Below are 55,116 nucleotides of genomic sequence, written 5' to 3'. Positions count from 1 at the left end.
AAGATCGTCTGCGTGAACGGGATGACGCCCGTGATGTTGAGGATGCTTTTGGGCAGACTGCCGGCGTTGGCCTGCAACTGCGCAGCGGACGAACTGAGCCCGAGCGCCCAGGTGGCGCCCATGCCGAGATAGGCCGCCGCGCCGGCAGCGCGGTAGTCCATGCGCAGTTCGGTGCGGCGGGCCAGGACACGGACGTACAGGGCGCTGAAGATCAGGCTGATGCCCCAGTTGAAGAGCGACAGGGCCATGCTGATGGCCGCCACGTAGGCGATGGCCTGGCGCGACGAGCCTGGCAGCGCGGCCAGCTTCTCGAGCAGGCGCGCCGCCGGTGGCGAGGTCGCCACCACATAGCCCCCAATCGCGACCAATGTCATTTGCATCGTGAAGACAATCAGGCTCCAGAAGCCGTCGCCGAAGGACTTGGCGACCACTTGTGGGCTCGACCCGTTGAACAGGGCCGCGAGCGCCACGACGACCACCGCGATCCCGGCAAACACGAAGGCATCGGGAAACCAGCGCTCCGCCCAGGAGGTGAAGCGCAGACCCAGATGGGTCAGGATGCCGCCCTGGGCGCCAACGCTCGACGCTGGTGCGGAGCCGCGGGCGAGCACGGCGGAACTTGGTAATGTCGGTGGCATGTGTTTCTCCTGCTCCAGGAACTCTCGGGTCTACGGTCACACGCCTGACACGACGTGCAGGCCAATGGTAGGAAGCGTCACAAACAATTCATAATCTCTATTTTCAATACAGCGATATAGGACCACTCTATGTCGATCACGATCAAGCAACTGCGCCATTTCGTGGCCACGGCGCACACCGGGCAGGTGTCGCGCGCCGCCCAGCGCTGCTATGTCAGCCAGCCTTCTCTCACCACGTCGCTGAGGAACCTCGAGGCCACGCTCAAGGTGCAACTCTTCACACGGCACTCCGATGGACTGCGCTTGACGATACAGGGCGAGGGTTTTCTGCGTCATGCCGAACACGTGCTGACCACGCTCGAGGCCGCGATCGAGGAGACACGCAGTTCGGTATCGCCGGTGTCCGGTCATGTGCAAATTGCCATCACCGACACCGTTTCCGAGTACATGCTGCCGAAGATCATCGCGGTCATGCGGCAGCAGCTACCACTGGTCCAGTTCGAGCCAGTCGAGCGCAATCGGCTGGAAATCGAGGAAGGCTTGCGAGGCGGTGAATTCGACCTGGCCGTGGTGTTGGTGTCGAACCTTTCGACCGCAGCGGACATCCGTCGTGAGAACCTGTTGAAGTCGCCGCGCAGGCTATGGACCTCGCTCAACCATCCGCTGGTGCGACAGAAGTCGGCATCGCTACGACAGATCGCTGCACTTCCCTTCATCCTGCTCGACATGGACGAACATGTGGAAACGGTCGACCGCTACTGGAGTGCCCAGAAGCTCAAGCCGAAGGTCGTGTTCCGCACGAGGTCGATCGAAGCCGTGCGCAGCCTGGTCGCACAGGATATCGGTGTGACGATCCTGTCAGACTTAGTGTTTCGTCCCTGGTCGCACGACGGTGGACGCATCCGCCGTACGGTCATGTCGAGCGCCGTGCCGTCGATGGACCTAGGCCTGGCGTACCGACGTGGTGCGGTGCTGTCCAAAGCCTCTGCTGCGTGCGCCAGTTCATTGCGGCTGCTCGCAAAGACACTGACGCGCGAGTCGCAGTCGGGCGCCGAGGACGAGTTCAATCCCGATAGGCCCGTCGAGTAGGAGCCTTGTCATCAACGCCTTCTCTATTCCCTGATAGGAGTAATCGTACTTTCGATGGAGTCTGATACGAGGTGATCTCGGTTTCATGCATGTAGGGGCCCAGCGTGGCAAGCTCTCCGTTAAAGCACTGCGGGCAGTCTCAGGTTGAGTAGACAAGAAGCTCGCAATTCCTTTGGATGGTGGGTTTTTGAATCGAGTGCGATTCGCATCGGGTGTGACTGCAAACGTTCACAACCCGGGAGTGATCATGCGAGGCGCGGTGTTTGGTTTGTATTGCGCGGTGGTCAAGCAGTTCGATCCATTGGCATCGATCCGCAGGACAGTCACAGGTGAAACGCAGGCGATCATCAACCAGCGGGCCGAAAGGCTACGCACATGGTTGGGCGACCGATCGCATCCGCCAAGGTTTCTGCCGCCGGCATCGATGATGGAGCGGCATATCAAGAGGCCGATTCCCGTTCCGCCTTGGCCGTCGGCTGCCCCTGGGCATTCTCGAGCGCCCGGATCACGCCGCGCAGGCGCTCGCACTCGCGCTCCAGCGAGGCACCCAGGCGCGGGCGTGCTGGGCTTCGTTCAAGGCCTGCGCGGGCGAGGGTCGAGAGCCCCCAGAGGCTCTTGAACCACAGCGCGAGATAGACCGCGCGCGGGGCGTTGCCGCTGGCCTGGCAGCGCTGCAGGTGCGCACGCTGATGCCCAGGAGTGGGGGCGGGCAGTGCGTGGGCGCGGCTCGGTCTGGTCCGCGAGCAGATAGGACAGCGGCGATAGCCGGGCGAACGAGGGCGCGAGGAATGGCATGGGGGACCTCCTCGCGGCCCGGCGGTGGCGCCGGCCCTGCCAGGCAGTGTCAGCTTGTCGCGGTGCCGTGGCGCCCTCCCTTCGCCTACCGGGCGGGCCTTCAGCCTGTGCGGCGCGCACTCAACATAACGCGCGCTTGGCCTACACAGGCAAGACAACACGCGACTATCAACGCGAAGTTCAGATGGCGTAGTTCTGGCTCAAGTTGAAATGCACATCGTCGGCCGCCCCGGGTTCGAGGACATGTCCAGGACACCAGCGCACTCACCCGCGGATGCTCAATGCCGCGATGGCGGCGTCAAAGCCTGGCTCATCTGGAAGCGTTGCGTATGACGCTGACTTGAACTTGCGCCTGGCTCGGTTGAAGACGACGACGGCCTGTTCATCGTTGACCTGCTTGGAAATGTAGAGAAGGCCGTCGACCTTGGCAGGATGGGTACGCAGGGCCATTGCCCATGCCTGCGGGAGGTCGTATGGGAAGATCGTGGAGATCTCGCTCGATCCCACGATGCGCTTGAGGGCGGTGCCAGTGAGTTTCGCGAGTTTGAGTGTCTCGCCCTGGAAGCGAACGACGCACTTCGATTCGAGTTCGTCGGGAGGTACCGCGAAGTGACCGCCGTCCGGCAGCAAGTCGTGCAGCACCGTCTCTGCGATGGCGACCTGCAGGCTCAGGCCAAGATAGCAGGTGCCGAACCGTTTGGATGGCGGGCGCGAGTGATCGTCGAATCGGTTGCCGGCGGACCTGCCGAAATAGGGTTCGCCGGAGTCGTATTTCGAGATGCGATAGAGGCTCGCAACTTCGACCTGGACCGTCTCGAGGTCGATGCTGTACAGGTCCGGCCGGGGTGGCCTGAGGGGCGCGCTCATCCGATTCGGAGAGCCTCGGCCGCGTTCAGCACCTTCTGATAATTGCCGCTGGCGATGGCCTCCAGCGGTGTGGTGCCAGCGAGGGAGCCTCGCTTGTGCAAGAAGAAGTGCAGCTTGGTGGCCCCAGGCAACTCTCCCAAGGCCTTGCTCACCGCCTCGAGCTTGGCCCGGTCGTAGCGGCTATCCACGAAGAACGATGGAAAGTATTTCTCGCCGTCGACTTCGACATGAAACAGGCGTCGCTCTTGCTGGGCTTTGCTGAGTGCCTGCCGGGTGATGGTACGCTCGTCCTGGAAGGCGCCACGGCCCATCAGGACTCCCTCCTCAACCAATTTCCTGAGGCCTTGATTGGCTTGCGCGCGCAGCTTCGCCATAGGCGTGGCACCCGCCGCTTTCTTCCGGGATGGCGCCTCGTTGCCCAAGGCAATCTGGCGAATTTCTGCGAAGCGCGCTTCAGCCTTTTCGAGCGCCGCCAACAGCGAGGAGGACCCGGACGCTGATTCGAGGAGCGCTTTCTTCAGCTTGGCGCGGGGAGCCGCTGCCAGTTCATCCGTCAGCTGCTGCAGCGAGCTGGCGGTCTTGCTCAGTTCCCTGAGCGCTGCCGCCGGAGATCTCGCGGTGGCTGCTTGTGCGGATGAGGAGGACATGGAATGAAGCATAGGCCGATCCAATCGAAATGTCAACTATGTCAACCATGTCCATCAAGTCTTCCGCCGTACGCCGGCTCCTGGACGACGCCGGACATCCGGGAAAAAATCCCGGATGTCCGCGTATGGATGGCGTTGCGATCGACACGCAGGTCAAGACGATTCCCGAGGGCAGCATCGTCTGGTCGGAGCACTTCGAGTATGCCGATGCGAATGATCCGGGGCTGAACGTCGATGTCGCTCTTCGGGCTGTCAGCAGCCTCAGGCTGCGTCTATCGGAGATGCACAAAGCGAGGGTGAGTCGGCCCGGCTACCAGTTCGACCCTGCGGACCTCGCGATGTCAGGATGGGAGGACATTGACCGGCGCCAGTCCATGGCAGACGTAAAGAGAGGTCGCGCGCGTTTCGAGGCCGCCTTGCGTGCCGACCCGGATTCCGTGGTCGCTCTGACCGGCCTGGGTGCAGCGCTCATGTCCGAGCGCTTTGGCCATTCCGGCGAGCCTCCGCTAGAAGATCTTGTCGCTTCCGAGCGCCTTGCCGCACGCGCTCTGGCCATCGCGCCGAACGACACGGTCGCGCTCATCAATTGGGCCAATGTGCTGTTGTTTCGCGGCCAGCCGGGCGTGGCGCTGCCTGTTTACGAGAAGGCGATGCTGCGTTCGCCCTCCAACCCGAACGCGCGCCTGAGGTATGCCACGGCACTGCAACTCAACGGCCGTGCCGCGGAGATGCAGCCCCACATCGACAGTGCCATGCGGATGGGCTACCGGGACTCACGGATCATGGCCTCGGCCTACTTCGTAGCGTCGAACGCAGCGTTCACGCTCGAAGACGACGATAAGGCCTACGCGCTGGCACGACGATCCTTGGCGGAAAGGCCGAACTTCGGGCTCTCCTATGCCTCGCTGGCGTCGATCGACGCGCTGCACGGGCGCCAGGCGGATGCTGAAAAGAATATGGCGGAGCACCGCAAGCTCATGCCCCACAGCACGATCGAGCGGTACATCATCAACAATCCTGCCGGTGCGGAAAGCTTCCTGGCCAGCCGCAACAGGTTCGTCGCAGGCCTGCGCAAGGCAGGCCTGCCGGAGCGATAGCGCTGCGGCAAATTCAAGGAGACGCGTCCGTCTCCCGATAGCCGTCACTTACCAAAACACTGAGCCGCTATCGAGTGTCTGCAGTTGTTAAGGGTAGTGGGATACCTGCCCGGAGAGTGGCGCAGCGCGATGTCAATGACGACCTGAGGGCAGGTGTCGCACAAGCCTCGAGGGACGCCATCGCGGAGCACTGCAAAGCGGGTGTTCAGGGCGCCGGTGCTATGGGGATTGTGGTGAGTGGCGAGGTGGTCAGTGTTGGTGCGCGGCGGCGGCACACATGCCTTGGACGGTTGGAGCCGATCCGTCGCAGTGTGGCGGCACGTATGCCGCAGTGCGCGAGTCCGGCTGCACCCGACCGATGGCTTGGCTTCGGCGCGCGCTGAAGCAGCGAGGTGAGTGCGGAAATGATGATCGAAGACAAGGAGAGGAACATAGCGTCCGGCCTCTAGATCCCGCGCGCCCGGCCGCCGCGCGTCCACGGGGTGATCGAATGACATCGAACGGACCGAGGATTCTCCATCACCGGCTTGAAGTTCTTCTTCGACGTCACGCTCGATCGAGGCGAACGAATGGCCAGAATGAGCTACGTTCATGTGCCCCAAAAGCTGCCCGTGGTGCTCAGTCGCCGGGATCTACTACCTCTCCCTCCCCAATGATAGGCCGAAGCTCTACGACGCGAAAGTGAAGCCCGTCCTCGAAACGAGCTGCGGTGTGCAGCAGTGTGCCGCAATTCCGTGAAAGTAAACCCAATAGTCACCAAGAAGCGTAGGCGTTTTGTCATGGCCTGACCAGCCGTGAAGACGGGCTTCTGCCCTCCTCAAATTGGGACTCAATGCTCATGTATGCGTTTGCCTACACGCCTACATTTGGATCTAAGCCAGGCCCGTTATGCGAATTGATGGGAATGAGAAAGCAGCGTAGGAGTTGGATATGCAATGTGTCGTTTTCCTTGTCAGCCCCCTTATGACGGCGGCATTGGTAATTGCTTTTGGCTGGCCCATCCTGCTCGCAGGCTTTGCTCTTGCATTGTGTACGCTTGTCTTCTCCACTGCAGCCGCAGCCGAAGAGGCGACAACGGCGTTGCTTGCTGAAAGCAGCGGACCTCATTGCCCTAGGACAACTGCATAGCGTGTAGCGTGGATCAGACGAGGTCGGAATTACCGAGGCCACAAAAACTCTCGTTCGACAAGCCCCGGAGTTCTACTGATGAAACCACAGGCAGAGTTCCCGACTTCCACTGCGTGGCGCACAGCGTTCCGAGACGAGTGGTTCCGTCTAGCAGACAGCCGCTCTGATGTGGGCGACATCGAGAATTGGGCAATCGAACTCTATCCAACGCATTGGCGCCGTCATTCAGTGCGGGTGGCCCGCGAGGAGTGGCATGAATCATGGCAGAGTCGTACGGTTGCAATCGTCTTCCAATCTTCTCTGACCAAACGAGGTTTTCGATTTCGACTTGCTGACTGGAGGTCCCTTGTCGTGGCCGAGGCCAGCGCTCTGTTAACGACTTTGAGGTCATCGTTGGCAGAGCGCGCTACGAAGCGCAAGCGTCTGGGTGTTTGCGACCCGCGCTGACTCGAGTATTGCGGAGGCGTTGGGAAAAGCTTGATATCTCTAAGAAGCCCTCGCGCAAGTGGCTTCGAAGGACTGAGCTACGCGCGAACTCAACTAGGAGTCCATCCATTTCTTGCGGGTGTGCAGTGCAACATCCTTCCCCGCGGCTACGCTGCGAGCGGCGCCTGAACTTGAGCGCCGGAGCGCGGATACCACCTCTCGAAGGACGCTCGTAGTTCCTCATTCAGGACCTGGGTACGAACCTGGAGCAGCAGATGCGCTCCGCGCGGCGTCCAGCGCATCTGCTGCTTCTTCACGAACCGCCTGGCGATCACCTGGTTGATCGCGGACTCGACAAAGCCGGTGGAGATCCGTTCCCCGCATCGGTACCTCTCCCCGTAGTTGACGATGGCGTCGGCATTGTTGTCGACGTAAGTCGCGAATTCATCCAGCGCCCGATCAAGCTTCTTGAGCGCGACGGAAATCGGCAGGCCTGCTTGCCGAGTTCGGTCGTGCACATCGGCGATGTCCTCGAGCAGGTCGTACAGGGTTTCGTCGGCGCGGATCACGTTTCCGTGCCACAGGAACCATTTGACCCGCTCGATGCCCTTGAGGGACTCCTCTTTCTCCGGGCCTTGCAACCCGCGTGCCGACTGCAAGAGCTGCTCGATGCGCATCGCGACGTGAAACCAGTCCAGTATGTGCTCGGATCGCGGGTGCACGAACGCGCCGAGCTCGCGCACCGTATCGCCGCCATCACAAAGGAACGTGATGTGCTGTCGAGGAAGGATGCCTTGCGACTCGAGCACGGCTCGCAGTCGCCGCTTGGGTTTGCGGTCTATCCGATGAACGAATGCGAAGACCTTGGCCGCACCCTCCTCCGGGACGCTCTTTTCCGGCGATGACCTCGAAGCAGCGGCGCGCCCACACGAGTGTCAGATGCTGCGGTGCGGCACCGCTGGAGAGCAACGCGAGCGCGTGGGCATCGGTGCTTGGGATCTCTTCGAGCGCGACTTCCGCCACTCCATCCGGAAGACCGCCCGCTGGTGATTGCGACTTCGGAAGTGCAGGCACGTCGGACTTGTCCACGACAACGCTCCTCGGCTTCGGACATTTGCGATCGCGGGTCACTGTGCCATGAATTTACCTGCGAATCCACCGCGCTGGGTGCCGGCCCCCCTGCGCCGGCGCGCCAGCCAGTTGAAGCGACATCAGGAACTGATCCCCGGGGGTCAGTTAACGCCGCCTGCCCCATTTCGCGGACCACGCGTTTGAAGTGCCCTTGGCCTGACGCCGCACCCATGCGCCACGACCTGCATCGCAGGCCGTTGTGGCTCGGCGATCATCAGTGGTACTGGATGTCAATCCCGAGAATAGATGCTCCCCGATCTGGGGAGAAATTCCTGGTGCGGATCGGGATCGCGCGCTGTAGCTCGAGCCGAGCATCAAGATTCCGTCAAAGACGTGCGGGCGGCCACATTTGTGCGGCGTGCAAGACGCGCAAAATCGTCACGGCAATCGTCGATTCCGAATACACGACCACATAGTTTGGCCGAACCACCATTTCGCGCGTCCCACGGACGCGCCCTGGTCGATACAGCTTGGGCTGCTCGCGCAAGCGTTCGGACTTTTCCTCGATCTCCGTGACGAGTGCCAGCGCCGCATCGGCGTTGTCCTGCGCGATGTACTCAACGATGGACAGCAGATCGGCGCGAGCCGCTTCGCGCCATTCAAGTTCGAGCACGTCGATTCTTGGCAATCACGTCCCGGGCTTGAGCCATGACTTGCTTGTGAGAGATCGTTGGACGGGAGTCTTCCAACGCCTCTTGGACCTTCGCGCGAAACCACGCGTCATAGGCAGAGTCATCCACCGCCAGTCCCGCCGGCAGTCCACCCTCCTTTGTGACGCGTGTCAGGAGGATCCGAATTGCGTCAGAGACGGTCAGGCCGACGTTTGCTAGAGCGGCGGTCGCCTGCGCTTTGAGGTCATCGTCCACTCGAACATGAAGCATTGAAGTTTGTGCCACCGTCGTTCCTCAGTATTTGAAGTCGAGGGCACATTGTATCTCAATTGAGACAAGGCAGTCGCCCCCACCCGACGGCGAGTAGGTCAGGCTTTCTGCTCCCTAATCGAGGTTAAATTTAGCAAGGAAGAGGACGGCGAGCTCCCGCGCCGCTGCCCCAACGCCCTGCCCGGCTTAGAACGCGTTAAACACCGCCGAGTTGGCCGCAGCCTGCCCCTGAACGTTTTCGAGCGCCCGGATCACGCCGCGCAGGCGCTCGCACTCGCGCTCGAGCGAGGCGACCCAGGCGCGGGCGTGCTGGGCTTCGTTGAAGGCTTGGGCGTGCAGAGTAGCCATGCCCCAGCGGCTCTCGAACCACAGCGCCAGATAGATGGCGCGGGGTGCGTTGCCGCTGGCCTGGTAGCGCTGCAGGGTGCGCTGGCTCACGCCCAGGTGCCGGGCGATCTTCTTGCGCGGCTCGCCCTGGTCGGCCAGTAGAAATGACAGCGGCGGGAGCCGCGCGAACGAGGGCGCGAGGAATGGCATGGCGTAAAGCTTCAATGAAGTGCGACGTGCGCGAAGGCCGGCGGCGCCGACCCTGCAAGGCCATGTCAGTTGGTCGCGGTGCCCTGGCGCCCTCTCCTCCTTTGCCGAGCTTGGTCTTTCAGCCGCGGTGAGCCGCTTGACATAACAAGGCAAGGTCATTTTTTTGTAGGCCCCGAATAAGACGTTGCGCTCCCTGTCTTTGGGATGCGAGGTGCGGCGATGGGCTTGGCAGCAGCGACGATCACCATGACGATGCACGAGGCAGACCGGCTCAAGGCTTCCTTGAAGCCGGGCGTGGTCGCGACCTTGCCGTCCTTGAACGTCGAAGGATGCTTGTCGCCTGCCTCGTTCAGCGGCGCAACCACGTCCTCGTTGAAGCGCGCGCATTCCTCGAGTACGGCCTGCGCGGTCTCGAGGCCGGCCTCTTCTAGGCCGGGCGATGTAGCTCATGGCTGTCTCCAATGCGACGTTGGCGAGGCGGATACGAAAAGGGCATCGCGAACGATGCCCTGGTTTCTTCGATGGATGGTGTCGAGGCAGGCGGTCAGAGCGCCTTGACGAGTTCCGGCACCGCCGTGAACAGATCGGCTTCGAGGCCGTAGTCGGCCACCGAGAAGATCGGCGCCTCCGGGTCCTTGTTGATCGCCACGATCACCTTGGAGTCCTTCATGCCGGCCAGATGCTGGATCGCGCCGGAGATGCCGCAGGCGATGTACAGCTGCGGCGCGACGATCTTGCCGGTCTGGCCCACCTGCCAGTCGTTGGGGGCATAGCCAGCATCGACCGCAGCGCGGCTGGCGCCGAGGCCGGCGTTGAGCTTGTCGGCCAAGGGTGCCATCACCTCCTGGAACTTCTCCGCGCTGCCGAGCGCTCGGCCGCCCGAGACGATGATCTTGGCGGCCGTCAGTTCGGGGCGTTCGCTCTTGGTGACTTCGCGGCCGACGAAGCTCGACTTGCCGCTGTCGGCCACGCCCTCGGCGTTCTCCACCGTCGCGCTGCCCCCGGTGGCTGCCGCCGCGTCGAAGCCGGTGGTGCGCACGGTGACGACCTTGATCGCATCGCTGCTCTGCACGATGGCGATGGCATTGCCGGCGTAGATCGGGCGCTCGAAGGTGTCGGGGCTGTCGACCTTGGTGATGTCGCTGATCTGGGCGACGTCGAGCTTGGCGGCCACGCGAGGCGCGACGTTCTTGCCGTTGGCAGTCGCCGGGAACAGGATGTGGCTGTAGTTCTTGGCGATGGCCAGGACTTGCGCCGCGACGTTCTCGGCCAGGTTCTCGGCCAGGCTCGGGCTGTCGGCGGCGATGACCTTGGCGACGCCCGCGATCTTGGCCGCGGCAGCGGCGGCTTCGGCGGCATTGGCACCGGCCACCAGCACATGCACATCGCCGCTCTGGCAGGCGATGGCCGCGGTCACGGTGTTGAGGGTCGCCGGCTTGACGGTGGCGTGGTCGTGTTCTGCGATAACGAGTACGGTCATGTCGGTCTTCCTCAGATCACCTTGGCTTCGTTCTTGAGCTTGTCCACCAGCGTGGCCACATCGGGCACCTTGATGCCGGCGCCGCGCTTGGGCGGCTCGCTGACCTTGAGGGTCTTCAGGCGCGGCTTGACGTCCACGCCCAGGTCCTCGGGCTTGAGGGTGTCGAGCTGCTTCTTCTTGGCCTTCATGATGTTGGGCAAGGTGACGTAGCGCGGCTCGTTCAGGCGCAAGTCGGTGGTGATGACCGCGGGCAGCGAGAGCGCGATGGTTTCCAGGCCGCCGTCGACCTCGCGGGTCACGTTGACCTTGTCGCCAGCGACTTCGACCTTGGAGGCGAAGGTGGCCTGGGGCAAGTCGGCCAGGGCGGCGAGCATCTGGCCGGTCTGGTTGGCGTCGTCGTCGATGGCCTGCTTGCCGAGGATGACGAGCTGGGGCGCTTCCTTGTCGACCAGCGCCTTGAGCAGCTTGGCCACGGCCAGCGGCTGCAGCTCTTCGGTGGTCTCCACCAGGATGCCGCGGTCGGCACCGATGGCCATGGCGGTGCGCAGGGTCTCCTGGCACTTCGCATCGCCGCAGGACACGGCAATGATCTCGGTGGCGACGCCCTTCTCCTTGAGCCTCACCGCTTCTTCGACGGCGATCTCGTCGAAGGGGTTCATGCTCATCTTGACGTTGGCGATGTCGACACCGGTGCCGTCGGACTTGACGCGCACCTTGACGTTGTAATCGACGACCCGCTTGACGGGGACAAGTATCTTCATGGATGGCTCCAGGGATTGAACGAATCAGCGGTGCCCGAACACCGGCTTGCGCTTGGACAGAAAGGCATGCATGCCTTCATGCGCGTCCTCGCTGGCAAAACGCGCATGCAGTTGGCGACGCTCGAAGCCGATGCCCTCGGACAATGAGGATTCCCAGGCGCGGTTCACGGATTCCTTGATTGCCATCAACGCCGGCAGCGAGAAGGCTGCGATGCGGGTGGCGAGGTCGATCGTTTCCGCCAGCAGCTGCTCGCTCGCCACCACGCGCGAGACCAGTCCGTAGAGGTCGGCTTCTGCAGCGTCCAGCATGCGGCCCGACAGGCACATGTCCATGGCCTTGGCCTTGCCGATGGCGCGCGGCAGGCGCTGGGTACCGCCGGCGCCCGGCAGCATGGCGAGCTTGATCTCGGGCAGCGCGAACCGCGCGGATTCGGCGGCAACGATCATGTCGCACGCCATCGCCAGCTCGCAGCCTCCGCCCATGGCGAAGCCCGCCACCGCCGCGATCACCGGCTTGCGCACGCGCCGGATGGCTTCCCAGTTGCGCGTGATGAAGTCGCCCTGGTACACATCCATGTAGCTCCAGTCCGCCATCGCCGCAATGTCGGCCCCGGCCGCGAAGGCCTTGTCGTTGCCGGTGATGACGATGGCGCCGATGTCTGCATTGGCATCGCAGGCCAGCAGCGCGGCGCCCAGGGTTCCATCAGCGCGTCGTCGAGCGCGTTCATCTGTTGCGGCCTGTTCAGCGTGATGACGCTGACCCGGCCGTGCGTCTCCACCAGGATGGGTCGTTCTTGCATGGCAGGTCCGCTTCAGTCCACGCTGATCTTCTGTTCCTTGATCAGGGCGGACAGCTGCGCAGTCTCGTTGACCAGCAGCTTGCGGAATTCCGCCGTGTCCATCGCGATCGGCTCGGCACCGAGGTCGGCATAGCGCGACTTGACGCCCGGCTGAGCCAATGCCTTTGCCAGTTCGCGGTTCATGCGGGCCACGATCTCGGGGGACGTGCCGTTGGGCGCCCACAGGCCGAACCAGATGTCGAGGTTGGCCCCCGGAAAACCCTGCTCGCCCACTGTCGGGACGTCGGGAAAGAAAGGCGAGCGCTTGGTGCTCACGATGCCCAGCAGCTTGACCTTGCCGGTGCGGATGTGCGGGAAGGCAATGCCGGGGTCGCAGACGAAGTCGGCCTGACCCGACAGCACATCCTGCAGCGCGGGGGCCGCTCCACGATACGGGATGTGGGTGATGGAGGTCGCGGTGGCCTGCTTGAACAGTTCGCAGGCGAGGTGCGGGGGCGTGCCGGAACCGGCCGAGGCGTAGGACAGCGTGCCCGGCTTGATCTTGGCCATTGCCACCAACTCCCGCACGTCCTTGGCTGCCATCTGTGGCTTGGCGACCAGGTACATCTGGGTGCGCCCGACACTGGCCACGGGCGTCAGGTCGCTCGAAGGCAGGATGTTCGACTTGAACAGCGAGGGGTTGGCCGTTTCGACCGAGGTGGGCGCGATCAGGAAAGTGTGTCCATCCGGCGCGGCACGCACCACTTCCGAGGCGGCGATATTGCCGCTCGCGCCGGGCTTGTTGTCGATGATGACCGGTTGGCTCAGCGATTCCGAGAGGGTCTGCGACAGGATGCGCGACATGACGTCGGTGCTGCCGCCAGGCGCGAAGCCGACGACCACGCGGGTGGATTTTGCAGGCCAGTTGGCGGCGGTCTGCGCCTGCGCGGAACCGGCGGCGCCGAAGATGGCGAAAGCGGCGAGCGCAAGGGCACGCCGTGCGGCCGCTGGGATAGGAACGAACATGGTCTGTCTCCTTGGATGTGGGGGATGGTGCGAGGTGGTGCCGTCAGTTCAGGGATTCGTGCAGCAGTTCGCGCAGCTTGAATTTCTGGATCTTTCCGGAGGGTGTGGACGGCATTGCGTCGCGCACGACGAGGCGTTCCGGGATGTACTGGATCGCCACCTTCTGCGCCTTCAGGAATTGCACGATCGACGGCAGGTCCACGCTGTGCCCGGGCCTGGGCACCACCACCGCGCAGGCCCGCTCACCCAGGCGCTCGTCGGGGTAGGCCACGATGGCGGCCATGGCGATGCCAGGGTGCCGGTACAGCAGCGACTCGATCTCCACCACCGGGATGTTCTCGCCGCCGCGGATGATCACGTCCTTGCTGCGGCCGGTGATGCGGATGTAGCCCTGCGCGTCCATGCGCGCCAGGTCGCCGGTATCGAACCAGTCGTCGGCGTCCGTGGCGTTGAGGTGCGAGCGCCGCAGGTAGCCGCCGAAGTTCGAGCACGAGCGCACGAGCAGCCGTCCGGGCTGACCGGCGGGCAGCACCTGATCGTTCTCGTCGACCACCTTGAGTTCGACGCCGGGCAACGGCAGCCCGTCGGTGGTGGCTGCGCGCACGTCGTCGTCGTCCAGCTGGATCAGCGTGACGGCGCCGTTCTCGGTCATGCCCCAGGCCGACACGATCTTGGTGCCCAGGACCTGACGCGCCTGCTCCACCAGCGGGCCGGGTATCGGCGCGCCCGCGCACAGGAAAGTGCGCAGGCTCGGCACCTCCAGGCCCGTTTCGGTGACGGTTCGGGCGAGGTCGGTGAGGAAGGGCGTGGAGGCCATCGTGAAGCTGACCCGCTCGGCCCGGATCGATTCGATGGCCTGCTTCGGCTCCCAGATGTCCTGCAGCACCGCACTGGCCTTGAGCATGATCGGCATCATGAGGCCATACATGAAGCCGGTCTGGTGCGCCATCGGCGAGGCCATCAGCACGACGTCGTCGGCGCCCAGGCACAGGCGCTGTGCGTAGGGAATGATGTTGGCCATCGTGGTGTTGGCCGAGTGCATCACGCCCTTGGGCTCGCCGGTGGTGCCGGAGGTGTAGATCATCTGCGTCACGTCGTCCGGGCCCGGCCGGCTGCGCGTGAGGATCTCGTGCGCGTCGGGCGCCTTCTCCCAGGCTGGTCCGCTGAGCAGCGCCTCGAAGCTGTCGGGGCCCGCGCCGCCGACCACCACGATCTGCTTCAGGTCGGGCAAGGCCGGTCGCAGCGCGACCACCATGCGCTCGAAGTCGAAGCCGCGAAAGGTCTTCGGCACGATCACGACCTTGGCTTCGCCGTGCTTGAGCATGAAGGACAGCTCGCGCTCGCGAAAGATGTGCATCAGCGGATTCATCACCGCGCCGATGCGGGAGCAGGCCAGATAGACCAGCGTGAATTGCCACCAGTTGGGCAACTGGCAGGCCACGACATCGTTGCGGCCCACGCCCAGGCGCGACAGCCCCACCGCGATGCGATCAGCCATGGAAGCCATCTCGCGGTAGGTGAAGCGGGTGGTCACGCCCTGCTCCACCTGCAGGGCGGTCAGCGCAAGCTTGTCGGGACAATCCGCGACGCAGGCGTCGAGCTCGTCGTTGATGGTGCGCTCATGCCACAGGCCCTGCGCCAGCATTCGGGCGCGGCGCGGCGGCAGCAGTACGGCATCGAATTCCATGGTCTTGTCTCCTGGCTTTTCTGTCGCTGTGGGTGAACGGCTCAGGCCGGTACCGCGTCGCGCCCGGCGCGGGTGCGCGCCACGATGGTTTTCATGATCTGCGCGGTGCCGTCGCCGATCTGGAAGCCCAGCACGTCGCGCAGACGCTGCTCCATCACGCCACGGTCGTAGCCGCCATGGCCGAACATCAGCAGGCACTGGTGAATGGCGTCGTAGGCCAGCTTGGGCGCCCACCATTTGCACATCGCGGCTTCGGCGGAGTGCGGCGCGCCCTTGTCCTTCAGCCACAAGGTCTGCAGGCACAGCAGGCGCGCGGCGCTTACCTGCGTATCAAAGTCGGCCAGCGGATGGGACACGCCCTGGAACGCCGAGAGCGGCTTGCCGAAGGCTTCGCGCTGGGCCACGTACCCCCAGGTCTCCTCGAGCGCGGCGCGAGCCACCGCCAGGACCTGCAGCCCGATCAGCGCCCGCGAGAAGTCGAAGCCCTGCATCACCTGGACGAAGCCCTTGTTCTCGGCGCCGAGCCGGTGGCTCACGGGCACCCGCACGTTCTCGAAGAACAGCGAGCCGCGGCCGATCGCGCGCTGGCCGTGGCAATCGAAGCGGTTGCGCGTCACGCCCGGCAGTTCCATCGGCACCAGCAGCGCGGTGACGCCGTGGGCGCCCGACTCGACCGGGCCGGTGCGGCCGAACACCACGGCCGCATCGGCCTGGTCGGCGGCGGAGATGGAGGTCTTCTCGCCATTGATCACGTACTCGTCGCCGACGCGCTCCATGCGCAGGCGCAGGTTGGCCGCGTCGGAACCACCGCGCGGCTCGGTCAGCGCGATGGCGAACAAGACCTCGCCGCGCGTCAGCTTCTGCAGCCACGGCTGCACGACTTCGGGCTTGCCGTGCTGCGAGAGGATCTGGCCGTTGAGCGAGGCGAGCAGGTTGATGTAGGAGATGCTGAGGTCGGCCCGCGCAATCTCCTCATGGATCACGCCGGCGGCCAGGCAGCCCATGCCCTGACCGCCATGCATCTCGGGCAACTCGGGCGCGATGAACCCCATCTCGCCCATGTCGCGCATCAGCTGGCGCTCGAGCACGCGGATCTTGTCGCGTTCCAGGAAGCCGGGAGCGATGCGCTCGGTCGCAAAGCGGCGCGCGTGGTCGCCGAGTGCCGTCAGGTCGTCGTCGAGATAGGGATTCATGACATGTTCTCCAGCGTGCGCTGCGCCCCGGCGCCATGCCGATGGCGCCGTGCGTGCAGGGGATCGATCGGTGGGGCGGGTCTCTACTTCGCGTACTGGCGGAAGTCGGGCTTGCGCTTTTCCTTGAGGGCATTGACGCCCTCGCGCGACTCTTCGGTGTCGTAGTAGAGCTTGAGCGCGTACATGCCAAGCCCCGCGATTCCGCTCTGGTGCGCGGTGTCGGCGTTGAAGCTGCGCTTGGCGATGGCCAGCGCCGTAGGACTGCGCTCGCAGATTTCCTCGGCCCACTTCTGCACCTCGGCGTCGAGCTGGTCGTGCGGAACCACGGCGTTGGCCAGGCCCATGGCCACGGCCTCGGCGCCGCTGTAGCGGCGGTTGAGATACCAGATCTCGCGCGCCTTCTTCTCGCCGACGACGCGCGCCAGGAAGGCCGTGCCATAGCCCGGATCGACCGATCCCATCTTCGGGCCCACCTGTCCGAAGAGGGCCTTCTCGGAGGCGATGGTCAGGTCGCAGATGGTGCACAGCACGTTGCCCCCGCCGATGGCGAAGCCCTGCACGCGGGCGATGACCGGCTTGGGCACGTTGCGGATCGTGTCGTGCAGCTCTTCCATCGGCAGGCCGATGGTGCCGCGGCCGTCGTAGTTGCCGTTGTGCGCGGACTGGTCGCCGCCCGTGCAGAAGGCCCGGTCGCCGGCGCCGGCCAGCACGATGGCACCGACGTTGCGGTCATAGCCGGCACGGTTCATCGCCTTGATGATCTCGTCGCAAGTCTGCCCGCGAAACGAGTTCATCTTGTCGGGCCGGTTGATCGTGATCCAGGCCACGCCGTTGCGTAGTTCGTAAAGGATGTCCTCGAATTTCATGGTGTTCTCCTAAGGGGGTGCAGGAAGGCCGGCGCGCGATCAGCCGTTCATGGTCAAGCCGCCGGAGACGCTCAGCACCTGGCCGGTGACAAAGCGGGCGTCGTCGCCGGCGAAAAAGAGAATCGCGCCGGGCAGGTCGTCCGGCTGGCCGATGCGGCCCAGCGGAATCGAGCGCGTGAACGCTTCCATCAGTTTCTCGGGATTGCCCGCACCTTCCTTGTAGTCGGCGAACAGGGCGGTGTCGGTCGGCCCCGGGCACACCACGTTGACCGTGATGCCGTGGCGCGCATGTTCGCGGGCGATGGTCTTGGAAAACGCCACCAGGCCGCCCTTGCAGGCCGCGTACACCGCTTCGCCCGAGGAGCCGACCCGCGCCGCATCGGACGCGATGTTCACGATGCGCCCGGCCTTGCGCGCCGCCATGCCGGGCAGGACCGCGTGATGCATGTGCAGTGCGCCGGTGAGGTTGATCGCGATCAGCTTGTCCCACTGCGCCGGCTCGGTCTTGGTGAAGGGCTTGAACACGTCCCAGCCCGCGTTGTTGACGAGCACGTCGATCGGGCCCAGGCCCTGCTGCGTGGACTCCACCGCCTTGTCGACGCTGGCGCGGTCGGTGATGTCGCAGCGGAACGCCTGCGCTTGCCCGCCCTCGTCCCGGATAGCGGCCGCGACCTTCTCGGCCGCGTCCAGGTTCATGTCGTACACCGCGACCTTGGCGCCTTCGCGAGCGAAGCGCCGGCAGGTCGCCCCGCCGATCCCGCCGCCGCCGCCCGTGACCACCACCGTCTTGCTTTCGAATCTCTTCATCAGGGTTCTCCGTCAGGTTTGAAGCTTGCTATCGTCGACGCGTCGAAGCGGGGTTGTTCGCTGCAGATACGTCAATGTGTTGTCGTATTATGCGGCGAGAGAGCTTTCGCATGCAAGGCATTTCAACGAGAGAAAATCCTATGGTTAACCCTGTAGATACTGAAGAAACGACCAGGATCGAGCTGGCCAACCGAGTCTTCTTCCGTTTGTACCAATGCGCCAATATGTTGCACAAAACAGGTACCAAGGCGGTCGAGGCCGAGGGCCTGACCACCCAGCAGTGGGCGGTGCTGGGCGCGCTGTCCAGGCCGGTGGCGAGCGACGGCCTGAGCGTCGGCGAACTGGCGCGCTATCTCAAAGTGAGCAGGCAGAACCTCTCCGGTCTGCTCAGCCGCATGGAAAGAGATGGACGAATCCAGACCGCGGCCGACGCGCGGGACCGCCGCTCGCGTCTGGTGTCAATGACGACCGCAGGGAGGCGCGTATGGCAGGACGACGCCTTGCCGAAGATTCACGGCTACTACGCGCAAGTGCTCGAAGGCTTTTCCGTCAACGACATTACCCACACACTGCACTACTTGCTCAAGATCCTGGACAACATGCAACTGGTTGACGATCGGCAAGGAGGTAGCGACGAGGCTGTTGAAGACCGCTGAGAGGGGTGCTGCTATAAGACATCAACACCACGCATAGGAGGAGCAGGGCCGCCGAGAAGCCGACACCCAGCAACACTGCCGATGGTCGAGGTCCGCCCATATTCGATGCCGCCGTGGTGAGACCGCTGATGCTTAAGCCATCCTTCACGATGACGCCCGTGCCCAGGAAGCCGATGCCAGTGACGACGCCCCTGGACCACCAGGTCGGATCCGAACCAGCGCCAACCTTGGTGCTGTTTCGCAAAATGCGAGTATTTCGAGCGAAGCTGCTAAACTTGCGATCATGAAGACCGCCCGCAAACCCATCGATGCACCACAGCGCGCCGCCCCTCCGGCGCTGTCGGTGAACATCGAAATCGACCCCTTGATCGAGGTCGTGCGGCGCTACGTCAAGCTGACGCCCCAGGCCACGCGGTCGATCAAGGGCGACTTTGCAAAGCTCTTCCAGCACCCGGCAATCAGCGGCAGCGCCCGAAAGGCCTCCGTTGCCAGGTCACAACCGGCGGCAGACCCGGTATTGAGCACCCAAGAAGCGGCCGACTTGGTCGGCGTCTCCCGCCCGTACATCGTGGCCCGCATCGAAGCCGGCGATATCCCCCTGCACCAGCAGGTGGGCAACCAACGACGTGTCCTCCGGTCAGCCGTCCTGGCCTGGCACCGCCAGGAGCAGACCCGGCGCCGCAAGGCGCTGGGCCAGCTCGGCGCCGACCTCGACGGCGAGATCTTCGCGGGCTGAGATCCGTGATCCCTGTCGTCGCCGACGCCGACACCCTGTTCGGCGCCACCACCCGCGGCCTCTTGATTCATCTCGACTACCGGGGACTCATCCGCCTGCACTGGAGCCCGCTGATCCTTGACGAGCTGAGCCGTGCACTCGTCGACACCGGTCGCAAGTCGGATGCCGAATCGGCGCGCCGCCACGAACAACTAATGCGGGCGGCATTGCCGCAAGCGGAGATCCCCACGCGGCGGGTCCAAGCCCAATTCGCCGGCATGGCGCCAGCGATGCGGTCCGCCAAGGACATCCACGTCGCCGCCTGCGCCGGGGCCATCCTGGCCGATGACTTCTATCCCGGCACCCAGGTCGTCAGCCTCTTCACCCGCAACATCCGCGACTTCGGCGTCCGCAAACTCGCCACCCTCGGCATCGACGTGCTGCGTCCGGACGCCTTCTTATTGCATCGATTCCAGCAAGATTCTGAGGGCGTCGCTTCGGCGTTCGCCGCCCTGCGCTCCACGCTGCGCTCGGCACCCGCACCCGACCGGCCGCTGGAACGACTGGCCGCCGACGGCCAGGCCCTGACGGCGGCAGCCATGCACGACGCCTGGCAACAGGACGACGTGCGACTTTGACGGCAAGGTCGCTCTGATGCATCCCTGGGCATTCCGCACTCGTTTCCGCCGGGCTGCGTTCGGCTGGCGCGGCTCCAAGCTCGCGATCGAACGCATCCAGGAAGCCCTTTCCGAGATCCGTGCGCTCGCCCGGCAAGATCCGGCAACAGCGGCCGAAGGTGCCGTCTTGTTCTTGGAAAAGCTCTCCCCGGCACTGAGCCAAGTCGACAGCTCCACCGGCGCCCTCGGCAACGCCACCTACCGGGCTGTCCAGGAACTGGCGCCTCTCATCAGCAGCGCGCCGGTGGACCCCGCCGTGCGAAGGAAGTGGCTCGATCGCCTTTGCGAGGCCATCCAGGACGACGACCCGCCCTACATCGAGTCCCTGGGTGACCACTGGGGCGATCTTTGCGCCGCGCCTGATCTCGCATCGAGCTGGGCCGACCAGTTGTTGCCCACCCAGCGCAGTGTGCTGCGCGAGCGCAAGCGCGGCACCTACGCTTTCTTCCCCGGCACCTCGCTGTGCTACAGCGCCCTATTCAAGGCCGGCCGCCACGACGAGTTGCTGGACCTGCTGGCCATGGACCCGCGCGCGATCTGGTCTGACCTGGTTTGGGGCGCGCGCGTGCTGGCAGCTCGTGGCCAGGTCGACGAGGCCATCGCCTACGTGCGCGACCGCGCGGGCAGCACCACCAGCCTTGAAAACATCGCACGCTTCGCCGAGGACGTGTTGCTCAAGGCTGGCCGACGCGCCGAAGCGTTCGACCAGTACGCGATGCTGGCCAATCAGGCCAACTCCAACCTGTCGACCTTCAGGGCGCTAGCGAAGAAGTACCCCGAACTGGCACCCGCCAAACTGCTGGACCATCTCATCGCGTCAACCCCCGCCGAGCCCGGCAAGTGGTTCGCCACTGCCAAGACCTTGAAGCTGTTCGATCGGGCGACTCAACTGGCCTGGGCCTCACCCTGCGACCCTAAGACCCTGACGCGTGCCGCTCGTGACCAGCTGGCCAAGCAACCCGGCTTCGCCATGCAGACGGCACTGGCAGCACTGCACTGGATGTCGATGGGCCACGGCCACGAACTCACCGGACTTGACGTGCTGGAAGCCCACCGTCTCACCACCGCGGCCGCTCGGGCCACCCAGCAGCTCGAACAGGCTCAGGCCAGCATTGCTCAGGTACTTACCCCCGAGCGCCCCATGTCGGCCTGGATGCGGCGATCGCTCGGCATCGCAAAAACCTCGCCGGCAACTCGGCAGCACTGAGGCCACGCGAAGTCCACGCAGCGTGCGGATGCCGCGGGAGCAGGGTGCTGTTCGACTTCACCGATGCCGGCGCCGTACGGGCCCGGTCCGATCGACCACCGCGTCATAGGCAGCGTCTCGCGCGCAGCTGCCCTGCAACACGACCCGGTAGGCCACGCCGTCACAAGGGCACGGCCTCGCTGGAACGAGACGGTGCCTTGGTGCGAGTCAGCCTGGGCGTTGTGGGTGGAGAGCCCCCAGCGGCTCTGGAACCACAGCGCCTGATACACGCGCGGGGTGCGTTGCCGCTGGCTTGGTAGCCCGCGGTCTCAAGCCCGGTGGCGGGCGATGCGTTGGCGCCGTTCGGTCCGATCGGCGAGCAATAAGGAGCATCACATTCCTGCGGGTGTGCAGTGCAGCAAAGCAAGCTTCAAGGATCGAATCTGGGACAGATTCCAGGCAGGAGGTCCTGCAGCTGCGCGCCGTGTTGCGCGGCATCAGTCCGTTTATCTGGCGGCGCCTTGCGGCGCGTGGCGATACAAGTGTCCCCCGGCTTCACCAAATCCTGCAGGTCGCATTCGGCTGGCAGAACATGCACCTTCATCCCACCTGCTCTTACAGATCCGCAGGATCGTCCTGTTCGATGAAGTCAAAAATCCGCTCCCGGTCATCCATCGCCAATGGCGACCACTCCAGCCTCACGCCTTACCTTCACCCGCTTTGTGCAGCGCAGCTGCGCGGCGCTTCGCAAAATGCGCTTCAACTTTCTCATGCGGGACGGCTGGGCGCCGATCGTCCAAGGCTTCTTGCACCTTGGCTCGGAACCAGGCGTCATGGGCCGCCCCGTCAACAACTAAGCCCGCGGGCAATGCGCCCTCCTTGGCCACACGTGTCAGAACGATCCTCATCACATCCGAGACGGTGAGGCCGATGTTGTCGAGCACTGCGGTGGCTCGCTCCTTCACTTCAGCGTCGATGCGTGTCTGTACCAATGCGTTTGCGGCCATGGCCGGCCTTCAATCTGGGAACACGGGTCTATTGTAATTCAATTGAATGACATCACGACATTCAACCGTACACCCACGCGGAAGCACAATGCCTTGGCAAAGATCGTGGTGCAGGTACTCGATGGCGCGAAGCCCGGGGACCTGCCGATGGAGCAGCCGACGAAGCTCGAGTTCATCGTCAATTTGAAAGTTGCCAGATCGATTGGCGTGTCCATCCCGCAGAGCGCGCTCCTTCGGCGAACTCGTATCGTGAGCGCCTTGCACGAATTCTGGCACCGAGCTTCATACCTTCATGGTCGATTCCATCAATGACCTCGAGTTCGCCGATATCGAAACGTCAGCGCGCAGATGCCGAAGGCCTTTGTGGTAAAGCGAACCGAGATTGACGCCGAGGAACTCATGGCTCATGTAGAGCCCCATACGCAAGAATCCGCTGCGTGGAGTTCATCGACGCAATTCCCAGTTCAGCGGCCGGAAGGATTCTGAGGCGCGCGCTCAGGGACCGCGGGGTAGCGCTGGTTTCGGCCATGAAAGATGGCCGTGCGCCTCGGATCGAACGCATAGAGACGCGGTAAGGTCCATCGGAGGCATCATCTCCTTGGTGCCTCGTCGCCGCCGCCGTTTGCTCAGGCCGGCTCCGGCCGCTTGAGCACCAGCGGGAGGATGTCGTAGCTGGCCACCAGCTCGTGGCAAAAAATCGGAGCGACTACCAGTGCAAGGCCGCAGTGTGCACCGGCGCATCCCACAAGCGCTTGGCCTCGTCGTCGAGCGCCGTGACGGTCAGCGACGCGCCGGCCATCTCGAGGGAGGTCGTGTTGTTGCCGACCAGGGTGCGCGCCACGGCAAGACCCTCGTTCGCCAGCCGTCGGCGCGCATGGTGCTGCAGCAAATAGAGCTCCATCAAGGGCGTGCCGCCCAGGCCGTTCACGTGCAGCAGCACCTCGCGCCCGCGCGCGAGCGAGAGGTCCTTGAGAATCGGGTCGAGCAGCAGGTCGACGATCTCGGCGGCCGGGGCGAAGGGCATGCGCTGCCGCCCGGGCTCGCCGTGGATGCCGACGCCGAGCTCCATTTCGTGTTCGCCGATCTCGAAGGTCGCCACGCCCGAAGCCGGCACGATGCAGCTGTTGAAGGCCACGCCCATCGACGCCGTGCAACTGTTGATGCGATCGCCGAGCGCCTTACATTCGAACAGGTGGGCGCCGGCCTCGGCCGCGGCGCCGACCATCTTCTCGACGATCAGCGTGCCAGCGACACCCCGGCGGCCGCTCGCGTGGGTCGAATGGTCGACGGCGACGTCGTCGTCGACCACCACCATCAGATGATCGAGATCGACCAGCATGTCGCTCGCCATCTGGAAGTTGAGGCGGTCGCCGGCGTAGTTCTTCACGATGAAGAGCACCCCGCGGCCGGCGTTCACGCGGTGCGCCGCGGCCATCCACTGGTCGGGCGTCGGCGAGGTGAACACCTGCCCGGGGCAGGCGGCGTCCAGCATGCCGAGGCCGACATAGCCGGTGTGCAGCGGCTCGTGCCCCGAGCCGCCGCCGGACACGAGGGCCACGGCATCCTGCTTGGGCGTGCGCCGGCACACGAAGGTCGGGTCGAACTCCACGGCGAGCAGGCCCTCGTGCGCCGACGCGAGGCCAGACAGGCTTTCGACGATCGCGTCGTCGACGTAGTTGATGAATTTCTTCACCGTGTGTCCTCGCGGGGCAAACATGAAAGCGAAATGGTGCGGCGACGCGGCGCGGCTGTCATGCGAGATTCTCCGCAGTCAGGATGTCGACGCGCGGGTTGCTGACCGCCAGCGCGCCGCGCACGCCTTCACACAGCGCGCGCAACACGCGCGCGGCGGTGGTCGCGACGTAGTGAACGTCCTGGTGCAGCACGAAGGTCAACGCACCCGAGAGCAGCATCGCACGATGCACGTCGAGCAGGTCATGCGCGACTACGCCGAGCGAGGCGTCATAGCCGTGTTCGGCCAGCGCCCGGTGCACGCCGTGGCTGCCGGGGCCGACGTTGTAGACCGCCGTCAGTCGGCTGCCCGTGGCGGCCGGGTCCAGCGCCTCGCGCGCGCGGCGGTAGGCCTCGTCTTCGGATTCGGGCATGTCGTCCACGCGCAGCAGCTTGGCGCCGGCAAAGCGCTCTTCCAGCACTTGCGCGAAGCCGATGCCGCGATCGATCTCGGCGGCGTAGCGGGTGGCGGGCGATAGCAGCGCGCAGTGACCCTGGCCGGCAGGCGCCTCGCGCCCGAGCAGCAAGCCGGCGGTGCGCCCGGCGGCGCGGTTGTCGGCGCCGATGAAGGTCTCGCGCATCGATCCCGCGACGTCGGAAAAAAGCGTGACCACGTGCACCCCGGCGCGCACCAGTTCGTTGACGGCGAGCTTGACCGGCGGTGTGTCCGGCGCCAGCAGGGCCACGCCGTCCATGTCAGATAGTTGTACGAGTTCCTGCGCGAAGGCGGCAGCGTCGGCCGGCAGACGGCGCGTCACCTCGGTGATGTGCTGGTGGCGGAAGTCGCCGGCCGCCTGGGCGATGAGGCGGTCCACCTGGTCGAAGAAGCCACGCCGCGTTGCAGGCAGCACGAAGGCGAAGCGGTAGCTGTCGGTCGAGCGCGGCCGGCCGCGCATCGGCACGGCACCGCCGAGCTCCTTCATCGCGTCGCGCACGCGCTGCACGGTCGTCGGGTTGACGCCGGGGCGCCTGTTCAGCACGCGGTCCACGGTGGCGGTGCTGACGCCCGCCGCCTCGGCGATGTGGGTGATGGTGACGGAAGTAGCCAAGGGCGAAAAGAGCCTCAATAAATCAATCAGCAGTGTCGCCGATCTCGGCCGGGTCCATTCACCGGGCAATCCCGAGCATCGGAACCCACCCGGCTCGCGAGGGCATCTTAGGGTTTGCGTTGATTGATTTATTTATTGCTCTCTTTAATATTTTGCTTGTCTTCCTTACCGCGGCGAGCGCCGCCTGCCATACACAGGAGATGAGCAAATGAAGTGGTTGAACACGCGATCGACTTTCGCCGCCGCGATGCTCGCGGCGCTGGGGCTGGCATCCGGTGCCGCCCAGGCCCAGAACAAGCAGCTGACCCTGTGCTGGGCCGCCTGGGACCCGGCCAACGCGCTGGTGGAGCTGTCGAAGGACTTCACCGCCCAGACCGGTGTGCAGATGAAGTACGAGTTCGTGCCCTGGCCGAACTTCGCACAGCGCATGCTCAACGAGCTCAATTCCAAGGGCAAGCTGTGCGACCTGCTGATCGGCGACAGCCAGTGGATCGGCTCGGCGGCCGCCGAGGGCCACTACATCAAGCTCAACGAGTTCTTCGACAAGAACAGCATCAAGATGAGCGACTTCATGCCGGCGACCGTCGAGGGCTACTCGACCTGGCCCAAGGGCACGCAGAACTACTGGGCGCTGCCCGCGATGGGCGACGCGGTGGCCTTCACCTATCGCAAGGACTGGTTCGCCCGGCCTGATCTGCAGGCCGAATTTAAGGCCAAGTACAACCGCGAGCTCGCGCCGCCCAAGACCTGGGACGAGCTGAAGCAGATCGGCCAGTTCTTCCAGAACCGCACCCTCGACGGCAAGAAGGTGTACGGCGCAGCGATCTACACCGAGCGCGGCTCCGAGGGCATCACCATGGGGGTGACGAACACCATGTACGCCTACGGCATGGAGTACCAGAACCCGAAGAAGCCATACGACATGAAAGGCTTCATCAACGGACCGGAGGCCGTGGCCGGCCTGAAGTTCTACAAGGAACTGTTCGACTGCTGCACGCCGCCGGGGCATTCCAACGCCTACATGACCGAGGACCTCGACTCCTACAAGTCTGGCCAGGTCGCGATGCAGATGAACTTCATCGCCTTCTTCCCAGGCATCGCGAAGGACCCGAACGTGGGCGGCGAGAAGACCGGCTTCTTCACCATGCCTAAGGGCAAGATCGCCGCCGCGCAGTTGGGGGGACAGGGCATCTCGGTCGTGAAGTACTCCGACAAGAAGGACTTGGCCCTCGAGTACATCAAGTGGTTCGCGCAGCCTTCCGTGCAGCAGAAGTGGTGGGACGCGGGCGGCTTCTCGTGCCACAACGCGGTGCTGTCCAAGCCCGGCTTCGAGAAGAGCACCTCGTATGCGCCGGTGTTCCTCGACTCGATGAAGATCGTCAAGGACTTCTGGCAGGAGCCGAGCTACGCCCAGTTGCTGCTCGCAATGCAAAAGCGCACGCATGACTATGTGGTGGCCGGCAAGGGCACGCCGCAGGAAGCGCTCGACGGCCTGCTGAAGGACTGGACCGAGGTGTTCAAGGAAGACGGAAAGATCAAGCCTTGAAGCGCGAGACCGGGCAGCCGACCATGAGCGCCATACCATTGCCTGCCGCCGTTCGGGCCCAGCCGCCTGCCACAGTTCGAGAGAGGGTGATGGGCCAGGGCCTCTCCGATCGCGCCCTGGCCTGGCTCTTCGTCGGCCCGACGATCCTGCTGCTGCTGGCCTTCAACATCTTCCCTCTGATCTGGACGCTCTGGCTGTCCTTCACCAACTTCCGCGCCAACCGGCCCGGTGCCGATGTGCTGTGGGTCGGCCTCGGCAACTACTCGCGGGTGCTCAACGACGAGGCGATCTGGGAGAACATGCGCGCCACCGCGCATTTCCTGAGCTGCTCGATCACGCTGCAGCTGCTGCTGGGCTTCGGCTTGGCGCTGATGCTGAACCGGCGCTTCAGGAGCCACAGTTTCTGGAGCACCGCGATCCTTCTGCCGATGATGCTGGCGCCGGCGGTGGTCGGCACCTTCTGGAAGTACTTCTTCGAGCCGCAGTACGGCATCTTCAACTACATCGTCAACTTCTTCGGCAGCCCCGGCACCTTCACCATGCTCGGCGATACAAAGCTCTCGCCCTGGGCCATCGTGCTGGTCGACACCTGGATGTGGACGCCCTACGTGATGCTGCTGCTCCTGGCCGGCCTGCGCTCGATCCCGCCGTATCTCTATGAGGCCGCGGAAATCGACCGCGCCAGCGAGTGGACCAAGTTCTGGCGCATCACGCTGCCGATGGTGATGCCCTTCATCATTCTCGCGGTGCTGTTTCGCCTGATCGAGAACTTCAAGATGTTCGACCTGGTGGACCAACTCACCAACGGCGGGCCGGGCTCGGTGACCGAGCTAGCCTCCATCAAGCTCAAGCGCGAGGCGTTCGAGAAATGGCGCACCGGTTACAGCTCGGCGCTGGCCATCATCCTCTTCGTGGCCATCTATGGGCTCTCGCTCGTGACGGTGCGCTTCCTGGACCGGGTGAAGCAGCGATGAAGAACACGGTGCACAGTCCGCTGGAGCCGACGCCGCGCGGCAAGACCCTCGCCGGCGCCGTCGTGATCGGCTACGCGCTGATCTCGCTGATCCCGCTGGTATGGATCCTCATGACCAGCTTCCGCACGCCGCAGGATGCGATCGCCTACCCGCCGCAGGTGATCACCCAGCCCTCGCTGATCGGCTACGTCAACCTGTTCACCACCCGCTCGCGCGTGAGTTCGCAGGAGCTGGCCGCATTGCCGCCGGCCGCGACCTGGTACGAGGACCTGGTGCGCGAGCAGCAGATGATCCTGGCCGGGCCATCGCGCTTCTCGGACCGCTATCTCAACTCCGTGCTGATCGGCTTCGGCTCGACGCTGCTCTCGGTGATTCTGGGCACGCTGGCGGCCTATGCTTTCTCGCGCTTCCGCGTGCCGGGCAAGGACGACCTGCTGTTCTTCATCCTGTCGACGCGGATGATGCCGCCGATTGCGGTGGCCATTCCGATCTACCTGATGTACCGCGCAGTCGGGCTGTCGGACACGCATCTCGGGTTGATTCTGCTCTACACGGTGGTCAATCTCTCGCTCGCGGTATGGCTGCTCAAGGGCTTCATGGACGAGATCCCGCGCGAGTACGAGGAGGCCGCGATGGTCGACGGCTACACGCGCTTCCAGGCCTTCATCAAGGTGGTGCTGCCGCAGGCGGCGACCGGCATCGCGACCACCGCCATCTTCTGCCTGATCTTCGCGTGGAACGAGTACGCCTTCGCGCTGCTGCTCACCAGCGGCACGGCACAGACCTCGCCGCCGTTCATCCCGACCATCATCGGCGAGGGCGGGCTGGACTGGCCGGCAATGGCGGCGGGTACGACGCTGTTCCTGCTGCCGGTGCTGGTGTTCACCGTGTTGTTGCGCAAGCACCTGCTGCGCGGCATCACCTTCGGAGCCATCCGCAAATGAAGAACTGGTTCACCCGTTCGCGCTGGGAGCCCGCCAGCATCGCGCTCATCGCCCTCGGCCTTGCGATGCTGATGCAGCCCTGGTCGCTCGACATCTACAGCTACTCCTTCGCCGTGCTGCTGGCCGGCGTGGCGGGCTACACCATCGCCGGAAAGCTGCACTGACCATGGCCGAGATCCGCATCGAGAACCTGCACAAGCGCTTCAGCGATTTCGTCGCGGTGCGCGACTCGACGCTGACGCTGGACGACGGCGAGTTCGTCGTCCTGCTCGGTCCTTCGGGCTGCGGCAAGACCACTACGCTGCGCATGCTCGCAGGACTCGAGTTCCCGACCTCCGGTTCCATTACGCTGGCCGGCCAGGACGTGACCTACCGGCGCCCGCGCGAGCGCGACATCGCGATGGTGTTCCAGCTGTTCGCGCTCTACCCGCACCTGGGGGTGCGCGGCAACCTCGAGTTCCCGCTGCGCAACGAAGGCCTCCCGCGCGCCGAAATCGACCGACGCGTGGCCGACGCCGCAGCGGTCCTGCGCATCGAGCACCTGCTCGGCGCGCGCGTGGGCGGCCTCTCGGGCGGCGACCGGCAGCGCGTCGCGCTGGGCCGCGCCATCGTGCGGCAGCCGCAGGCCTTCCTGATGGACGAGCCGCTGGGCACGCTGGACGCCGAGTTCCGCGAGCTGATGTGTGTGGAGCTGCGCAAGCTCCACGCGCGCCTTCGCACCACCACCGTCTTCGTCACTCACGACCAGAACGAAGCGATGGCGCTGGCCGACCACATCGTCGTGATGAACCGGGGCGAGATCCTGCAGGCCGATACGCCGGCCGGTGTCTACAACTGTCCGAGCTGCATGTTCGTGGCGCGCTTCATCGGCCGGCCGCCGATGAACTTCGTCCCGGTCGAAGGCGCAGTGCAGGCCGGCGATGTGACGGTGTCTCTAGCCGGCCTGCCGTTGACGGTGCCGCGCATCGCGCAAGGCGCCGCAGCCGCCGTGCTCGGCGTGCGGCCCGAGCATGTGCGCGTCGGCGTCGAAGGCGTCGGCCTCCCCGCTGAGGTACGGCACGTCGAGTACTTCGGCTCGCACTGGATCGCCGAGCTCGCGACCGCTGTCGGCAGCCTGAAGGCGCTGATCGACAAGACGCAGCGCCCGGCCATCGGCGATCGCGTGGCCATCGCTTTCGACACCGCGCGCATCGTGCTCTTCGATGCCGGCACCGAGCAGCTGCTCGCCAGCGCCACGACGCGACGACACCAGGAGGCACAGCGCCATGGCCAGCATTGAACTGAGCGGCGTGAGCCGCGCCTTCGGCGAGGTCAAGGCCGTGACCGACCTGAACATCCAGGTCGCCGACGGCGAATTCGTGGTGCTGCTGGGCCCGAGCGGCGCCGGCAAGACCACCACGCTGCGCCTCATCGCCGGGCTCGAGCATCCCGACGCGGGCCGCATCCGCATGGACGGCGCGGACATCACCGGCAGCCTGCCGGCGAGCCGCGACTGTGCCTTCGTGTTTCAGCAGTATTCGCTCTACCCTCACCTGAGCGTGTTCGACAACCTCGCATTCCCCTTGCGCTCGCGCTTGCGCCGCAGTGAGCCGGCCGAGGTCAAGCGCCGCGTCGAAGAAGTCGCGGCGATGCTGCATATCGACTGCAAGCTCTCGCGCCGGGCGACCGAGCTTTCGGGCGGCGAAATGCAGCGCGTCGCGATCGGCCGCGCACTGGTGCGCCGGCCGCGCGTGTTCCTGATGGACGAGCCGCTGTCCTCGCTCGACGCGCAGCTGCGCGAGGAACTGCGCGTCGAGCTGCGGCGCCTGCAGCGCAGCACCGGCGCCACCGTGATCTACGTGACGCACGACCACGTCGAGGCCACCACCATGGCCGACCGCATCGGCATCCTCGAGCGCGGCGTGCTGCAGCAACTGGGAACACCGCTCGAGGTCTACGGCGACCCGCGCACGCTGCCGGTGGCGCAGCGCCTCGGCGCGCCGGCCATCAACGTGCTGCCGGCGCAGTGGTTCGACGGCCGCTCGCCGGCCGGCACCGCGCACGTCGCCATCCGGCCCGAGGACGTGTTGCTCTCGCCCGAAGGCGAAGCGGCGGGCTTTCAGGTCGTCGAATGCTCACTGGTAAAGCACCAGCTGGTCGCCGAGCGGCAGGGCGTCGAGGTGCATGCGTGCGTCATGCTCGATGAGCCGCTCGCGCCGGGTTCGCAGGCGCGCTTCGCCTTTCCGGCTGAGCGCTGCCTTTTCTTCGACGCGGCGGGACGCCGCATCACCGCCGCCGCAGGCATCCAGGGAAGCCTATGAACACCCAACACATCATCGACGCGCTGGAATCCGTTCAAGCGGCCATTCTCGCGAACGAGAGCCAGATCGAGTCGCTGGACCGCGCCATCGGCGACGGTGACCACTTCATCAACGTGCGCCGGGGCTGCGACGTGCTGATGGCGATGCGCGGCGAACTGGTGCCGCTGGACCCCGGCGCAGCCTTCGGCAAGATGGGCATGAAGCTGCTGTCGACCATTGGCGGTGCCTCGGGGCCTCTGATCTCGAGCTTCTTCATGGCGATGGGCAAGAGCGTGGGCGGCATCGCCGAGCCGGACCGCCGGCAGTTCGCCGGGGCCTTCGCGGCCGGCGTCGAGGCAATCAAGAGTCGTGGCAAGGCCGACCTGGGCGAGAAGACGATGCTCGACGTGCTGATCCCGGTCTCGCGGCTGCTGCAGCGGCTGGCCGAGGAGAACGCGCCGCTGCCCGAACTGTGCGCGCAGCTCACGGCCGAGGCGCACCGCAACATGCTCGCCACGCGCGACATGACTGCCACCAAGGGCCGCGCGTCCTTCCTCGGCGAGCGCGCGCTGGGCCATATCGACCCAGGTTCGAAAACCTGCGAAGTCGCCATCACCGCGGTGTGCGACACATGGAAGGAAACCGCATGAAGAAGTTTGTCAACGACGTCGACACCATGTTGCGCGAGGCCTTGAGCGGCCTGGTGGAGGCGCACCCGCAACTGCTGCGCGTCGAGTTCGAGCCCACTTTCGTCGCGCGTCGCGAACGTGCGACGGACAAGGTGGCATTGATCTCCGGTGGCGGCTCGGGGCACGAGCCGCTGCACAGCGGCTTCGTCGGCAGCGGCATGCTCGACGCGGCCTGCCCGGGCCAGGTCTTCACCAGCCCGACGCCCGACCAGATGCTGGCCGCCGCGGTCGCCACCGAAACCGGCCGCGGCGTGCTGTTCATCGTGAAGAACTACGCCGGCGATGGCATGAACTTCCAGATGGCGAGCGAAATGCTGGAGATCGAGAACGCAACGGTGCTTGTCAACGACGACGTGGCGGTCGAGAACTCCACCCACACCACCGGGCGCCGCGGCGTAGCCGGTACGCTCATCGTCGAGAAGATCGTCGGCGCCGCGGCCGAGCAGGGCGCGACGCTGGCTCAGTGCAAGGCGCTGGGCGACCGGGTGAACGCGGCTACGGCGTCGATGGGCGTGGCCTTCACCAGCTGCACGGTGCCGGCGGCGGGAAGGCCCACTTTCGACATTGGACCCGACGAGATCGAGATCGGCGTCGGCATCCATGGCGAACCTGGGCGCCGGCGCGCGGCTCAAATGCCGGCCAACGAGATCGTGCGCACGCTGCTGGATGCGATCCTCGGCGACCTTGAGCCGCAGGCTGGGCGCAAGGTGCTGCTGCACGTGAACGGCTTCGGCGGCACGCCGCTGATGGAGTTATACCTGCTGCACCACGCGGCTGGCCTGCGGCTGAAGGCGGAGGGGCTGGTTGCCGCCCGGTCGCTGGTCGGGAACTACACGACCTCGCTCGAGATGGCCGGGGCGTCGCTCACCATGACCCTGCTTGACGACGAGCTTGCGTCGCTCTGGGATGCGCGGGTGCACACGGCTGCGCTGCGCTGGTAGCAGCCAACGTCGTATTCCGCGAGCGCAGCAACTGGCTGCCCATCCTGTGCCTTTGCCTGCCTGGGGCTAGTCTCGTGCCTCGCATGCATGATCGGCTCATACAAAGGCAGGTCGGCGAAGGACCTGTTCGTGAGCCAGTCCGCGCTCACCGGCGAGTCGATGCCGATGGAGGAATTCGCATCGGGGAAAGTGGAAACGTTTCCGCGCCCTGGAATACGACAACCTGTTCCTGGGCACAACGTGTGAGCGGCACGGCCATGGCGGTGGTGGCGCTTACCGGCGCGCCCACCTGCTTCGGCGCGCTGGCGCAGCGCGTCACCACGCTCGCCAAGGGCATCACGGCGTTCCAGGCCGGCATCAACAGCGTGAGCTGGGTGCTGCGCGATAGCGTTCGACAACGTGGGTAAGGAGTTCCTCAAGCTCCCGCAGCGCTGGAACCCTGACGACCTGGGACGCTTCATGGCGTTCTTTGGCGCCCCATCAGCTCGATCTTCGACATCATGACCTACAGGTGATGTGGCTCATCTTCATGCAAATCATTCAATCACTTCGTCAGCGCTCACCAGCACGCTCTGCGGAATGATCAGGCCGAGCGCCCTGGCCGCCTTGAGGTTCACGGCGAGTTCCAGCTTGGTGCCTTGCTCAAAGGGGATGTCGCCCGGCGGTGTGCCCCTGAGTATCTTGTCGACGAATGCGGCGGCGCGGTGGAACAGCGCACGAAAGTCACCCTGGTAGGACAGCAGGCCGCCGGCATCGAGGTACGGGGCGCCACCCCAAATAGAGGGCAGCCGGTACTTCATGCACAGCTCGCCGAGCCTCGCGCGGTGGACCCAGACCATCGCATCGGCCAGGATGGCGACCCCGTCCGTGCGCCCGCGGGCAAGGGCCGCGAAGGCAGGCTCGAAGTCTTCCGGGCCGCGTATTTCCAGCAACTGCGCCGTGATGCCGAGGCCCTGCTCCCAGCGCGGCACGGAAGGCAGCATGCTCGCGCGAGACACGGAGTCCGGATTGAAAAGTACGGCGAAGCGGAGCGCCGCCGGCAGCACCTCCTTGAGCAGCTGCAAGCGCTTCTGCAGCATGCCGGTGAACGCCGCCGAGAGGCCGGTGAAGTTGCCCCCGGGCCGTGTGTGACTCGCAGCCAGGCCCGTCTGCACAGGGTCGTCGACCGCCACCGCCACGATAGGCAAGGTCTTCGCTGCGTTCTTGGCGACCAGCGCCGGACGCGGCCCGGAGGGGACCAGCACATCGGGGTCGAGCCGCAGCAACTCGTCGAGCAGGCCGGGCAGCCGCTCGAACTTTCCCTCCGCCCAGCGGAACTCGATACTGAGATTGCGTCCCTCGACGTAGCCCAGCTCGCGCAGGCCCTGGCGCAGCGGCTCCACCGTGTTGCGCAGGTTGATCGGATCGGGGGCAGCGCCGGCCAGGAAGCCCAGCCGCGCCCTGGCCACGGGCGCGCGAGGTTGCGCCCCGGCCTTTGCAGCCAGCGCGGCGAGCGCCGTGGCCAGCGCGGCGCGCCGCGACAGCGCAATCCTTGCCCCGTTCGACGTCATTCGATCACCTCGTGGACGCGCGGCAGCTGGCGCGCGGGATCTGGAGGCCGGATGCTATGTTCCTCTTCTTGTTTTCAATCATCAACCCCGCGCTCAGCTCGCCGACTCCAGTGCGCACCGCGGCAGGAACTTGAGAGCCGGCGTGAATGGCCTAGCATTTCGATCGTGGCGGCGCTGGCTGTATGGCAGGCGAAACTTCAATCCGGGCTCGCGCCCAATCGCCGACTGGGCCCGCAAAGCGTTTGAAACCAACGAGGCGACAAAGGCGGCCGAAACGGGCGAGGCGGCGATTGGGAGGGCGGCGCTGAGCCAAGCCATCGACTGGGCCTATACGGGGTGATCAAATGGCAGAGAAAGTCCGATTACCCCAAAACGGCTAAGGATGGTCTGCAGAACACGCGCAGCGCGGACGATTGAATGAATGAGGCGATGCCGATGCATCCGAAATCTCAATCGAGCTGTCGTGGCGTCGATTTGCTGCCCGGCGCAGCCATCACGCAGGTCTTGTCAGCCCGGTTCGGGCCTCGCAGACGCACTCATCCCTCCATCCCGATCAGTCGCCGCCGCGCCATCCACAGGTTCGACAGCGCGAACAGCGTGACGATCTGCGCCGTGTTCTTCGCCAGCCCTCGGTAGCGCACCTTGCTGAAGCCGAACTGCTGCTTGATCACACGGAACGGGTGCTCGACTTTGACTCGGATGCTGGTCTTCATCTTCTCCATGCGCTCGGCCACGAACTCCGGCTCGATGAAGGGGTTGAGCATCCTGCGCCTGCCCGGACGCATCGCCACATGCCTGTTGGCCCTTAGGCTTCGGGACGCTTGTGCACCCCTTGGTAGCCGGCGTCGCCGAAGGCCGCCTGCTCTTCACCATGCAGCAGTGTGCCGGCGACGTCGATGTCGCTCACCTTGGCTGCGGTGCCCACCACCGTGTGCACCAGGCCCGAGGCGGCATCCACGCCAAGGTGCGCTTTCATCCCTAATGTGGTGTCGGTCCATATGTGGCGCCCGCGCGCATCAGAAGGCCCTGCTCGGCAAGATGAGCGTTGATCTCCTCGAACAGGGCGCATTGCGCCTGATGTGCTGGCCGTGGTCCGACGTGTCCGCAGAGATCGAAAGGCGGAGCATCAGCGACTTCCTCGTCGGGGCCGCGCAAGAAGCCGCGCGTCGCACGATTGAGCAGACGCAGATCATTCGCTAGTCGATGGGGAAACAGCAGCGCTTTGCCTCATTGCTGCTCGATCCCCCCGCGCGCTCTCCTGCGATGGAACGTGCGGCCAAGGCACACAAGAAATTGATCGCTTCCTCGCGGTGACGGTTCAGTTCCGTATAGAAGCGCTTGCGCCAGCGCATGACCGCGCAGGCTTTGTCTGCGGGAGCGATGCGCTCGACAGGTACTTGCGAGAGCAAGCGTCGCAGGACATGCGCCGCCGCACCAGCGCCTGCTTTGTCGCCATCGACACGAAATCGGAATGCGATCGCGAGGTACTACACCCTGGCCATAGCCAGCATGCCCCTCTCGGACCTGTCCGAAAGATGGCAAAGAAGTTGCCGCGCGATCCCCTTGTTCCTGTGGCACGCATGGGCCGCCTCCCCGCGCGAGCGTCGCGTTTCAGTAGAGGCAGCTCGGAGCGACGCTGCTGTGAGATGAAGGGCTGCGCGCCAATGCAGTCGGGCATGGGCGCCTTTGCGTTGGTTGTCGATACCAAGGACGAGACTGCCCGCTGCGTTCTACGAGCATCACGGCTTCACTGCATTCAGCAGCAATCCGCTGACCTTCGTCCTTCCGATCGCGACCCTCGCGAAGAAGAACTGAACGTGTATGGCTCGAAGGCGGCATTGACGCACGCTGCAGCGGTGACAGCCTCGGGCGATTCGCGGACAGGCCGAACCGCCCGATCACACTGCTCGGCTATCCGCCCGTCGGCAGCACCGACCTCACCGCGGGCGTCGTCGCCGACGAGTCTGTACCGGAGTTCGTCGCGGCAAGCTGCGCCACCCACAGCACAAGCATTGCCGTGTCACGGCGCGGCGAGTATGGTGCACCAATGGCTGGCGACGCAGCGCGAAAGATCAGCAAGGCGGATGCGAAACATCATCTCGCCTTCGTGCAGCGCGCACTCGACGCAAAGGACGACGCGCAACGCGAAGCGGCACTCGGCGAAGGCTTCGCGCGTTTCGGCATGGGCTTCGGCTACTGCCTGAACGAACTCGCCAAGCTCGAGAGCACACCGGGCCGCTTCACGACGCTGAACGAAGAATCCGTAGTGCTCCTGCTGCGCTGGATCGGCGGTGAGCGCCTCACCATGCGCGCCGACGACGACGAACGCCGCGTCGCGGTGGGAGAGGAGATGCTCGCGATGGCGCCGAACCATGCGCGCGTCGCCGGCATCGTCGCCCGGGCGATTCTCTCGCTGCCTGAGTCGCATCCGCAGCGCGACGTGAAACGTGCCGAGATCCTGGTGCGCCAACGGCTCGGCGCAGCGCTGCAAGACGACGATGCCTCATTGTCCGTTTCCAGCGTGATCGACCTGCTCGAGCATGGCCTTGCCGCCGAGGACGAGGCAGTCCCGCTCTATGAACAGGCCGCCCTGCGGTTGCCTATCGAAGGCGAGCCGCAACTGTCGCGCCGCCTCGACGTTGCCTCGCTCAAGTTTCACGTCACACTGGCGATTCAGGCACGCGACGCCGGCGAAGCCTCGCGTTTCGAGGCACAGTCCGCGCTTGCGCATCAGCGCGCCGACGCGGTCGGTGCCGAGCGTTCGAGCGATCGCCGGTTGCGCCAGAGCCGCATGCTTCTCGCGATGCTGATCGACGTCGACGAGCGCGACGCCGCTGCCGCGGCGGCCGCCTGGGCTGCGGCGCGCAGCGGCGAGGCGGCGCCGGACGACATTGACCGCATCGTCGCGTACCACGAAGGACGCCTGCGCCTCGGCCTCGGCGAGCACGAGACCGCGGCGCAGCTCTTCGCCCCGCTGATCGATGCGGCGCGCGACGACTACCTCGACGCGCTGCGCGACGCCGATATTCAGGACCGTGGTGAGCATTTCAGCAACCTCGCCACGCATCACGCCTTCGCGCTCGGTGCGCTTGGGCGTTGGGACGAGTCGCTGCGTGCACTGGATGCCGCGCGCAGCCTGCGCCTGCGCCAGCGCGCATGGTTGCGCACGATGCCGCGAGGACGAACGCTGCTGCGCCTCGAGCGCGAGCTGCACGCGCACGAGCGCGGCGCACCGCTTGGTTCGACAGCGACGGCCGCCACCCCCGATCGCGCTGACGCCGGTGACCGCATCCACGGTCAGGTGTCGCGCCATGCACGGGTGTACGAGCGCTACCGCAGGCTGCTCCCGCAGCTCGACGCAGCGGCGCTGGCATCGCCCGGCATCGCCGAAGTGGCAGCGGTGCTCGGGGAACACGAGGCGGTGCTGTCGATCGGCAGTGGCTTCCGCGGCACGCTGGCGGTGCTGGTGCGCCACGGCGACCGCGAGCAGCCGAGCCGCGCACAATGGATCAGCGAATGGACCAATGGCTATTGGATGCGGGTGATGGCAGGCGACGAGGCGCGCCCCGGTTGGCTTTTCGCGATCGGCGCGCCGGAGCTCGGACTCGAACACGCCACCGTGCTGGATGGCCTGCTCGCCGCGGTCGACGCCGAACTCGGGCGCTGGATTGCGACCGCAGCGTGCGAGTTCGGGTTGCGTCGGCTGACGATCGTTGCGCACCGCGCCCTGCACCTGCTGCCGTTCTGGGCGCTGCCCTCGCTGTCCGGGATCGAGATCGCGAGTGCGCCCAGCCTCGCACATGTAGTGGCCTCACGAGCGCCGCGTCCGCCAAGCTCACGCCGCGCGGCGATCGTCGAGAACCCGACCGGCGATCTGCCGCTCGCCGCCGCCGAAAGCCTCGCGGTGCAAAGCGCCCTGAGCGGTGCCGGCTTCACCGTCGAACATTTCGTGCACGAGCGCGCCACCGAAGCGTTCGTCGCACCCGCGTTACGCCGTGTCGGGGCGTTGCACTTCTGCGGTCACGGCCGGTCTGAGCCCGACCGCGACCGTGCCTCGGCGTTGCTGATGCATGCGGGCGCCGAAGCGCTCGGCCTGCAGGGCGCCGACCCTCTCGATTCGCTGGCCGCAGCCGCCTCGGTTTGGGAGGACGACGGCGACGGCCGGCGCCACACCGACATCGACGGGCATGGACGCCTGCATGAGATCCGCCGTGACGACGGCACGCCGCTTGAGCGCAGGCTCGAATTCAGCGCAACCGGCACGTTGTGGACGCTGTACCGCGACGGCGCGCCGTTGCGCAGTGCCGAGCTCTGGTCGGCCGGCGACATTGGCGTCGGCGCGCGGCTGAGCCGGCTCGGCGTGGCCTTTCTCTCGGCCTGCGAGACTGGCACCCGTGGCTTCGAGCCGACGATCGACGAATACGGCGGCCTGCCAGCGGCCCTGTTGCTGACCGGCGTAGGCGCGGTGGTGTGCAGTCTTTGGCCGGTGCCCGAGTCGCTCACACTGCTCGCCGCCGATCTGTTCTACCGACGGCTCGCGGCGTCGGACGACGCGTTCGACGTGGTCGCCGCATTGCGCGAGAGCGCTGCCGCTTTGCGTGAGATGCCGCGCGAGGAGGCCCGCGCGCGGTTTTTGGCCCTGCACGGGCTGCCCCTGGCGCCGGCGGCGCGCTTCATGCTCGAGGCAGCCGCAAGCCGCTTGCAAAGCGGGCCCGAGCGCCCTTACGCTCACCCCGTGCACTGGGCCGCCTTTTTCGCGGTCGGCTCGCCGCAAATACGGTTCGCGAAAGGAAGACGCCATGGGACTGCTCGATAGGCTCATCGTGACGAACGCGGCGGCACCCGAGGCCGGCGCGGACCTGACCGTGGACGTGAGCGGCGCGAGCGACGCGCAGGTGCTTGGCACTCTCGTCAGTGCCTTCGGCGCCGATGATTCGTGTCGCGAGATCCAGGTGCGGCGCGACGGTGTTCTGCTCGGCATCGTGAACCGCGATGCGACGATTGCGTTCGTCGGCGACGGCCTGAAGGGTGTCGGCGCATCCGACGCCATGCTGCTGCCGGGCGTGGGTAACTACAGCACCACACATTGGGTGTGTCCGCGGCGCGACTGCGGCTACTCGCTCGTGACCATCGTGTTTGACGATGCACCGAACTGCGCGCGCCACCCCGACCAGCCGCTTGTCCTGCAGGGCTGAAGGTCGCACCGATGAAACTCGACGGACTGATCGACAGCGGCTTGAAGGAGGTCGGCCCGCGCTTGTCCCTTGTCGGCCTGCTGCCGAACCTGGTGCTGTTCGGATTGATCGCCTCGCTGCTCGCGAGCGGCGCGCCGCAGGCCGCACCTGACTTGGCCAAACTGTGGGCCGCTGCCAAGGACCCGGGCGGTGGCGAGGCACTGCTGCTGGTGGCCGCGCTCCTCGCATTGGCGCTCGTGCTGCACCCCCTGCAGCTTTCGCTGGTGCGCCTGCTGGAGGGTTACTGGGGCAATGCACCGGGCGCACGCGATCTGGCGCGCCTCGCCACCGCACGTCAAGCGCGCCGACGCGATGCACTGGTGAAGGCGCTGGGCTACGAAGGTGGCGGCCAGCCCGACGCGCCGACCCGCCAGCGCATGCAGGCAAGCGCAGCGGCGCTGATGCAACGCTATCCGTCGGCGGACCGGTTGATGCCCACCGCGCTCGGAAATGTACTGCGCGCCGCCGAGGACCGACCGCAGCGTGCCTACGGACTGGACGGCGTGGTGATCTGGCCGCGACTGTTCCCGCTGTTGCCCGATTCAATGCGCAGCCTTTTGGGCGATGCGCGCAACCAGATGGACGTGACGCTGCGCTTCGCCGCAGTGTTCTTTCTGGCCGCGCTGGTGTGCGGCGCGCTGTTGTGGCGCCATCCGCCATGGCTGGGGCTGGCGCTGATCTCGCTCGTGCTGGCGTGGCTGTCGTACCGTGCCGGTGTGCAGGCAGCGATCGCGTACGGGAACGTGGTGGAGGTGGCGTTCGACCTGTACCGTTTCAGCCTGTACCCGGCGCTTCACCTGGCGCTGCCGAACGACCTGGACAGCGAACGTAAGCTCAATGCGGAAATGTCGGCATTCCTGCGCCAGCGGGTGATGCCCAGCTACGCGTACACCCATCCGCCGCCACCCAAGGCGGGCTAGGCGGTTCTCACGCAAGCGCGCGTCCCAGCAACAATCAGCTGGCGCGCCAAGATGCCCTGCCCGGCACCAAACGCTCGCGCCAGTTCACAGTCAGAGGCGCAGACCGGTTGCGCGCCGCGCCGCCGCGAGCGGCAACCTTGGCGAGCTGTTCGGCGACTATGCGACGCTGTGGTTCCTTGTGACGAAGGGCGAATTCCGCGGCGCGGCAAATATGGTGTTTACGATTCCGCAGTCGGTGTCGTAGCGGGGCCGAGCAGTCGCGCCTTTCAAGGCGCGTCAGATGCGCTGCGCACCGTCTTTTGAACGTCCAGTCGGCGTCCGATGCGCAGCGTGTGCTCTCGCACCATGCTTGGCGCGTTGGCTGCGGCCACCGGAAGCAACAGCTCCAGTAACTCAGATGACCGGACGTAGGGAATCGTAGTGGCCAAGCGGCTCTGGACGTACTCCAACTCTGCCGACAGCCAGCGCCGGCGGCGAACGGTGGTTTCAACGGGGGCAGAGCACGCGCAGCGCTGCCACCTCGGCACCCGTACGGCAACCCGGCCAAACAGGCTGCGGTAGTGGACTTCGTGGTAATCCTTAACCGTGCGATTTAGGCCGCAGGTACCGCATCGTCGCTCGCTCTTCGATATCTGCTCGATCTGCCGCTTGACAATCTGGGCCTGCAACTGCGCGAGGGCTGCTTTGCCATTCGCCAGGCTCAAGCCCAGCGTCTCGATGTTCGGTCGCGAATCGAGTTCCAGCGTGAGTAGCGGCTCTGGATCCGAATCGACCTCTCCTTCACAGACCGCCAGACTGAGCTTGATGCGCATGGCCAAGAACTCCAAGCGAGCAGGGACGACATTCTCTGCCGGCGCAGGTGGCCCTCTGAACGTACCACGATGTTAGCGGTTGCTCACCCCACCAAATCGATCGCTCTCGTCGTCGTCGGCGGCGGGCAACCGGCGAACCTGACACTCAAGGGCGCCGCGGCTGCCGGTGAACGTGAACCTGGACCGCTGCGCCGGCGTCGAGAGCCGCTACTGCCCGGCAGGTGTCTACGAATTCGTGGGCGGCAACGACGGCAGCCGGCGACTTCAGATCAAGCGCAGGTCTGGCCGCACTATGCAGAACGGATGGCACGCGCGGCGGCACGACTGGCCACACGCATCTCCGATCGGACGGCGCAGCAGTTCGGGTGAGACGGGGGCTGCGCGGCCAGCCGAACGCTTCGATCTCCACCCTCGCCTGGGTTTTCATTGAGGCGAAGCGTCTCCGACGCATCGACAATGGGTCGCATGACTGCGGAAACGCCCACCCAGCGGCTTGACCGACTGGTCCACGCCGCCGGCGCACAAATGCTGACGCGCAGCCTGTCGCCGGTCTCGCTCTCGCTGGCTTGGGCCGACTGGGCCTGGCACCTGATGCAGTCGCCCGGCCGGCAGATGGAGCTTGTGGCGCTGGCGGCGCGCCTCGGGTTGGACAGCGTGCGCGTCGCCGCGGGTGGTACGCCGGGCGACGAACATCTCGGCGCGGCCGACGACGACCCGCGCTTTCGCCACGATGCGTGGACGCAATGGCCCTTCGGCGCACTGCGCCACTCGTTCCGCAACCAAGAGGCCTTCTGGCGTGAAGCGGCGAGCACGCCCGGGATGAAGGCGCAGCATGCTGCCGAGACGCAGTTCTTCGCGCGGCAGTGGCTCGGCATGCTGACGCCGGCGAACTGGCTGCCGACGAACCCTGTTGTGCTCGCCGACGCGATTGAATCCGGCGGCACGCACCTGGTGCAGGGCGCAATGAACTGGCTACGCGACATCACCGGCCAGCCCGACCCGCAGGCGCTGGCGCAAGACTCGCGCTTCGTTGTCGGCCGCGACGTCGCGGTGACGCCCGGCAAGGTCGTCTACCGCAACCGCCTGGTCGAACTGATCCGCTACGCGCCGCAGACGAAGACCGTCTGCCCCGAGCCGGTGTTCATCGTGCCCTCGTGGATCATGAAGTACTACGTGCTTGACCTGTCGCCGCACAGCTCGCTCGTGCGCTACCTGGTCGGCGAGGGCCACACCGTCTACATGGTGTCTTGGCTGAACCCGGACGCGCGCGACCAGGACCTGTCGATGGACGACTATCTCGGCCTCGGCGTGTTCGATGCGCTGCGCGCCATCAGCCATTTCCACGGCGCAGACCAGGCGGTGCACGCGACCGGCTACTGTCTCGGAGGCACGCTGATGGCGATCGCCACTGCGGCGCTCGGCCGCCATGGCGGCAGCGCGTCGACCAAGGGCCTGCCGCCGCTTAGGTCGTTGACGCTGATCGCGGCGCAGACCGATTTCTCCGAGCCAGGCGAGCTCGGGCTGTTCATCGACGAAAGCCAGATCCGCCTTCTCGACGAGATCATGCGCGGCCAGGGCTACTTGACCGGCAAGCAGATGGCCGGCACCTTCCAGTTCCTGCATTCGCGCGAGCTGGTGTGGACGCGGCGGATGCGGGAATACCTGCTCGGCGAACGCGAAGAGCGCTCCGACCTGAGCGCCTGGAATGCCGACACGACCCGCATGCCGGCGCTCATGCATCACCAGTACTTGACGGGCCTGTACCTGCACAACGCGCTCGCCGGGGGGCGCTGGCGAGTGGATGGTCACGCGGTCTCGCTCGCCGACATCCGCGTGCCCGTCTTCCTCATCGGCACCGAGAACGACCACGTGTCACCGTGGCATTCAGTCTATCAGCTGCACCGGCTCTGCGACGCCGAAGTGACCTTCGTGCTCGTTGCGGGTGGCCACAATGCCGGCGTCATCTCCGAGCCGGGCCATCCGCGGCGCCACTACCGAATCGCGTTGCGGCGGGCGCGCGGGCCCTGGCTGCACGCTGAGCGGTGGCAGCAGCAAGCCGAGTTGCGCGACGGAAGTTGGTGGCCGGCATGGCAAACCTGGCTCGCCGCTCGGTCGGGCACGCCGGTGCGCGCGAGGCCGATTCCTGCCGACGCAGCGATCGCCGACGCGCCGGGCACCTTCGTTCTGAAGCGCTATGCCGACTGAGGCTCGTGCCAAGGCGGACGCCGGCGGCGTGGGCGCAATTGGACACTGCCTTGTTGCAACGTACGAGCGCCTGCCTCACTGCATGTGCTGCCCGCCGTTGATCGCGATGTTCGCTCCCGTCACGAAGGCCGCTTCCTCCGAAGCGAGATAGATCACCAGCGCGGCCACTTCCTCCGGCTTGCCCAGGCGTCCGAGCGGAATCTGCGGCAGGATCTTCGTGTTCAGCACTTCTTCGGGGACCGCAGTGACCATCTTGGTCCCGATATAGCCCGGCGAGATGGTGTTGACGGTGACATTCTTGCGTGCCACCTCCAGCGCAAGTGCCTTGGTGAAGCCATGCACCCCCGCCTTTGCCGCCGAATAGTTGGTCTGGCCGAATGCACCTTTGCTGCCATTGATGGAGCTGACATTGATGATGCGGCCCCAGCCGCGCTCGACCATGCCGTCGACGACCTGCTTGGTCACGTTAAACAGGCTGTCAAGGTTGGTGCGCAGAACGGCATCCCAGTTGACCTTGTCCATCTTCTTGAAGGTCGTGTCGCGGGTGATGCCGGCGTTGTTGACGAGCACGTCGACCGCGCCGATCTTTTCATGGACCTCGGCGACCGCTTGCGAGCACGAGTCGTAGTCGGCGACATCGCAGGCCACGGCGTACATGTCGTACCCGTTCTCTTTCATCGCTGCAGTCCATTCGCCATGCTTGGCATTGCCGGGCGAATAGGTCACGACTACCTTGTAGCCGGCATCGGCCATCCTGCAGGAAATCGCTTCCCCGATGCCACCCATGCCGCCCGTGATCAGAGCCACGCGTTGCTTGCCCATTTCAGTCTCCTTGTGAGTGGAACCAGTTCTAGGACAGCCGGCGCCCAAATGCTCTCAACAAGGATCCGCGCGCTGATGGCAATCGGTCAGTATGCCGCAGGCGGACGCTTCTCAGGCGAAATCGTCGGAGCGGCCAGACCGGCGGCCGATCCCAAGGCGGGGCTGGCGATGCCGCACCGAAGCCGACCACCGACCTGGGCGTTAACGGCATTCTCTTTTCAGAAAGCAACTTCTTCCTGGCGACACGAGGGGCGGAGGTGCTTGCGCCGCAGCGATTTCCTTGTCGATGTCCGATGTCTGACGGCCGCTGGGTCTGGGTCAAAGTGGTGCTGATGCGCACGAGCTTCTCGCCTTCGTTCTGTCGCGCTAACGCCCCTGAGACCGGTGAAGCCAGGCCGCCGCGCGCTACTCAAAATGCGAACGAATAGAACTTTGACGCTGCGGACGAGGCATGGCCCGCAGGGCGTTCGAGTTGCCCCTTCTTGATCATGTGCGCGATCTCGATGCCGGCAAGAAGGATGGGTGCACAACGGAAGGACTTGAAACCAAGCATCGGCCGCACCACGCTTGATGGCCCGATGGTCCTGCTCCACAATGTTGTCTAGGTATTTGCGCTGGCGCAGTTCGATGTCCGCGCCAGAGTCCTCATTGACGCTCAGGATGGCAGCAGCGCTGGCGCCACTCTGGTCGGCGTCTTTTTTCGGGCACACCATGCAAACCGATGGGCTCGCTCCAGAAACTCCGAACCCACGGCGGGAAGATTCGGGGGTGCAGAATGTCCCCATGCAAGACGCCTCTCCCCACCCCGCCCAGCCGCGGAACCAACTGCACGGCGTGACACTCGAGGCCATTGTTCTCGCCCTGCAAGCCCGCTTCGGATGGGGCGATCTCGCGGTGCGAATACCGGTGCGCTGCTTCTCGCACGACCCCAGCATCAAATCGAGCCTGAAATTTCTGCGCAAGACGCCCTGGGCACGGGAGAAGGTTGAAGGGCTTTATTTGTACATGCTTCGGGAAGAAAGGCGCAGGCAGCGGCTTCCTGATTGAGAACGAATTCAGTCGCCTTCGATAGGGCGGTTCAACCCGTGACCGGCCGAACGCACGAGGAGATGGACGTCGTGCGCCGCCGAATCAAGCTCAGCGGCCAAGAGCGGGGTGAGTGCATGAGTCTGGATGGCAAGCTGCCGGGCCTGGAAACCAACGCCGCCGGTGCGTCCGGAAGCACCAAAGCCCGCGCGGACGTCGAGTTGTACAAGGCGCGCAAGCGCTTCTTCGATCTCAAGTGCTAGGGAGGGCACGATGGCAAGAAGAAAGAGGTCGAGCCCATTGGAGGATTTCCTGGAACTGGTCGCCATGCTGCCCTGGTGGGCTGGAGTGGTCCTGGCTCTGATCTTCTACGTGCTTTTCCACCGCTGGGCGCAAGCGGTGCCGGTGACGGCCTTCCAGCCGGGCAGCGTCGCGACGACCGCCGTCCGGTCCGCCGGAGCCACGCTGGCTGGCTATGGGCAGTACATCGTGCCTGCCCTTTGCCTGATCGGTGCGGGCATGTCGGCTTGGCGCCGCCGGGCGCGTCGGATGCTCGTGGGCAACGTCGCGCACGCCAAGAGCGCAGATGCGCTGGACGGCATGTCCTGGCGCGAGTTCGAGGTGTTGGTCGGTGGGGCCTTCAGACTGCAAGGATTTCGCGTGCTGGAGACCGGCGGCGGTGGCGCCGACGGCGGTGTCGATTTGGTACTGACCAAGGGCAGCGATAAGTTTCTAATGCAGTGCAAGCAGTGGAAGGCCTACAAGGTCGGCGTGGAGGTGGTGCGCGAGCTGTATGGCGTCATGGCCGCGCGTGGCGCCACCGGCGGATTCGTGGTGACGTCGGGGACATTCAGCGGCGACGCGCAGGAGTTCGCGCAGGGCCGAAACGTCAAGCTCGTGGACGGTGCTCGGCTCTTTGGACTCATCCAGCAAGGCAGGAAGTCCCTATCCACGCCACGCGAACCTGCTCCAGCGAACAAGCCTCAGTCGGAATGGACACCCGCGCCACAGCCCTCGTGCCCGACTTGCGGCGCTGAGATGGTCAAGCGTACGGCGAGGAATGGAAAGCACACCGGGCAGACCTTCTGGGGGTGTTCAACGTACCCGAAGTGCCGCGCCGTGCGCGGCTCAGAGGTCGGCTAAACAAGGGGGGGATGTTCGAGAAGTTGAGGCAAGCAGTCAGCGAATTCCCGCTGAATCCTGGACATCGCACTTGCACATAGCTGGTCGCCCGTCAGAACGGCATGCGTCATGCCGGTCATCGTTGTCAGGCCGTTCGAATTGCGCAAGAGTTGCAGCGCAAGTACCGCGGGAAAGCCGTCAGCAGACCGGCTCGAGGCGTGGACACCGCCGTGAACGAATAAGTTCAGCGCAGGCCAGCTCACCTCCTTGAAGTGGGAAAGCACCTGATGCGCCGCAGCGGCTAGCACATTTCATTGACCTGGTTAGCCGATTTGGCTGACCTCAACGCTGACTGCCTGAGGCGATCCCGCTGTGTGTCAGCGGCGGAGAGTCGTCACGCTGGTAGTTCTACTGCATTGAGATGCCACCCTTCTGAATCACAGCTCGCCAGCGCTCAATCTCGCTTTCCGTCCACTGCCTGAATTCGTCCGGACCTGACGTCGCCACGGGTTCCATGCCGACGGCCGTGAGACGCTGGCGGACGCCCTCCTGCGCCATCACCCGTCCCAGCGCGGCCGCCACCTGTTCCACTCGCGCCCGCGGCGTGCCGGCCGGCGCGACCAGCCCGTGCCAATCACGCACGGTGGCCCCCGAGAGGCCGCTCTCAGCAAGTGTGGGCACGTCGGGATGGGCGGCCAAGCGCGCGGGCGCGGTGGTGGCGAGCGCGCGCACCTTGCCCGACGTCACCAGCGTCGCTGCCGCCGACGCGGTGGCGAACATCAGCTGCACATGGCCTCCCGCCAGCGCGGTCAGCCCCGCGACCGGACCATTGAAGGGGACATGCTGCATCCGCACACGGCCCTCCAGCGCAAACAGCTCGGCGGCGAGGTGGGCCGGCGTCCCATTGCCGCCGGATGCGTAGGCCAGCGTACCGGCTCGTGCCGTTGCTAACACGTCGGCGACAGAGTGCATGGGGCTGTCGGCGTGGACCACGAGCAAGTTGCTCACCGTGGTGAGCTGGCGCACCGCCGCAAGGTCGCGCGCTGGGTCGTATGGCAGCGTGCGCATCAGCGTCGGGGCCGCCGCCGACTGCAAGGCGAATGTGCCCAGCGTGTTGCCGTCGGGCCGGGCTCTTACCAAGTAGGCCAGGGCCACGGTACCCGCCCCGCCCGGGCGGTTCTCCACTACCACGGGCTGACCCAGCTCTGCGGCCAGCGGAGCGCTGAGGGTCCGCGCTACCAAGTCGCCGGGCGTGCCCGGTGGTCCGCCGACGACGAGCATGAGCGGGATCGACGCCGTCGGGTCGGCCGGGGACTGCCCGTGCGCACCCGCGACCGCTGCGAGGCCGAGCAGGACGGCGAAGCATGCCTTCATCAGCATTTTTCAATCTCCTTGTCAGCGGTACACGAGGATCGCGAGTGTGACCAGCAAGCACATGGCCGCGTTGCAGCCGTTGACCACGACGGGCTTGCTGAGGCGCTGCCCGTTCTCCTCGAACAGCCAAGCGGCCATGGTGGCGTTGGCGCCCAGCCAGGTAATCCAAGTGAACAGTGAATGCTGGCTGGATCCGCCTTGCAGGTGGATGGCCCAAAGCGTGGGTAGGTAGCCGAGGATGCGCGCGGACGAGAACAGGGCGAAAGCCCAGCCCGGCAGCGTCAGGTAGGGCCGCCGCGGCGGCGCGGCGGGCCGGGAATGTGGGGGCGAGGCGTTCATGGGGCTTTCCAGCGGTGTTCGGGGGTGTGCGCAGTACACCACCGGGCCGCGAGACGCGTAAGATGAAGCGCACTTCTGCGTGATAGCCCAAGGGAATCACCATGCATATGGCCCAGCTGCGTGCCTTCACCACCATCGTTGATGCGGGGAGCATCCGCGCCGGCGCCCGGCAGCTTGGCATGTCCCAGCCTGCAGTGACCAAGGGCCTGCAGGCGCTGGAGCAGGAACTCGACGCCGTGCTGGTGCAACGCAGCAGCAAGGGCATAGTGCTCACGCCGGCCGGCAAGGCCTTCCTGGCCCGGGCACGCGCCATCCAGGGCGAGATGCGCCAGGCGAAGGAGGAGCTGGCCGACTTGGCGGGCAGAAACGTCCAGACCGTTCGGGTCGGCGTTGCTTCCGTAATGGGCTCATGGCTGATCCCGCCCGCGCTGGCGCGCTTCCGTGCTGACTACCCGGACACGGTGGTGCGCGTGGTCGAGGGCACGCAGGAAACCTTGCTGCCGCTACTGCGCGAAGGGGCGCTGGACTTCGCGATCTGCCTGCGGCTGGAGCCGGAGTCCACGCGCGGCTTCAATGCCCGACCGCTGGCGCGATTCAGGCTCACCGTGGTGGGCAGGAAAGGGCATCCGCTGCGCCATGCGCGCACGCTAGAGGCCTTGAGCGGGGCGCAGTGGCTGATGATCCGGCCGCGCGGCTCCGGCGGCGTGCTGGAGGAGTCCTTCAAGGCAGCGGGCATGGCGCTGCCTGCGTCGGCCACCGAATGCGACTCGCACGGGATTCGGGTGGCGATGCTGGCCGGCAGCGACGTGCTGGGCCTGCTGGGCAAGCCGATGCTGTCCGAGCCCGCGGTTGCTGCGCTGCTGCAGGAGATCCCTCTGGACAAGCCCTTCCCGCTCCTCACCTGCAGCCTGTACACGCGGGCGGAATCGCGGCTCAACATCGCCGCGCGCGCTCTGACATCCGCGATCAGCTCGCAAAGTCGCTTAGTCTTGCGGGCGGCGGGATAGCGGTCGCTCCTGCGTGCGGACCCAGATACGAACCGCTCAGCGGGCTCCATTCATTCTTCACCAATTTTCGTGCGACAGATTTTTGATCGAGCTTGCCCGCTGCCGGTCCGACCTGTTCAATGCATCTTCGAACTCACGTCTTTCAAGGTAACGAACAATAGTTCTGGCGAGACTATGCCGGCGTGGCTGTCATGACTGGAACGTTTATCCAGAAGCGCCGCGTCTCGACGCTCACATGTCGTGCATCGAATGCTTTACCTCGCGCGAATACGGCCCAGAGGATTCGCGCATTCTTGTTGGCCAGCGCGGCCACCGCGCTTTGCCAGCCAGACCTCGGATACGCCCATTTCGGAGTGATCGGGTGACAAAGCCGTTTGTCAGGCGACCCGCGCGGCCTGCGCCCATCGCGCGCGCCCCGCCGCTGCGTCGCCATACGCAAGAGCTGCCCGCAGATCTTCAACGACTGCCAGCCCGACTTCGGTCAGCCCCGCCCCGCGTCGATCACGCGTGAAAAGCTTGGCGCCAATCTCTTGTTCCAAGCGATGAGCGTCTGTGTTGTGCCAGTTGCCCCAGCCCGAGTTCCTCCGCTGCACGGGTCAGGCTTTTCAGTCTGCCGCCGCGGGCAATGTCTTGTCCGGATCGCTGCGCGGGCTGCACAGGTAGGGTCTTCGGGCCGTTCTATCGCATTCTCGTCTCGCTGCTCGGCAGCATGGTTGCCGTTCTGTCGATCACCGGCGCATGGATCTGCGCCTCCACCTCGCTGGCCGACTTCGCCTCGCGCCGTCCACGCCTCCTCGTGCTGACCGGCGCCGGCTGCAGCACCGACTCGGACATTCCCGACTACCGCGACGTCAACGGCGATTGGGAAGCGGCCGGCGCCGGTCACCCTCCAAGCCTTCACCGGCGACGAGCTCACGCGACGCCGCTACTGGGCACGCAGCCTCGTCGGCTGGCCGACCATGGCGACAGCCCGGCCTGGGGCCTCGCACCGCGCGCTGGCCCGGCTCGAGGCCTCGGGCCGCGTGGGACTGCTGCTCACGCAAAACGGTCGACGGCCTGCACGACGCCGCCGGCAGCCGCCAGACCATCGACCTGCACGGGCGCATCGACACCGTGCGCTGCCTTGGCTGCGAGACGCGCACGCCGCGTGCCGAAATGCAGCAGTCGCTGCTTGCGCGCAACCCCGCGTGGGCCGCACTGGAAGCCCGCGCCGCGCCGGACGGCGATGCTGACGTCGATGACCAGGTGTCACCTTCGGTCTAGGGTTGTCCAACACCTGCCCTCAGGCCGTTGACGGGATCGGAGCTGTCGTCCTGCACGGACAGGTGTCGGACAACCCTAGACCAAAGCAGTCTTCCGAGTTTCTCCGAAGCGGTCGTTGACTTCGCCGAAGCGACTGCCCGGCGAGACTCTTTCGATGATTCCAATATTCTCGGGGTGCAATGGACGGTGCCTCAATTGCCTTTGCGCGTATCGGACTTCACGGCTGGCCTAGACCTTAAATCCGTGCGGAAGGTCAGAAGCTTGCGTTGGAAGGCAGCCACCGCGGCTGTAATGGTGCCTTCCATGTCGAGGGCGTCGAGACGCGCTTCATGAGATCGGAAGGTAGGCCATGAATGCCTTGTTACTCGTGCGGCGTGCAAAGTCGCGTCCCGCCATGACCCGCCCAACATGGAATAGCGCCTGGCCCAACACGGGGTGAAGCCCGATCTGTTCGCCCGATTCGGCAACCAGCCTATCTCGTCTGCTCGCTTCCGTGCCAGAGGTCGCAGGGGTTACCTTTTTGGCCGAGGTGCTGGAGCCAGCATTCTTCTCGGAGGGGTCATGACAACACAGCCGAAAGCCGCCAATGATTCGGTGCGCAAGCGCCGTGCCAATCGGCGCCGACCGAGATCGCCACAGTGACGGCGGGCAACAGCGGTCTGCAATACGACAGCGAAGACGTTATCTACGCCTATGTGTGGAAGACGCAAGAGGACTGGTCGGGCACCTGCCGGCAGCTCAATGTGCGCTTGACCGACGGAAGCAATCACACCGCGCTGTTTCAGTTCAGGTAGGTGGAACGCCATGGTCGTTGTGTGAAGGCAGTTCATGCCTATCAATTAGCTCTATGGCGCGGAGCGATGAGGCAGAAGCGGCCGGTGGGGGCGAGAAGGTCCGTTTGCCCGGAGACCCTCAGAGAACCTGATGATGAGTGAAACATACCTACTTTGTCGTGCACCTCGATCGCGCAACTACCGAAGGTGCTATCTACATCGATAGACGCGGACGGCCACCAGCGCAACTAAACTGATCGCAAGTCCTTGCATTCGATCTAGAGGACACATCGGATCGTTACCTGCTGCCATCTTTGCAGGCGCCGGCGTTTGCCTGCCGACAATCCTCGGCGGTGCCAAGCCGTGGCGCTTGCGGGAGTCGACCCATGCTCAGGCTGTTCCTCTCGCTCTTCATCCTGCTCGGCGTTTACGCCATCGGCTCGGCCCAGCCCAAGGCGACATCGCCTGCGACCGACCGGGGCGGTGCCAGGGACAGCGCCCTGCTGAAGCGCTACCAGGGCTCTTTCATCGTGGGGTACGAGCGCAAGAGCTTTGCCGAGTTCACGCTTCCCTTGTCGAAGCTCGAACTCGTCGGAGGAAGGCGGAATGCGGCAAACAACCGCCTGCACGAGCCCACGAACAAAAAGGTCTTGGAAGGCGGGTACACGCGGCTCGTTTACCTGATCCCGCCCAACCGCTCGCCGCTGGAGGTCTTGCGCAACTACCGCGACGAGATCCAAGCCAAGGGCGGACAGATTCTCTTTGAATGCACGGGAGCCGAATGCGGGGGCGATCCATCGCGTGGCATTTCCGGCGGCGGTGGGAACATGAGCTTGAGCATGTATTTGTACCCCAAGGCTCGGCTGACCGATGCCCATGGGTCGACCGGCTATTGCGCAGTGGCCGAGAAGATTGCCGATCAGCGTTATGTGGCCGCGGAGATACCCGATCGCGCCGCGCATGTCTCCGTCCTCGCCTACACGCTGGTTTCACCCGATCGCACTGACTCGTGTCATGGCCTCAACGAGCGCACCGTTGCGGTGGTCGACATCGTCGAAGCCAAAGAGCGAGAGCAGAGGATGGTCACAGTCCAGGCTGCTGAAATGGGCGCCGCCATCGAGGTCACGGGGCGAATCGCGCTCTACGGCATCTATTTCGATTTCAACAAGGCCGACGTCAAGCCTGAGTCCGACCCTACCCTGGAGCAGATTGCCAAGCTGATGAGCGACAACCCGGCGTTGAAGCTGCTCGTCGTGGGCCACACCGACAACGTGGGCGGATTCGCGTTCAACAAGGACTTGTCGCAACGGCGTGCGGCGGCAGTGGTCGCGGCGCTGGTGAAGAAAGGCGTACGAATTGACCGCCTGACACCTCATGGCGTAGCCTTTGCGAGCCCAGTGGCTTCCAACAAGTCCGAGGAGGGACGCGCAAAGAACCGGCGGGTTGAACTGGTGGAGATCTGAGTACGATGGAGAACGCATGGCGATCACCTCGGCAACTCGCGCACGCGCCTGCAAGCACCCTTCAACCATGTCTCAAACTCATGTGTGTTACAGGTGAGATCGGCGCCGAATGTCCGGTCCTGGTCCGCTGGCGGTCGGCCTACTCATCGCGGTCCTGCTTGCCGGTGCTGCCAAGGTGCAGTGTCGGACGCCCTGGTGGCAAAGGAGCCTGGCTTCATGTCAGCCACCTCCGCCACGCTCTCGTCTCGTTCTAACAGTTCCTTGAGGCCCACCACCATAGCATCGGCCTCGCCGACTTCGACGCCGGGCAAGAACTGCCAGTCACCGTCAGCATCTCGATGAGCTTCAAGTATCGGCCTCGTCCCTGCCATGATCTCGCGCACGGTAATGCATGCGGTATTCGAAGCGCTCTCAAAGCGACAGTTCTGCATCTTTTTTCTCAGGTGGACGGAATTCCTTGCGAGCTTGTGAGCGTCCGATCATGCCCTAACACAGATTTGTTCACCTTTGCATTGCATGTCGCTCATGCATGCTCCGCTTTCAGCAGCGGCACCTTGCACGAACGCAATCAGGAGGGCGGCGACGCAGTGCTCGTAGCTGGACATTTTGGCTCCTTCGAATCTGGGCAGGCATTTGCCAGAGCATTGGCCGATCGGAAGCGGGATATCGACAATGAGCTGCTACCGATGCATAGCATCACGCACATGAAGGTGGCGCTAATTAAGGTACGGCGCCAACCCTCTATAGGGTAAGAAGCGAAGGCGCAGGCCATGGCGAGAATCCCCAGGGCAAGAGATCCGCCTGCGAGTATTTCTCCTTCTTGGCGCAGCTGAAGAAAGCGCCCAATTAAGAATTCGCCTTTTTCGCGTATTTGGATGAGTTCGTCGATTAAAGTGTTCCGCTGGAGCCAGCCCAAGCGTACAAAGATGGCTTCGGCAGCCGCGTTGGTTAGTAGCCCTACAACATAAGCCAGTGATGCGATGGGCAACGCCACAACGATCGCCCAAGCCGTGGATCTAGAAACGACCTCTATTGCAAGAAAAAGATTGGTTGCGAAGACGCCCGCAAGCAACAGAAGACTGGTGAGGGCGAGGCCACCCACCGCAATCGCGCCGGAAAAGCCTTGGATGCCCTGCCAGGGTATTTGCATTGTGGAATACCTTACAAATCTGCCACATGGATGCCCTCCACATGCTGGTATCGGACGGGAGCTCTCCGTTGCATATGGGGCGTCTGAGATGTACCGGGCGTTTCGAAGAGCCACATGATTGCCAAGAGAGATCAACACTTAATGATTGCATCAAGCGACTCGGCGTTACTCCCAAACGCCCGGTAAGGGCGGCTTTTCTCCCGATTCCGAATGGCGGCTGCTGGCCCGACTGTAGCCGGACAGGCTGCCGGCGCAAAGGCCTCCATGCCGCCTATGGTGTTCGCAAGCTCAATCGGAGCAATCGAATGAAGGGGACTTCCCCGTCCCGAGCTTGCCGCTGCTTGATGCGGGGTGATCGTACTTTCAGTGCGCAATGACACGGTGATGGCGGGGAAATCCTTTGAAAAACAATAACTTTCAGAACCCGGCCGTGCGCAGAAAGTCCGCACTCGCAAGTCCTTGTCATATAGTGACTTTTCGACCCAAAGCGCACCGATCTACAAGATTGGCACGACTACCCAGAGCGGGGCTTCAGCCGAGGTGCTCGGACAGCCGCAGGGCCAGCGCAGTCAGCGTGCGCACCGGGTTGGCCGCGGTGCTTGGCGGCAAAACGGACATATCGCAGACGTAGAGCCTGTGCGTGCCCACGACGATCAGGTTCTCGTCGACCTGCGCATCTACATGGGTCACCTGCGGCAGAAGCTGGAAGCCGATCGGGCGCAGCCGCGGCACTTGCTGACAGAAATCGCTGTGGGCTATCGTCTCACGCCGTGATTGTGTTCGCCATTGGGCGGCCCCACGCCGCCTCTAAGGAAGCGCTGAAGTTTCTGGCGGACATGGAGCGCGTCGTGCCGTGGGCGCGCTTGATTGCCGTGGTCGGGGTGATCGTACTTTGGTGTGGAATGACACGGTGATGGCGGAAAACTTCTTTGAAATCAATTACTTTCAGAACCCGGCCGTGCGCAGAAAGTCCGCACTCGCACGTCCTTGTCGCACGACGACTGATGGCCCAAGGCGCACCGATCTACAGGATCAGTACGACTACCCCTGGTTCCATTACGCCGGAAGGTGACAGCCGAGGCCGTATACAAGGACTTCGAGGCCGTGTCGGTAGCGGTCAAGCTCGCCCAGCGCTTGCTCGTCCCGTCAGGCTCAACAGGCGTGTGTGCCTAGGTGCTGGCAAGCGGATTGACGAGTGGTCTGTCCACTGCCGCAACGCTTTTATGCTCGGGCCGTCGCCAGATTGGTGCTGAGCTCGAAGACGAGACACTTCTCTGTGTTCGCTCGCAGCACCGGCGCGCTATCGGTCACGATCGTCTCCAGGATGCGATGACGCTCGGCGTCATTCATCGACTTGCCGGCGGCGCTCATCCCGACGAGAGCCATTGAGTTCATCCGCACGAACGACGCGCCGTCATCGAAGCGCATGGTGCACGACAGCTTGCGTGACCGTACATCCCGAAATCCTGCGTCGCGCAGCAGCGCTTCGAGAGCGCTCACATCGCCATAGCCGTAGCGCTGATCAGTGATCGGACCCAGATTGGCCTCCGCAACGCGGCGGAGCTCGCGAAAGAACGGAATCTCTTCGTCGGAGCGCCAGACCGATACCGCCAGCTTGCCGCCCCGCACCAGCGCGCGCCGCATCTGAGCCACCGCTGCAGCTTTGTTCGGAAAGAACTGCAGGCCCTGCTGGCAAATCACTACATCGAACTGCTCCCCATCACGCAGTGGAAGGGCGTCCGCGCTGCCTTGGCGCCAATCGATGCTTGGTGCGGCGGAGCGCGCCACCTCCAGCATGGCAGGGCTGATATCGATGCCGACGATGTA

53 protein-coding genes and 10 pseudogenes (2 of these 63 only partly in view) are annotated in these 55,116 nt (G+C 64.9%); 32 read left to right on the top strand and 31 right to left on the bottom strand.

The annotated features are described in order from the left end of the window. Window positions 1-638, bottom strand: partial view of a short-chain fatty acid transporter gene (locus tag AC3A6Y_RS29065; RefSeq protein ID WP_487871690.1) — the beginning only. Its footprint begins 841 nt before the window's first position; only the first 638 of its 1,479 coding nucleotides appear in the window; it begins with the start codon at window positions 636-638; its stop codon lies off the left edge, out of view. 129 nt (window positions 639-767) lie between these two features. Between AC3A6Y_RS29065 and AC3A6Y_RS29060 the strand changes: the two genes are divergently transcribed. After that, on the top strand, window positions 768-1,727 hold the full coding sequence (locus AC3A6Y_RS29060; RefSeq protein WP_487871689.1) for a LysR family transcriptional regulator: 960 nt from the start codon (window positions 768-770) through the stop codon (window positions 1,725-1,727). A gap of 1,059 nt (window positions 1,728-2,786) precedes the next feature. Here AC3A6Y_RS29060 and AC3A6Y_RS29055 read toward each other — a convergent pair. Together AC3A6Y_RS29055 and AC3A6Y_RS29050 are read right to left on the bottom strand one after the other, a co-directional pair. Next, window positions 2,787-3,389 carry an RES family NAD+ phosphorylase gene (locus AC3A6Y_RS29055; protein WP_487871688.1) on the bottom strand — a complete coding sequence of 201 codons (603 nt, stop codon included), beginning with the start codon at window positions 3,387-3,389 and terminating at the stop codon, window positions 2,787-2,789. Beyond that, window positions 3,386-4,036, bottom strand: a complete 651-nt coding sequence (locus AC3A6Y_RS29050) for a hypothetical protein (protein ID WP_487871687.1) — start codon at window positions 4,034-4,036, stop codon at window positions 3,386-3,388. Before AC3A6Y_RS29050 ends, AC3A6Y_RS29055 begins: the two co-directional genes overlap by 4 nt. Before the next feature lie 47 nt (window positions 4,037-4,083). On the opposite strand from AC3A6Y_RS29050, the gene AC3A6Y_RS29045 reads away from it, so the two are divergent. Further along, window positions 4,084-5,133: a hypothetical protein gene (locus tag AC3A6Y_RS29045; protein WP_487871686.1), complete on the top strand. Its 1,050-nt coding sequence runs from the start codon at window positions 4,084-4,086 to the stop codon at window positions 5,131-5,133. Between the two features lie 494 nt (window positions 5,134-5,627). Next, window positions 5,628-5,759 (top strand): annotated as a pseudogene (locus AC3A6Y_RS29040) (integrase); the annotation flags it as partial. Window positions 5,760-6,854: 1,095 nt separating this feature from the next. Here AC3A6Y_RS29040 and AC3A6Y_RS29035 read toward each other — a convergent pair. The 13 genes and pseudogenes from AC3A6Y_RS29035 to badH form a co-directional block, all read right to left on the bottom strand. After that, entirely contained in the window at window positions 6,855-7,496 is a 642-nt protein-coding gene (locus AC3A6Y_RS29035; protein ID WP_487871685.1) for a hypothetical protein, read from the bottom strand. Between the two features lie 647 nt (window positions 7,497-8,143). Then, a complete protein-coding gene (locus AC3A6Y_RS29030) occupies window positions 8,144-8,431 on the bottom strand; it encodes a type II toxin-antitoxin system RelE/ParE family toxin (RefSeq protein ID WP_487871684.1) in 288 nt (95 codons plus the stop codon). After that, complete coding sequence (gene relB, locus AC3A6Y_RS29025) at window positions 8,418-8,714, bottom strand: type II toxin-antitoxin system RelB family antitoxin (protein WP_487871683.1); 297 nt, start codon at window positions 8,712-8,714, stop codon at window positions 8,418-8,420. Before relB ends, AC3A6Y_RS29030 begins: the two co-directional genes overlap by 14 nt. Window positions 8,715-8,885: 171 nt before the next feature. Continuing rightward, window positions 8,886-9,236, bottom strand: coding sequence for a helix-turn-helix domain-containing protein (locus AC3A6Y_RS29020; protein ID WP_487871682.1), 351 nt, complete (start codon window positions 9,234-9,236; stop codon window positions 8,886-8,888). Between the two features lie 260 nt (window positions 9,237-9,496). After that, a pseudogene (locus tag AC3A6Y_RS29015) lies at window positions 9,497-9,682 on the bottom strand (acyl-CoA dehydrogenase); the annotation flags it as partial. Window positions 9,683-9,780: 98 nt separating this feature from the next. After that, window positions 9,781-10,716, bottom strand: coding sequence for an electron transfer flavoprotein subunit alpha/FixB family protein (locus tag AC3A6Y_RS29010; RefSeq protein WP_487871681.1), 936 nt, complete (start codon window positions 10,714-10,716; stop codon window positions 9,781-9,783). 11 nt (window positions 10,717-10,727) lie between these two features. Then, on the bottom strand, window positions 10,728-11,477 hold the full coding sequence (locus tag AC3A6Y_RS29005; RefSeq protein WP_487871680.1) for an electron transfer flavoprotein subunit beta/FixA family protein: 750 nt from the start codon (window positions 11,475-11,477) through the stop codon (window positions 10,728-10,730). 24 nt (window positions 11,478-11,501) lie between these two features. Continuing rightward, window positions 11,502-12,277 (bottom strand): annotated as a pseudogene (locus tag AC3A6Y_RS29000) (enoyl-CoA hydratase). Window positions 12,278-12,289: 12 nt separating this feature from the next. After that, window positions 12,290-13,282 carry a Bug family tripartite tricarboxylate transporter substrate binding protein gene (locus tag AC3A6Y_RS28995; RefSeq protein ID WP_487871679.1) on the bottom strand — a complete coding sequence of 331 codons (993 nt, stop codon included), beginning with the start codon at window positions 13,280-13,282 and terminating at the stop codon, window positions 12,290-12,292. A gap of 43 nt (window positions 13,283-13,325) precedes the next feature. Further along, window positions 13,326-14,969 carry a cyclohexanecarboxylate-CoA ligase gene (gene aliA, locus AC3A6Y_RS28990; RefSeq protein WP_487871678.1) on the bottom strand — a complete coding sequence of 548 codons (1,644 nt, stop codon included), beginning with the start codon at window positions 14,967-14,969 and terminating at the stop codon, window positions 13,326-13,328. A 41-nt stretch (window positions 14,970-15,010) separates the two neighbouring features. Beyond that, window positions 15,011-16,162 (bottom strand): cyclohexanecarboxyl-CoA dehydrogenase, encoded by a 1,152-nt coding sequence (aliB, locus tag AC3A6Y_RS28985; protein ID WP_487871677.1) that lies wholly within the window; start codon window positions 16,160-16,162, stop codon window positions 15,011-15,013. An 83-nt stretch (window positions 16,163-16,245) separates the two neighbouring features. After that, a complete protein-coding gene (gene badI / locus AC3A6Y_RS28980) occupies window positions 16,246-17,028 on the bottom strand; it encodes a 2-ketocyclohexanecarboxyl-CoA hydrolase (RefSeq protein WP_487871676.1) in 783 nt (260 codons plus the stop codon). A 39-nt stretch (window positions 17,029-17,067) separates the two neighbouring features. Further along, complete coding sequence (gene badH, locus AC3A6Y_RS28975) at window positions 17,068-17,835, bottom strand: 2-hydroxycyclohexanecarboxyl-CoA dehydrogenase (protein WP_487871675.1); 768 nt, start codon at window positions 17,833-17,835, stop codon at window positions 17,068-17,070. A 140-nt stretch (window positions 17,836-17,975) separates the two neighbouring features. Between badH and AC3A6Y_RS28970 the strand changes: the two genes are divergently transcribed. The 5 genes and pseudogenes from AC3A6Y_RS28970 to AC3A6Y_RS28950 form a co-directional block, all read left to right on the top strand. Continuing rightward, a complete protein-coding gene (locus AC3A6Y_RS28970) occupies window positions 17,976-18,491 on the top strand; it encodes a MarR family winged helix-turn-helix transcriptional regulator (protein WP_487871724.1) in 516 nt (171 codons plus the stop codon). 283 nt (window positions 18,492-18,774) lie between these two features. After that, complete coding sequence (locus AC3A6Y_RS28965) at window positions 18,775-19,227, top strand: excisionase family DNA-binding protein (RefSeq protein ID WP_487871674.1); 453 nt, start codon at window positions 18,775-18,777, stop codon at window positions 19,225-19,227. 5 nt (window positions 19,228-19,232) lie between these two features. Next, entirely contained in the window at window positions 19,233-19,844 is a 612-nt protein-coding gene (locus tag AC3A6Y_RS28960) for a PIN domain-containing protein (RefSeq protein WP_487871673.1), read from the top strand. A gap of 16 nt (window positions 19,845-19,860) precedes the next feature. Next, window positions 19,861-21,090 carry a hypothetical protein gene (locus AC3A6Y_RS28955; RefSeq protein WP_487871672.1) on the top strand — a complete coding sequence of 410 codons (1,230 nt, stop codon included), beginning with the start codon at window positions 19,861-19,863 and terminating at the stop codon, window positions 21,088-21,090. 385 nt (window positions 21,091-21,475) lie between these two features. Continuing rightward, window positions 21,476-21,673, top strand: a pseudogene (locus AC3A6Y_RS28950) (IS1096 element passenger TnpR family protein); the annotation flags it as partial. Between the two features lie 94 nt (window positions 21,674-21,767). Here AC3A6Y_RS28950 and AC3A6Y_RS28945 read toward each other — a convergent pair. Continuing rightward, window positions 21,768-22,076, bottom strand: coding sequence for a type II toxin-antitoxin system RelB/DinJ family antitoxin (locus AC3A6Y_RS28945; protein WP_487871671.1), 309 nt, complete (start codon window positions 22,074-22,076; stop codon window positions 21,768-21,770). A 42-nt stretch (window positions 22,077-22,118) separates the two neighbouring features. Here AC3A6Y_RS28945 and AC3A6Y_RS28940 point away from each other — a divergent pair, with 42 nt between their 5' ends. Beyond that, window positions 22,119-22,388, top strand: a complete 270-nt coding sequence (locus AC3A6Y_RS28940; RefSeq protein ID WP_487871670.1) for an ABC transporter substrate binding protein — start codon at window positions 22,119-22,121, stop codon at window positions 22,386-22,388. Window positions 22,389-22,782: 394 nt separating this feature from the next. Here the strand turns inward: AC3A6Y_RS28940 and dhaK (AC3A6Y_RS28935) are convergent, their stop codons facing one another. Together dhaK (AC3A6Y_RS28935) and AC3A6Y_RS28930 are read right to left on the bottom strand one after the other, a co-directional pair. Then, window positions 22,783-23,769 carry a dihydroxyacetone kinase subunit DhaK gene (gene dhaK / locus AC3A6Y_RS28935; protein WP_487871669.1) on the bottom strand — a complete coding sequence of 329 codons (987 nt, stop codon included), beginning with the start codon at window positions 23,767-23,769 and terminating at the stop codon, window positions 22,783-22,785. Between the two features lie 58 nt (window positions 23,770-23,827). Beyond that, the gene (locus AC3A6Y_RS28930; RefSeq protein ID WP_487871668.1) at window positions 23,828-24,856 is read right to left on the bottom strand and encodes a LacI family DNA-binding transcriptional regulator; all 1,029 of its coding nucleotides are present in this window, start codon (window positions 24,854-24,856) and stop codon (window positions 23,828-23,830) included. A 208-nt stretch (window positions 24,857-25,064) separates the two neighbouring features. On the opposite strand from AC3A6Y_RS28930, the gene AC3A6Y_RS28925 reads away from it, so the two are divergent. The 9 genes from AC3A6Y_RS28925 to AC3A6Y_RS28885 all read left to right on the top strand — a co-directional run bounded on the left by AC3A6Y_RS28925 (window position 25,065) and on the right by AC3A6Y_RS28885 (window position 32,636). Next, the gene (locus AC3A6Y_RS28925) at window positions 25,065-26,402 is read left to right on the top strand and encodes an ABC transporter substrate-binding protein (RefSeq protein WP_487871667.1); all 1,338 of its coding nucleotides are present in this window, start codon (window positions 25,065-25,067) and stop codon (window positions 26,400-26,402) included. An 89-nt stretch (window positions 26,403-26,491) separates the two neighbouring features. Beyond that, the gene (locus AC3A6Y_RS28920) at window positions 26,492-27,376 is read left to right on the top strand and encodes a carbohydrate ABC transporter permease (protein ID WP_487871666.1); all 885 of its coding nucleotides are present in this window, start codon (window positions 26,492-26,494) and stop codon (window positions 27,374-27,376) included. Next, window positions 27,373-28,320: a carbohydrate ABC transporter permease gene (locus AC3A6Y_RS28915; protein ID WP_487871665.1), complete on the top strand. Its 948-nt coding sequence runs from the start codon at window positions 27,373-27,375 to the stop codon at window positions 28,318-28,320. Before AC3A6Y_RS28920 ends, AC3A6Y_RS28915 begins: the two co-directional genes overlap by 4 nt. After that, window positions 28,317-28,484 carry a hypothetical protein gene (locus AC3A6Y_RS28910; RefSeq protein ID WP_487871664.1) on the top strand — a complete coding sequence of 56 codons (168 nt, stop codon included), beginning with the start codon at window positions 28,317-28,319 and terminating at the stop codon, window positions 28,482-28,484. The genes AC3A6Y_RS28915 and AC3A6Y_RS28910 overlap by 4 nt, the downstream gene beginning before the upstream one ends. A 2-nt stretch (window positions 28,485-28,486) precedes the next feature. Then, entirely contained in the window at window positions 28,487-29,599 is a 1,113-nt protein-coding gene (locus AC3A6Y_RS28905; RefSeq protein ID WP_487871663.1) for an ABC transporter ATP-binding protein, read from the top strand. Then, window positions 29,586-30,620, top strand: coding sequence for an ABC transporter ATP-binding protein (locus tag AC3A6Y_RS28900; protein WP_487871662.1), 1,035 nt, complete (start codon window positions 29,586-29,588; stop codon window positions 30,618-30,620). Before AC3A6Y_RS28905 ends, AC3A6Y_RS28900 begins: the two co-directional genes overlap by 14 nt. Next, window positions 30,617-31,249 (top strand): dihydroxyacetone kinase subunit DhaL, encoded by a 633-nt coding sequence (gene dhaL, locus AC3A6Y_RS28895; RefSeq protein ID WP_487871661.1) that lies wholly within the window; start codon window positions 30,617-30,619, stop codon window positions 31,247-31,249. The genes AC3A6Y_RS28900 and dhaL overlap by 4 nt, the downstream gene beginning before the upstream one ends. Further along, the gene (gene dhaK / locus AC3A6Y_RS28890; protein ID WP_487871660.1) at window positions 31,246-32,229 is read left to right on the top strand and encodes a dihydroxyacetone kinase subunit DhaK; all 984 of its coding nucleotides are present in this window, start codon (window positions 31,246-31,248) and stop codon (window positions 32,227-32,229) included. Before dhaL ends, dhaK (AC3A6Y_RS28890) begins: the two co-directional genes overlap by 4 nt. A 242-nt stretch (window positions 32,230-32,471) precedes the next feature. Then, a complete protein-coding gene (locus AC3A6Y_RS28885) occupies window positions 32,472-32,636 on the top strand; it encodes a hypothetical protein (protein ID WP_487871659.1) in 165 nt (54 codons plus the stop codon). Between the two features lie 129 nt (window positions 32,637-32,765). On the opposite strand, the gene AC3A6Y_RS28880 is transcribed toward AC3A6Y_RS28885, so the two are convergent. Next, window positions 32,766-33,779, bottom strand: a complete 1,014-nt coding sequence (locus AC3A6Y_RS28880; protein WP_487871658.1) for an ABC transporter substrate-binding protein — start codon at window positions 33,777-33,779, stop codon at window positions 32,766-32,768. Window positions 33,780-34,315: 536 nt separating this feature from the next. Then, a pseudogene (locus AC3A6Y_RS28875) lies at window positions 34,316-34,758 on the bottom strand (transposase); the annotation flags it as partial. A gap of 59 nt (window positions 34,759-34,817) precedes the next feature. Between AC3A6Y_RS28875 and AC3A6Y_RS28870 the strand changes: the two are divergent. From AC3A6Y_RS28870 to AC3A6Y_RS28855, 4 genes are all read left to right on the top strand, one after another. Further along, window positions 34,818-34,979, top strand: coding sequence for a type II toxin -antitoxin system TacA 1-like antitoxin (locus tag AC3A6Y_RS28870; RefSeq protein WP_487871657.1), 162 nt, complete (start codon window positions 34,818-34,820; stop codon window positions 34,977-34,979). 847 nt (window positions 34,980-35,826) lie between these two features. Further along, window positions 35,827-38,595: a CHAT domain-containing protein gene (locus tag AC3A6Y_RS28865; RefSeq protein ID WP_487871656.1), complete on the top strand. Its 2,769-nt coding sequence runs from the start codon at window positions 35,827-35,829 to the stop codon at window positions 38,593-38,595. Further along, complete coding sequence (locus tag AC3A6Y_RS28860; protein WP_487871655.1) at window positions 38,579-38,974, top strand: hypothetical protein; 396 nt, start codon at window positions 38,579-38,581, stop codon at window positions 38,972-38,974. Before AC3A6Y_RS28865 ends, AC3A6Y_RS28860 begins: the two co-directional genes overlap by 17 nt. Before the next feature lie 11 nt (window positions 38,975-38,985). Then, window positions 38,986-39,933, top strand: a complete 948-nt coding sequence (locus tag AC3A6Y_RS28855) for a hypothetical protein (protein ID WP_487871654.1) — start codon at window positions 38,986-38,988, stop codon at window positions 39,931-39,933. A gap of 266 nt (window positions 39,934-40,199) precedes the next feature. On the opposite strand, the gene AC3A6Y_RS28850 is transcribed toward AC3A6Y_RS28855, so the two are convergent. Continuing rightward, window positions 40,200-40,745, bottom strand: coding sequence for a hypothetical protein (locus AC3A6Y_RS28850; RefSeq protein ID WP_487871653.1), 546 nt, complete (start codon window positions 40,743-40,745; stop codon window positions 40,200-40,202). Between the two features lie 126 nt (window positions 40,746-40,871). Here AC3A6Y_RS28850 and AC3A6Y_RS28845 point away from each other — a divergent pair. Beyond that, window positions 40,872-41,028: pseudogene (locus tag AC3A6Y_RS28845) on the top strand (4Fe-4S dicluster domain-containing protein); the annotation flags it as partial. Window positions 41,029-41,210: 182 nt separating this feature from the next. Continuing rightward, entirely contained in the window at window positions 41,211-42,950 is a 1,740-nt protein-coding gene (locus AC3A6Y_RS28840) for a PHA/PHB synthase family protein (protein ID WP_487871652.1), read from the top strand. A 75-nt stretch (window positions 42,951-43,025) separates the two neighbouring features. Here AC3A6Y_RS28840 and phbB read toward each other — a convergent pair whose 3' ends face one another. After that, window positions 43,026-43,772: an acetoacetyl-CoA reductase gene (phbB, locus tag AC3A6Y_RS28835; RefSeq protein WP_487871651.1), complete on the bottom strand. Its 747-nt coding sequence runs from the start codon at window positions 43,770-43,772 to the stop codon at window positions 43,026-43,028. Window positions 43,773-44,181: 409 nt separating this feature from the next. After that, window positions 44,182-44,401, bottom strand: a pseudogene (locus AC3A6Y_RS28830) (DDE-type integrase/transposase/recombinase); the annotation flags it as partial. A 154-nt stretch (window positions 44,402-44,555) separates the two neighbouring features. Here AC3A6Y_RS28830 and AC3A6Y_RS28825 point away from each other — a divergent pair. From AC3A6Y_RS28825 to AC3A6Y_RS28815, 3 genes are all read left to right on the top strand, one after another. Then, window positions 44,556-44,819: a VF530 family protein gene (locus AC3A6Y_RS28825; protein WP_487871650.1), complete on the top strand. Its 264-nt coding sequence runs from the start codon at window positions 44,556-44,558 to the stop codon at window positions 44,817-44,819. Between the two features lie 62 nt (window positions 44,820-44,881). Next, window positions 44,882-45,061: a hypothetical protein gene (locus tag AC3A6Y_RS28820; protein WP_487871649.1), complete on the top strand. Its 180-nt coding sequence runs from the start codon at window positions 44,882-44,884 to the stop codon at window positions 45,059-45,061. Between the two features lie 10 nt (window positions 45,062-45,071). Beyond that, window positions 45,072-45,941, top strand: a complete 870-nt coding sequence (locus AC3A6Y_RS28815; protein ID WP_487871648.1) for a restriction endonuclease — start codon at window positions 45,072-45,074, stop codon at window positions 45,939-45,941. Here the strand turns inward: AC3A6Y_RS28815 and AC3A6Y_RS28810 are convergent. The 3 genes from AC3A6Y_RS28810 to AC3A6Y_RS28800 form a co-directional block, all read right to left on the bottom strand. Then, window positions 45,938-46,228: a DUF6988 family protein gene (locus tag AC3A6Y_RS28810; protein WP_487871647.1), complete on the bottom strand. Its 291-nt coding sequence runs from the start codon at window positions 46,226-46,228 to the stop codon at window positions 45,938-45,940. The genes AC3A6Y_RS28815 and AC3A6Y_RS28810 overlap by 4 nt on opposite strands. A gap of 100 nt (window positions 46,229-46,328) precedes the next feature. After that, complete coding sequence (locus AC3A6Y_RS28805; RefSeq protein ID WP_487871646.1) at window positions 46,329-47,300, bottom strand: Bug family tripartite tricarboxylate transporter substrate binding protein; 972 nt, start codon at window positions 47,298-47,300, stop codon at window positions 46,329-46,331. Between the two features lie 15 nt (window positions 47,301-47,315). Further along, a complete protein-coding gene (locus AC3A6Y_RS28800; protein WP_487871645.1) occupies window positions 47,316-47,633 on the bottom strand; it encodes a hypothetical protein in 318 nt (105 codons plus the stop codon). Window positions 47,634-47,734: 101 nt separating this feature from the next. Here AC3A6Y_RS28800 and AC3A6Y_RS28795 point away from each other — a divergent pair, with 101 nt between their 5' ends. Next, window positions 47,735-48,640, top strand: a complete 906-nt coding sequence (locus AC3A6Y_RS28795; RefSeq protein WP_487871644.1) for a LysR substrate-binding domain-containing protein — start codon at window positions 47,735-47,737, stop codon at window positions 48,638-48,640. A gap of 172 nt (window positions 48,641-48,812) precedes the next feature. Here the strand turns inward: AC3A6Y_RS28795 and AC3A6Y_RS28790 are convergent. Further along, window positions 48,813-48,974 (bottom strand): annotated as a pseudogene (locus AC3A6Y_RS28790) (IS110 family transposase); the annotation flags it as partial. A 375-nt stretch (window positions 48,975-49,349) separates the two neighbouring features. On the opposite strand from AC3A6Y_RS28790, the pseudogene AC3A6Y_RS28785 reads away from it, so the two are divergent. The 3 genes and pseudogenes from AC3A6Y_RS28785 to AC3A6Y_RS28775 all read left to right on the top strand — a co-directional run. After that, window positions 49,350-49,879 (top strand): annotated as a pseudogene (locus tag AC3A6Y_RS28785) (Sir2 family NAD-dependent protein deacetylase); the annotation flags it as partial. 653 nt (window positions 49,880-50,532) lie between these two features. Beyond that, the gene (locus AC3A6Y_RS28780) at window positions 50,533-50,697 is read left to right on the top strand and encodes a PxKF domain-containing protein (protein WP_487871723.1); all 165 of its coding nucleotides are present in this window, start codon (window positions 50,533-50,535) and stop codon (window positions 50,695-50,697) included. A gap of 365 nt (window positions 50,698-51,062) precedes the next feature. After that, the gene (locus AC3A6Y_RS28775; protein ID WP_487871643.1) at window positions 51,063-52,139 is read left to right on the top strand and encodes an OmpA family protein; all 1,077 of its coding nucleotides are present in this window, start codon (window positions 51,063-51,065) and stop codon (window positions 52,137-52,139) included. Window positions 52,140-52,707: 568 nt separating this feature from the next. Here AC3A6Y_RS28775 and AC3A6Y_RS28770 read toward each other — a convergent pair. Together AC3A6Y_RS28770 and AC3A6Y_RS28765 are read right to left on the bottom strand one after the other, a co-directional pair. Next, window positions 52,708-53,289, bottom strand: a complete 582-nt coding sequence (locus AC3A6Y_RS28770; protein WP_487871642.1) for a hypothetical protein — start codon at window positions 53,287-53,289, stop codon at window positions 52,708-52,710. Window positions 53,290-53,820: 531 nt separating this feature from the next. Further along, the gene (locus tag AC3A6Y_RS28765) at window positions 53,821-53,907 is read right to left on the bottom strand and encodes a hypothetical protein (RefSeq protein WP_487871722.1); all 87 of its coding nucleotides are present in this window, start codon (window positions 53,905-53,907) and stop codon (window positions 53,821-53,823) included. A gap of 51 nt (window positions 53,908-53,958) precedes the next feature. Between AC3A6Y_RS28765 and AC3A6Y_RS28760 the strand changes: the two are divergent. Continuing rightward, window positions 53,959-54,063: pseudogene (locus AC3A6Y_RS28760) on the top strand (two-component system response regulator KdpE); the annotation flags it as partial. A 447-nt stretch (window positions 54,064-54,510) separates the two neighbouring features. Here the strand turns inward: AC3A6Y_RS28760 and AC3A6Y_RS28755 are convergent. Continuing rightward, window positions 54,511-55,116, bottom strand: partial view of a class I SAM-dependent methyltransferase gene (locus tag AC3A6Y_RS28755; RefSeq protein ID WP_487871641.1) — the 3' portion only. Its footprint extends 231 nt past the window's final position; 606 of the gene's 837 nt are visible here — the last part of the coding sequence; its start codon lies beyond the right edge, outside the window; its stop codon occupies window positions 54,511-54,513.

The organism is Variovorax sp. Soil_C_17, from assembly GCF_057657265.1.
Note: the sequence above shows the minus strand (reverse complement) of the source record. Positions and strands in the feature narration are given on the sequence as shown.

Coding starts and splice junctions, on each gene's coding strand:
- AC3A6Y_RS29060 (WP_487871689.1), top strand. CDS start 768: ATGTCGATCACGATCAAGCAACTGCGCCATTTCGTGGCCACGGCGCAC.
- AC3A6Y_RS29055 (WP_487871688.1), bottom strand. CDS start 3,389: ATGAGCGCGCCCCTCAGGCCACCCCGGCCGGACCTGTACAGCATCGAC.
- AC3A6Y_RS29050 (WP_487871687.1), bottom strand. CDS start 4,036: ATGTCCTCCTCATCCGCACAAGCAGCCACCGCGAGATCTCCGGCGGCA.
- AC3A6Y_RS29045 (WP_487871686.1), top strand. CDS start 4,084: ATGTCCATCAAGTCTTCCGCCGTACGCCGGCTCCTGGACGACGCCGGA.
- AC3A6Y_RS29020 (WP_487871682.1), bottom strand. CDS start 9,236: ATGCCATTCCTCGCGCCCTCGTTCGCGCGGCTCCCGCCGCTGTCATTT.
- AC3A6Y_RS29010 (WP_487871681.1), bottom strand. CDS start 10,716: ATGACCGTACTCGTTATCGCAGAACACGACCACGCCACCGTCAAGCCG.
- AC3A6Y_RS29005 (WP_487871680.1), bottom strand. CDS start 11,477: ATGAAGATACTTGTCCCCGTCAAGCGGGTCGTCGATTACAACGTCAAG.
- AC3A6Y_RS28995 (WP_487871679.1), bottom strand. CDS start 13,282: ATGTTCGTTCCTATCCCAGCGGCCGCACGGCGTGCCCTTGCGCTCGCC.
- aliA (WP_487871678.1), bottom strand. CDS start 14,969: ATGGAATTCGATGCCGTACTGCTGCCGCCGCGCCGCGCCCGAATGCTG.
- aliB (WP_487871677.1), bottom strand. CDS start 16,162: ATGAATCCCTATCTCGACGACGACCTGACGGCACTCGGCGACCACGCG.
- badI (WP_487871676.1), bottom strand. CDS start 17,028: ATGAAATTCGAGGACATCCTTTACGAACTACGCAACGGCGTGGCCTGG.
- badH (WP_487871675.1), bottom strand. CDS start 17,835: ATGAAGAGATTCGAAAGCAAGACGGTGGTGGTCACGGGCGGCGGCGGC.
- AC3A6Y_RS28970 (WP_487871724.1), top strand. CDS start 17,976: ATGGTTAACCCTGTAGATACTGAAGAAACGACCAGGATCGAGCTGGCC.
- AC3A6Y_RS28965 (WP_487871674.1), top strand. CDS start 18,775: ATGAAGACCGCCCGCAAACCCATCGATGCACCACAGCGCGCCGCCCCT.
- AC3A6Y_RS28955 (WP_487871672.1), top strand. CDS start 19,861: ATGCATCCCTGGGCATTCCGCACTCGTTTCCGCCGGGCTGCGTTCGGC.
- AC3A6Y_RS28945 (WP_487871671.1), bottom strand. CDS start 22,076: ATGGCCGCAAACGCATTGGTACAGACACGCATCGACGCTGAAGTGAAG.
- AC3A6Y_RS28925 (WP_487871667.1), top strand. CDS start 25,065: ATGAAGTGGTTGAACACGCGATCGACTTTCGCCGCCGCGATGCTCGCG.
- AC3A6Y_RS28920 (WP_487871666.1), top strand. CDS start 26,492: ATGGGCCAGGGCCTCTCCGATCGCGCCCTGGCCTGGCTCTTCGTCGGC.
- AC3A6Y_RS28915 (WP_487871665.1), top strand. CDS start 27,373: ATGAAGAACACGGTGCACAGTCCGCTGGAGCCGACGCCGCGCGGCAAG.
- AC3A6Y_RS28910 (WP_487871664.1), top strand. CDS start 28,317: ATGAAGAACTGGTTCACCCGTTCGCGCTGGGAGCCCGCCAGCATCGCG.
- AC3A6Y_RS28905 (WP_487871663.1), top strand. CDS start 28,487: ATGGCCGAGATCCGCATCGAGAACCTGCACAAGCGCTTCAGCGATTTC.
- AC3A6Y_RS28900 (WP_487871662.1), top strand. CDS start 29,586: ATGGCCAGCATTGAACTGAGCGGCGTGAGCCGCGCCTTCGGCGAGGTC.
- dhaL (WP_487871661.1), top strand. CDS start 30,617: ATGAACACCCAACACATCATCGACGCGCTGGAATCCGTTCAAGCGGCC.
- dhaK (WP_487871660.1), top strand. CDS start 31,246: ATGAAGAAGTTTGTCAACGACGTCGACACCATGTTGCGCGAGGCCTTG.
- AC3A6Y_RS28880 (WP_487871658.1), bottom strand. CDS start 33,779: ATGACGTCGAACGGGGCAAGGATTGCGCTGTCGCGGCGCGCCGCGCTG.
- AC3A6Y_RS28870 (WP_487871657.1), top strand. CDS start 34,818: ATGAGCGTTGATCTCCTCGAACAGGGCGCATTGCGCCTGATGTGCTGG.
- AC3A6Y_RS28865 (WP_487871656.1), top strand. CDS start 35,827: ATGGCTGGCGACGCAGCGCGAAAGATCAGCAAGGCGGATGCGAAACAT.
- AC3A6Y_RS28860 (WP_487871655.1), top strand. CDS start 38,579: ATGGGACTGCTCGATAGGCTCATCGTGACGAACGCGGCGGCACCCGAG.
- AC3A6Y_RS28855 (WP_487871654.1), top strand. CDS start 38,986: ATGAAACTCGACGGACTGATCGACAGCGGCTTGAAGGAGGTCGGCCCG.
- AC3A6Y_RS28850 (WP_487871653.1), bottom strand. CDS start 40,745: ATGCGCATCAAGCTCAGTCTGGCGGTCTGTGAAGGAGAGGTCGATTCG.
- AC3A6Y_RS28840 (WP_487871652.1), top strand. CDS start 41,211: ATGACTGCGGAAACGCCCACCCAGCGGCTTGACCGACTGGTCCACGCC.
- phbB (WP_487871651.1), bottom strand. CDS start 43,772: ATGGGCAAGCAACGCGTGGCTCTGATCACGGGCGGCATGGGTGGCATC.
- AC3A6Y_RS28825 (WP_487871650.1), top strand. CDS start 44,556: ATGCAAGACGCCTCTCCCCACCCCGCCCAGCCGCGGAACCAACTGCAC.
- AC3A6Y_RS28820 (WP_487871649.1), top strand. CDS start 44,882: ATGGACGTCGTGCGCCGCCGAATCAAGCTCAGCGGCCAAGAGCGGGGT.
- AC3A6Y_RS28815 (WP_487871648.1), top strand. CDS start 45,072: ATGGCAAGAAGAAAGAGGTCGAGCCCATTGGAGGATTTCCTGGAACTG.
- AC3A6Y_RS28805 (WP_487871646.1), bottom strand. CDS start 47,300: ATGCTGATGAAGGCATGCTTCGCCGTCCTGCTCGGCCTCGCAGCGGTC.
- AC3A6Y_RS28800 (WP_487871645.1), bottom strand. CDS start 47,633: ATGAACGCCTCGCCCCCACATTCCCGGCCCGCCGCGCCGCCGCGGCGG.
- AC3A6Y_RS28795 (WP_487871644.1), top strand. CDS start 47,735: ATGCATATGGCCCAGCTGCGTGCCTTCACCACCATCGTTGATGCGGGG.
- AC3A6Y_RS28775 (WP_487871643.1), top strand. CDS start 51,063: ATGCTCAGGCTGTTCCTCTCGCTCTTCATCCTGCTCGGCGTTTACGCC.
- AC3A6Y_RS28770 (WP_487871642.1), bottom strand. CDS start 53,289: ATGCAAATACCCTGGCAGGGCATCCAAGGCTTTTCCGGCGCGATTGCG.
- AC3A6Y_RS28765 (WP_487871722.1), bottom strand. CDS start 53,907: ATGTCCGTTTTGCCGCCAAGCACCGCGGCCAACCCGGTGCGCACGCTG.